At 44.7% G+C, this 43,055-nt stretch carries 39 protein-coding genes and 1 riboswitch (1 of these 40 only partly in view); of the genes, 9 read left to right on the top strand and 30 right to left on the bottom strand.

All coding sequences use genetic code 11. The features are described 5' to 3' along the window. Positions 1–160 precede the first annotated feature (160 nt). Positions 161–1,570, bottom strand: a complete 1,410-nt coding sequence (locus tag L1028_RS13700; protein ID WP_234534684.1) for a deoxyguanosinetriphosphate triphosphohydrolase family protein — start codon at positions 1,568–1,570, stop codon at positions 161–163. 189 nt (positions 1,571–1,759) lie between these two features. Here L1028_RS13700 and L1028_RS13695 point away from each other — a divergent pair, with 189 nt between their 5' ends. The 4 genes from L1028_RS13695 (at position 1,760) to L1028_RS13680 (ending at position 4,571) form a co-directional block, all read left to right on the top strand. Continuing rightward, a complete protein-coding gene (locus L1028_RS13695; protein WP_234534683.1) occupies positions 1,760–2,065 on the top strand; it encodes a hypothetical protein in 306 nt (101 codons plus the stop codon). Positions 2,066–2,107: 42 nt separating this feature from the next. Further along, a complete protein-coding gene (locus tag L1028_RS13690; RefSeq protein ID WP_234534681.1) occupies positions 2,108–2,731 on the top strand; it encodes a class F sortase in 624 nt (207 codons plus the stop codon). 52 nt (positions 2,732–2,783) lie between these two features. Beyond that, positions 2,784–3,533 (top strand): polysaccharide deacetylase family protein, encoded by a 750-nt coding sequence (locus tag L1028_RS13685; protein ID WP_234534679.1) that lies wholly within the window; start codon positions 2,784–2,786, stop codon positions 3,531–3,533. A 66-nt stretch (positions 3,534–3,599) separates the two neighbouring features. Continuing rightward, positions 3,600–4,571: a substrate-binding domain-containing protein gene (locus L1028_RS13680; RefSeq protein WP_234534677.1), complete on the top strand. Its 972-nt coding sequence runs from the start codon at positions 3,600–3,602 to the stop codon at positions 4,569–4,571. 181 nt (positions 4,572–4,752) lie between these two features. Here the strand turns inward: L1028_RS13680 and modB are convergent, their stop codons facing one another. The 5 genes from modB to L1028_RS13655 form a co-directional block, all read right to left on the bottom strand. Beyond that, positions 4,753–5,415 carry a molybdate ABC transporter permease subunit gene (modB, locus tag L1028_RS13675; RefSeq protein ID WP_234534675.1) on the bottom strand — a complete coding sequence of 221 codons (663 nt, stop codon included), beginning with the start codon at positions 5,413–5,415 and terminating at the stop codon, positions 4,753–4,755. Positions 5,416–5,449: 34 nt separating this feature from the next. Then, positions 5,450–6,241, bottom strand: coding sequence for a molybdate ABC transporter substrate-binding protein (modA, locus tag L1028_RS13670; RefSeq protein WP_423803042.1), 792 nt, complete (start codon positions 6,239–6,241; stop codon positions 5,450–5,452). Between the two features lie 241 nt (positions 6,242–6,482). Then, positions 6,483–7,448, bottom strand: a complete 966-nt coding sequence (locus L1028_RS13665) for a helix-turn-helix transcriptional regulator (protein WP_234534671.1) — start codon at positions 7,446–7,448, stop codon at positions 6,483–6,485. A 199-nt stretch (positions 7,449–7,647) separates the two neighbouring features. Next, positions 7,648–8,334, bottom strand: a complete 687-nt coding sequence (locus tag L1028_RS13660; protein ID WP_234534669.1) for a hypothetical protein — start codon at positions 8,332–8,334, stop codon at positions 7,648–7,650. A 191-nt stretch (positions 8,335–8,525) separates the two neighbouring features. After that, entirely contained in the window at positions 8,526–9,212 is a 687-nt protein-coding gene (locus tag L1028_RS13655; protein ID WP_076283905.1) for a M50 family metallopeptidase, read from the bottom strand. 227 nt (positions 9,213–9,439) lie between these two features. On the opposite strand from L1028_RS13655, the gene L1028_RS13650 reads away from it, so the two are divergent. Then, positions 9,440–9,907, top strand: coding sequence for a DUF3450 domain-containing protein (locus L1028_RS13650; protein ID WP_234534666.1), 468 nt, complete (start codon positions 9,440–9,442; stop codon positions 9,905–9,907). Positions 9,908–9,956: 49 nt separating this feature from the next. Then, positions 9,957–10,661 carry an AIM24 family protein gene (locus L1028_RS13645; RefSeq protein ID WP_234534664.1) on the top strand — a complete coding sequence of 235 codons (705 nt, stop codon included), beginning with the start codon at positions 9,957–9,959 and terminating at the stop codon, positions 10,659–10,661. A gap of 80 nt (positions 10,662–10,741) precedes the next feature. Here the strand turns inward: L1028_RS13645 and L1028_RS13640 are convergent, their stop codons facing one another. Beyond that, positions 10,742–11,197, bottom strand: coding sequence for a Dps family protein (locus L1028_RS13640; protein WP_234534663.1), 456 nt, complete (start codon positions 11,195–11,197; stop codon positions 10,742–10,744). Positions 11,198–11,381: 184 nt separating this feature from the next. Next, positions 11,382–12,860 carry a potassium/proton antiporter gene (locus L1028_RS13635; RefSeq protein WP_234534661.1) on the bottom strand — a complete coding sequence of 493 codons (1,479 nt, stop codon included), beginning with the start codon at positions 12,858–12,860 and terminating at the stop codon, positions 11,382–11,384. A gap of 164 nt (positions 12,861–13,024) precedes the next feature. Here L1028_RS13635 and L1028_RS13630 point away from each other — a divergent pair, with 164 nt between their 5' ends. Next, positions 13,025–14,071, top strand: coding sequence for a GNAT family N-acetyltransferase (locus L1028_RS13630; protein WP_234534659.1), 1,047 nt, complete (start codon positions 13,025–13,027; stop codon positions 14,069–14,071). A gap of 98 nt (positions 14,072–14,169) precedes the next feature. On the opposite strand, the gene L1028_RS13625 is transcribed toward L1028_RS13630, so the two are convergent. From L1028_RS13625 to L1028_RS13525, 21 genes are all read right to left on the bottom strand, one after another. After that, positions 14,170–16,845, bottom strand: a complete 2,676-nt coding sequence (locus L1028_RS13625) for a discoidin domain-containing protein (protein WP_234534657.1) — start codon at positions 16,843–16,845, stop codon at positions 14,170–14,172. Between the two features lie 50 nt (positions 16,846–16,895). After that, on the bottom strand, positions 16,896–18,452 hold the full coding sequence (locus L1028_RS13620; RefSeq protein WP_234534656.1) for a glycosyl hydrolase: 1,557 nt from the start codon (positions 18,450–18,452) through the stop codon (positions 16,896–16,898). Positions 18,453–18,544: 92 nt separating this feature from the next. Then, positions 18,545–20,065, bottom strand: a complete 1,521-nt coding sequence (locus L1028_RS13615) for a glycosyl hydrolase (RefSeq protein ID WP_234534654.1) — start codon at positions 20,063–20,065, stop codon at positions 18,545–18,547. A gap of 12 nt (positions 20,066–20,077) precedes the next feature. Then, positions 20,078–20,157, bottom strand: a riboswitch (cyclic di-GMP riboswitch). A gap of 147 nt (positions 20,158–20,304) precedes the next feature. Next, positions 20,305–21,678 (bottom strand): sugar phosphate nucleotidyltransferase, encoded by a 1,374-nt coding sequence (locus L1028_RS13610; protein ID WP_234534652.1) that lies wholly within the window; start codon positions 21,676–21,678, stop codon positions 20,305–20,307. Positions 21,679–22,152: 474 nt separating this feature from the next. After that, complete coding sequence (locus tag L1028_RS13605) at positions 22,153–23,499, bottom strand: UDP-glucose dehydrogenase family protein (protein WP_234534650.1); 1,347 nt, start codon at positions 23,497–23,499, stop codon at positions 22,153–22,155. 4 nt (positions 23,500–23,503) lie between these two features. Further along, entirely contained in the window at positions 23,504–24,604 is a 1,101-nt protein-coding gene (locus L1028_RS13600) for a glycosyltransferase (protein ID WP_234534648.1), read from the bottom strand. Between the two features lie 97 nt (positions 24,605–24,701). Beyond that, complete coding sequence (locus L1028_RS13595) at positions 24,702–25,841, bottom strand: glycosyltransferase family 4 protein (RefSeq protein WP_234534646.1); 1,140 nt, start codon at positions 25,839–25,841, stop codon at positions 24,702–24,704. Further along, positions 25,835–27,028 carry a glycosyltransferase family 4 protein gene (locus L1028_RS13590; protein WP_234534644.1) on the bottom strand — a complete coding sequence of 398 codons (1,194 nt, stop codon included), beginning with the start codon at positions 27,026–27,028 and terminating at the stop codon, positions 25,835–25,837. Before L1028_RS13590 ends, L1028_RS13595 begins: the two co-directional genes overlap by 7 nt. Beyond that, positions 27,015–27,869 carry a glycosyltransferase family 2 protein gene (locus L1028_RS13585; protein ID WP_234534642.1) on the bottom strand — a complete coding sequence of 285 codons (855 nt, stop codon included), beginning with the start codon at positions 27,867–27,869 and terminating at the stop codon, positions 27,015–27,017. Before L1028_RS13585 ends, L1028_RS13590 begins: the two co-directional genes overlap by 14 nt. A gap of 23 nt (positions 27,870–27,892) precedes the next feature. Next, the gene (locus L1028_RS13580) at positions 27,893–29,272 is read right to left on the bottom strand and encodes an oligosaccharide flippase family protein (RefSeq protein ID WP_234534640.1); all 1,380 of its coding nucleotides are present in this window, start codon (positions 29,270–29,272) and stop codon (positions 27,893–27,895) included. Further along, positions 29,238–30,656: an O-antigen ligase family protein gene (locus tag L1028_RS13575; protein WP_423803041.1), complete on the bottom strand. Its 1,419-nt coding sequence runs from the start codon at positions 30,654–30,656 to the stop codon at positions 29,238–29,240. The genes L1028_RS13580 and L1028_RS13575 overlap by 35 nt, the downstream gene beginning before the upstream one ends. Positions 30,657–30,734: 78 nt before the next feature. Continuing rightward, on the bottom strand, positions 30,735–31,508 hold the full coding sequence (locus L1028_RS13570; RefSeq protein WP_234534638.1) for a WecB/TagA/CpsF family glycosyltransferase: 774 nt from the start codon (positions 31,506–31,508) through the stop codon (positions 30,735–30,737). After that, entirely contained in the window at positions 31,505–32,851 is a 1,347-nt protein-coding gene (locus L1028_RS13565) for an O-antigen ligase family protein (RefSeq protein ID WP_234534637.1), read from the bottom strand. The genes L1028_RS13570 and L1028_RS13565 overlap by 4 nt, the downstream gene beginning before the upstream one ends. Before the next feature lie 9 nt (positions 32,852–32,860). Next, positions 32,861–33,796, bottom strand: coding sequence for a glycosyltransferase (locus tag L1028_RS13560; RefSeq protein ID WP_234534635.1), 936 nt, complete (start codon positions 33,794–33,796; stop codon positions 32,861–32,863). Between the two features lie 25 nt (positions 33,797–33,821). Then, positions 33,822–34,514, bottom strand: a complete 693-nt coding sequence (locus L1028_RS13555) for a sugar transferase (protein WP_234534633.1) — start codon at positions 34,512–34,514, stop codon at positions 33,822–33,824. A 38-nt stretch (positions 34,515–34,552) separates the two neighbouring features. Beyond that, positions 34,553–35,443 (bottom strand): UTP--glucose-1-phosphate uridylyltransferase GalU, encoded by an 891-nt coding sequence (gene galU, locus L1028_RS13550; RefSeq protein WP_234534631.1) that lies wholly within the window; start codon positions 35,441–35,443, stop codon positions 34,553–34,555. Between the two features lie 64 nt (positions 35,444–35,507). Continuing rightward, entirely contained in the window at positions 35,508–36,149 is a 642-nt protein-coding gene (locus tag L1028_RS13545) for a CpsD/CapB family tyrosine-protein kinase (protein ID WP_234534629.1), read from the bottom strand. Then, on the bottom strand, positions 36,133–36,873 hold the full coding sequence (locus L1028_RS13540; protein ID WP_234534628.1) for a YveK family protein: 741 nt from the start codon (positions 36,871–36,873) through the stop codon (positions 36,133–36,135). The genes L1028_RS13545 and L1028_RS13540 overlap by 17 nt, the downstream gene beginning before the upstream one ends. Positions 36,874–37,124: 251 nt before the next feature. Further along, complete coding sequence (locus L1028_RS13535; RefSeq protein ID WP_234534625.1) at positions 37,125–37,760, bottom strand: response regulator; 636 nt, start codon at positions 37,758–37,760, stop codon at positions 37,125–37,127. Positions 37,761–37,784: 24 nt separating this feature from the next. Next, entirely contained in the window at positions 37,785–39,431 is a 1,647-nt protein-coding gene (locus L1028_RS13530) for a sensor histidine kinase (protein WP_234534623.1), read from the bottom strand. 257 nt (positions 39,432–39,688) lie between these two features. Continuing rightward, positions 39,689–40,543 (bottom strand): AraC family transcriptional regulator, encoded by an 855-nt coding sequence (locus L1028_RS13525; RefSeq protein ID WP_234534622.1) that lies wholly within the window; start codon positions 40,541–40,543, stop codon positions 39,689–39,691. An 84-nt stretch (positions 40,544–40,627) separates the two neighbouring features. On the opposite strand from L1028_RS13525, the gene L1028_RS13520 reads away from it, so the two are divergent. Further along, on the top strand, positions 40,628–42,538 hold the full coding sequence (locus L1028_RS13520) for a glycoside hydrolase family 20 zincin-like fold domain-containing protein (protein WP_234534620.1): 1,911 nt from the start codon (positions 40,628–40,630) through the stop codon (positions 42,536–42,538). 41 nt (positions 42,539–42,579) lie between these two features. Here L1028_RS13520 and L1028_RS13515 read toward each other — a convergent pair whose 3' ends face one another. Continuing rightward, the gene (locus tag L1028_RS13515; RefSeq protein ID WP_234534618.1) at positions 42,580–42,873 is read right to left on the bottom strand and encodes a hypothetical protein; all 294 of its coding nucleotides are present in this window, start codon (positions 42,871–42,873) and stop codon (positions 42,580–42,582) included. A 103-nt stretch (positions 42,874–42,976) separates the two neighbouring features. On the opposite strand from L1028_RS13515, the gene L1028_RS13510 reads away from it, so the two are divergent. Beyond that, positions 42,977–43,055, top strand: partial view of a hypothetical protein gene (locus L1028_RS13510; RefSeq protein ID WP_234534616.1) — the 5' end (the start) only. Its footprint extends 854 nt past the window's final position; only the first 79 of its 933 coding nucleotides appear in the window; it begins with the start codon at positions 42,977–42,979; the stop codon falls past the right edge of the window.

Here is a 43,055-nt window from a genome sequence, read left to right as displayed (position 1 = left end):
AACTCCGAGCGATATCAATGGGCATTAAAAAAGATGACTCCCGATGAATTCAGGAGTCACCTATTAACCGCTTCTTAAAGGTCTTCTTTTTTAAACTTTCCACAAATACGGTCACAGTTCATGGATTGGAGGCTGACCTTAACTTAATCTTCTCTTTTATCTAATCTAAGTCATAAATTGATCCTACTTTCAACCCGTATAGCTCATTGTATATTTTCTCAGCAAAGGCATCCGTCATCCCTGCGATATAATCAATTACCATATGTTCCCACGTCCAGATGGGATTGGCTTGTTTCTGATCCTTTTCAAAGCGTTGCAGCCAATCCGATGGAATAATGGCTTTGGACGTCTGCGGATCAAGAAAAGCACCCCATAAACGGCGTAAAATCCATTCACTACGTTTCTGAAGCCGCTGCACACGTAGATCACGAATCATCGTAACCCAAGCAAAGCTCTTCAGCACACTTACGGTCCGTAGCATATCCTCATCTTCTTTTCCTTCCTTTATAAAAGTGACCTTCTTCCAGTCTCCATCAGGAATCACACCTAGACTTGCAACGAAGGTGCTGACCCAATAAGCCTTAACTTCACGCCGAGTTCTGGAATAGTCGTTCTCGCAGGTTGGCATCTTCTCCATCCATACTCTAAGAAATGAACTAAGCACCTCTTCGACCTTAGCGCGAATACCTTCCTCTTCCCAACCCTTCCAGAAGAAATCCTCTAAAGTTGTGATTTTCTCAACGATCAACCGCTGAATATAGGAATCATGCATAAAGTGTTCATGCACTTCAATCTTCCCAGCCTTAATCCCATCCTCCAAATCATGTGCAGAATAAGCGATATCGTCGCAAAGGTCCATCAGCTGAGCTTCCAACGTTTTCTTACCTGCTGGTATTCCCCACTCTTTGCGAATCTCCGAAATATATGCCCATTCGTGAAGGTACATCCCCTTTTTCAGCGAGGTGCCGGGAAACGGATATTTATTAATTCCGAGAAGCACTGCATCCGACAGATTTAGTCCATCAATGTTCTCACGCTTCTCCAGAAACATAATCAGCCGATAATTATGAGCATTGCCTTCAAAATGCTCATAGCGCTGTTTCATCTGTTCATGAATGAACAGTTTATCAGCACCTGTTGCTCCAGATTGCAGAGCAGCCTCATTCGTCTTCTTTTCAATAAGCTGGTCCAGAATGTTATCGAGTACCTCTTCCCCTTTATGTCCGAAAGGAGGATGACCAAAATCATGAGCAATGGCCGCGCATTCTACGACCTCTGGGTCTATAACCAGTCCCGGATTCTCCGCCTTACTTGTCTCCACCTCTGGATAAGATCTAAGCAGACTTTTCGCTGCCTCACGAGCAATCTGTGCGACTTCAAGTGAATGAGTTAGACGCGTCCGGTAATAATCACCCGTGCCAGCCCCGAACACTTGAGATTTGCCTTGCAGCCTACGAAAAGTAGGCGAATGGATCAAACGCGAATAATCACGCTCATAAGCAGCTCTCGACGTTTCTAGGCGGGTAATTTCCGGATATTGCCGGTGTTCTCTTTTTTCAATAAGTGTCATATTCCCACCCCTAACCAAATGTCTGTATATTGAACTTCATTATAAGGCATTTTCATAACAATTTTCACATTAAAATACAAACGCGATACCAATCCTAAACTCCAATGGAAGCAATCCACCAATCTAAAAACAACTGAAATGGAGATATTAATCTTCGTAGGGAAAAAACATCTAGGAGGAATCCACTAAATGATTATGAAGAAATTGTCCGTGGCTCTTTTATCGACTTGCTTAATGCTATCCGTTGCTTCTGCCGCTTCTGCCTCTGCTGCACCAGTCGAAACGAAACATGAGAAAAAAGTACACGCTGAGAAAATGAAGAAAGAAAAAGAACATAAAATGCATGAAAAGAAAATGCATATGAAGAGCCACTCCACTAAAGGAATTCATGCAAAGAGCATGAAGGCAAAAAGCATTAAAGCTAAGAGTATTCACATGAAAGCAACCAAAATGCCAAAAACAGGCCATGGCGGTGCTAGCGAACAAACTGAATAGGGAGGATGAAAGAGGGGGAATCCCCTCTTTCTTTTCTTAAACATGAAAAAATGGATATCTTCATTAATCTTAACCTTCATTACTATAACCACTGCCAGTTGCACTGACTTACACTCGCAGGAAAGCAGACCAGAAACGAAATCACTACAAACACAGCAGCAAGAAACGATAACTCCTACGAAAGCTGTTCAAAAGATCGATATTAAACCATCATTACCCAAACCTATCCTTCCTACTCAGCTTAGCATTCCAGCGATTAAAGTAAGTGCCAAAATTGAGCCGGTTACGTTGCTTCCAGATGGACAAATGGACGTCCCTAAAGACAGCAATATTGCAGGAATTCTGTACCCAGGAATATTGCCAGGTGCTAATGGAAATGTAATTTTAGACGGGCATGTGGATAGTTATATAGGTCCAGCTATTTTTTTCAATCTCAAAAAGCTTAAGCACGGAGATGAGATTACCGTTTCTAATTCAGACGGGCGAAAGCTAACTTATATTGTAGAGTCTGTAGAAATCTTCACTACTGCTGAAGCACCCCTGGAACGAATCTTTGGAAAGTCTACTGAAGCCAGAATGAATCTTATTACTTGTACAGGGAGATATAGCAGAAAGAAGAAAGAACATGAAAAAAGGCTGATCGTTTTTACAAAACTAAAACTATGAATATTTTGACCCTTCAAAGGAGCATTCTAAAATAAAAAAAACAGGTGAATTCATGAAAACTAGCAGCAAAATTATGATGACTACCCTCTCTCTCTTGTTATGCTTCACAAACTCCGCTCTTGGTAGCCCAAGCAAGAACCGCGACTACTACGAAAAAAGAGGAGACATGATTTGGGAAGTACATACTAACCAAAAAGTGATTGCATTAACGTTTGATGACGGACCTGACCCTTCTGAAACCGATCAAATATTAAAGGTATTGAGTCAATATCATGCGAAATGCACCTTCTTTGCCATAGGGAAAAGAATTGCAGCTTATCCAGATGTCGCGAAACGAGTCATTTCCGATGGACATGAATTAGCTAACCATACCTACAATCACGTCTATTTTAGAAAACCTATTAACAAAGCCCAGTTTGAGAGGGAGCTGAATTTAACCGAAGAGGAAATCATAAAGGTCTCTGGAAAGCATAGTGCTTTGTTCAGACCTCCGGGTGGCATGTATGACGAGACACTAGTTGATATTTCAAATAATATGGGACTAAAGCCTATTCTATGGTCCTGGCATCAGGATACACGCGACTGGAATCGCCCTGGCGTTCAGAAGATCGCGAACAAGGTTATTCGAAATGCACATAATGGTGACATCGTCCTGTTTCATGATCATGTGCATGGACAATCCCAAACCAGGGAAGCGCTCAAAATTATTTTGCCGGAATTAGAAAAGCAAGGTTATCGATTTGTTACCGTTTCAGAATTAATCAAATTATCCAATACACAGCAGGCGGGTAAACCACAATAGCCTAATTGCACAGGACTTCAAAATAGGGTAGTCTTGTCCTATTATGAAGTTCTGGAGGCTTTTGTCATGTCTGATAATACATCCTATACGACTGAGGAAATTGCCCGTTTACTGAAGATCTCAAAATTAAAAGTATATGATCTGATTAAAAAAGGGGAGCTTCCCTCCTACCGTGTAGGAAAACAGATGCGTGTGGATCAATCCGATTTAGAAGCCTACAAACAGAATGCTCGAAGCGGCATGACCCCATCGACATCGCCGCTGACTTTTGCTGGAACAAATCTAACTCAAGTAACCACACATTCTGGCCAATTTAATAGTAAAGCAACAGGCCACAGCCTCGTGATTACGGGTCAGGATATGTCACTCGATATTCTAGCCACCTATTTGGAGCGTTCCCTGCCCACTGAACGCCCTCTTCGTTCTTACGCTGGCAGTTTAGATAGCCTGATTGCCATGTATCAGGGCGAATCTGACATCGTCAGTACGCATCTGCTCGACGGGGATACTGGCGAATATAACCTGCCCTACATTCGTAAAATCCTTGTGGGCTTCTCTTATGTTGTTGTCCGTCTGTTGACTCGAAGTGCAGGATTGTATGTTCAAAAGGGAAATCCTAAAGGTCTCCATAAATGGTCTCATCTACAACAGAATGGCCTTACACTGATCAATAGAGAACGAGGCGCTGGTGCACGTGTGTTATTGGATGAACAACTCCGATTGCACGGCATTCCTGCTGCAAGCCTATCTGGATATGAGCAGGAGGAGAATAGTCATTTAGCGGTCGCCGGTAAAGTGGCACGAGGGGAAGCTGATGTGGCCATCGGCACCGAGAAAGCTGCTAAGATTGTCGATGGCATTGATTTCATTCCCTTGATTCAGGAGTCTTACGATCTAGTGATGCTTAAGAAACCGGAGCATGAGCAATGGATCGCCACCGTGATTGATATTTTACGCTCGCCAGCCTTTCAAAGTGAGCTTGGGTCCATTCACGGATATGATCTCACGGAAACCGGGACGATTATTTACGAAGCCTGATGGATCACAGGCTTTGCTTCTTATTAAAGGGGTTTTGTTTTAATCGGTGCGTTTCTAAAGAAAAATAAACCTAGCCCACCTCAGGTTACTCCTGAATGGGGTAGGTTTATTTGAATTTTTCAAGCTTCCCAGTCGTCGGCATTCCCACTGAAGTCAGCGGAGCGATCTCTCTCGAGCATATTTAAGTTCGTCGGTTCACAAACATCAACATCACAGCAGACATAACAATAATGGAGCACACCCACATCCAAGCAAGAGTCATGTTCCCGCCATCCACCGCAACATAGATCGCTGTAGGCACTGTCTGCGTGCGGCCAGGAATATTCCCCGCTACCATGATCGTAGCGCCGAACTCTCCTAAACCACGAGCAAAACCGAGAACATACCCAGCAGCGAGTGAACGGCCTGCAAGGGGCAATGTGACATAACGAAGTACTTGCAGCTCACTCGCTCCCTGCGCACGGGCCGCATCCTCAAGATCCGGTTCCACGCCTTCAAAACCCGCCTTCGCTGTGCGATAAACGAGAGGAAAAGCTACGACAACCGCGGCGATAACCGCAGCCCCCCATGTGAAAAGGATCGTATGCTCCGTCATCTGTTCATACCATCTGCCAATCCAGCTACGACGACCTAAGACGACCAACAACACAAATCCGACAACTGTCGGCGGCAACACAAGTGGAAGCAGCATTACCGTCTCGACCAAGCTATAACCAGGGAATTTGCGACCCGCCATAGCCTTGGCTGCAGCCGTTGCCAGAATAAACACAATGATGCTGGTAAGTACTGATATTTTTACGGAAAGCCATACCGGGGCGAAGAAATCAGTCCAGTTTATTTCCATCCTTATCCACCCCGCTTCTACTTATGATTTCTTATTAAGAAAGCAAGAAGCCATAGCTTGCAAAAATATCACTAGCTTCCTTACTTTGAAGATAACTGTACAGTTCCTTAGCTTCCTTCTGATTCTTCGAATCCTTCACGATACCCGCCGGATAATTAATGGCTTTGTGAACATGCGGGCCTACGGTAAGGGCGATCTTTGTCTTTTTTGAAGTCAACGCATCTGTCTTATATACAAAGCCTGCATCGACATTCCCCGTTTCGACGTAAGACAGAACCTGACGTACATCCTTTGCAAATACAAGTTTGTTTTGCAGCGTATCCCATACCTTCTTCGCAGTTAACGATTGCTGAGCATATTGGCCTGCGGGCACAGATTCAGGCTGCCCTACCGCTACCTTCTTAAAGGATTTGTCCGTAAGTTGAGTGATCGTATTTAATGAAGCTTTTGAATTCGAAGGTACGACTAGAACCAACTGATTCTTAAGCAGAACCTTATGGTCAGAGACCAGTCCAGCATTTACTAGCGCATTCATCTGTTTATCCCCTGCAGAGAAGAATAGATCAGCCGGAGCACCTTGCTCAATCTGCTTCTGTAATGTGCCAGATGCAGCATAATTAAAGACCAAATCAATATCGGGATGCTTCTTCTCATAGAGAAGCGCCATTTTATCTAAGCTATCCTGCAAGCTGGCTGCAGCGGATACTATAATCTCTGTCTTCTTGGCGGCTGCCTCTACCTCCACCACTGTGCCCGCAGATAAAACAACCAAAAAAATTGCCAATACGCCAAAGATCCTGATTGACCATTTCTTAAACATTTCCATTCCTCCCATTTTCATAAGTATATATGTATATATGTAGATGCTATTCTAGCATACGTTTTTTCGATTTTCTATAGATTGAGTTTTGTTTGGATATGTTTAGTTATATATTGTTATAATTAGATAGTTATAAATGAGTATATCTTCGACTTACCCGCAAAAAAAGGATGCCTCCGGCAACCATTTAAATGGTTGCTCAAGCACCCCATCTTTCGAATTGAACGAAGGTCAAATGAGTGTATCACTATTTATAGTGCGAACTCCATTTTTCCAACTGCTGCCTGATTACTTCACGATAATAGTACGGTTCAATGATTTCCGCTTCCTCTTCAAATCTCTTAATCCAGCGGACAAATCCTATATCTTGTTCGACTGCAACCTTAAAATAAAAACATCTAGATTGACGATCTACTTTGTTTGGCTTAAAAGGCAATTCGTCCTTCTTAATTCCTTCCATTATCCGTTCCGAGAATCTCACTTTGAATTCCACCTGTAAACTATCCCGATCGAGTGACCATTTCTGCTTCATAAAGGCTTGTACATCAAATGCTTCCTTCGAAAAAAAACGATTTAGTGGCTTCACATTAGAAAAGTCGTTGATATGATATGTACGTATAACACCCTGGCGATGACAAAATCCAATGAGATGAAAACGACTTTCCAGCGGGACAAGACAATAAGGATCAATGGTGATCCCTTTCTCTTCTAATGCATTTTCACTATAATTCGCTTGAATGCTCTTTTGCTTTAATAAAGCCTCCAGGATCGGAGTAAGAAAAGAGTGTTGCTCCATCTGCGAACTGTTTCTTTCCGCCCATCCCACCCCCACTTCTCTTCTTGCACGTTCTATCGTTTCTTCTTTCTCCGCCTTACGTTTATATTCTGCTGCGACTACTTTTTCATACGCGCTTTCAAAATCTATGGGTAATGCTGGTTTTATATCTTCCATAATATAGCGCAATTGCGAAAATGCGGTTGCTTCTTCTTCCGACCAATCCAAGGGATAGAGTGCAAAATTCCCAATAAAAGCATAACCTTTTCCATGCCCCAAATGGGTTATGGGAATATGCATGGCGCTAAGCGCGTCCATATCCCGGTATATCGTTCTCTCGCTGTTGCCGCAGCGTTCCGCCAATTCGCGGGCTAATATCCCCGGCTTAGCTTGAACAAGTGTAATAATGCGCATCAGTCGGATTAATCGGTCTGTCATATTCAGTTCCCCTTGATTCATGGTTAAATAGACCCATTATTTTATGAAAAAAAGTAAAATTGTGATAGAACTTTTTTACTATGTTACCACATTTTATATTACAATTCTTCTTATAATTTTCCGCCGAATCCGCTGAAAAATCTAATTTATGTATAGGTCTTTTTTCGCTTATATGCATCCTAGTGCAGTGAGTCCTATATTAAATTCCACCAGCGGCTTTACTTCGTTGCTGATGTTCCAATCCGATCTGTTTATACAACATTTCAGCCTCTTTAAGCAGCAAAGGATCTCCAGAGCGTACTGCGAGTAGCAACATCTTATCTGCATGTCGATTGAGCATTTCGTGAGCTTCACTATGCTGGCCTTTACTTCGTAGTGCCTCTGCTTCTTCAACCTTTTCAGCCGTCTTCAACAATTCCAGATGCTTCTCAACATAAAAGCAGCAAGTATCGCTCAAAATGCGCGTATGATGCGCGTACTCCAGCTCAAGTACCTTCACGGGAAGTTCACGAACACGCTCTACGGTTGGTTTTTTATACTTCCACTGCAGGGATAATGCTTCATACTTACCTGCTACAGAACTAGAAGCAGTGAACTCAAGTCCTATGAATTTGCGTTGTCCTGTTTTTATTTTGCCAAGTTTAAGCAAGAGTGAATTTCCTTCTCCAGCCTCCATTTCACATCCATAACAGCGCTTAAAAGTTACATGTGGCTCAAGCCAAACTCGCAGTTCAATATCATGTGCAACCACTTTGTGGCTGCCTGGTCGGCTATTTTCTGAAGGCAAATTCCCTTTCCATTCGACAAGTAAAACAACATCACGAATTCCACCTGCAAAAATACGATCTTGGCCCCACGTAAATATAGGAGTAATACTTTCCATCATATTTTCCACCTCTTTCTTTTTTTGGGTCTTCTATTAATGTACCAATAATGGCGGACAACTCCATGTCACGGAATGTATGTTCGGTTCTATATTATCGACAAAAAAAGAGCCATTCTACATACGAAGTAGACTGGCTCTCGCAAAAACAGCCCCTTTTGTCTGTTTATGACGAAAATTATATGTTTTTAACTTTAACGACTCTGAAGTTTAGGCTGCACTCGCTCCCGCTTAAAAAATAGTCCCAACGCCCATTTGGCGCAAAGCAGAGAAAATATAAAAAATAGGACTGCCCAAAATATGGCCGGCACCGATGTCATCCTTGCCAGGTTACTAGCATCTCCCGCACGGGATGGGGATACAACAGCCGCATATACGAGAAATAAACTTCCCATTACAGACTCTTCCAAGGTCAAAAAAGCTAATAACAAATAATAATATTTACTAGCCTTTTTCCACACCACCAGCATTAAAACATTCAGCGCAATAAACCCACCTAACCACATCATTCCGAAGCTTCCCCGAACGTACATTACCAGCATAATCAAAGCTACTGTAGTAGCTAAGATAAGCCCCCAATCATGCCGTCCTTTACTGTAGAGATAGAAGAGCAACAGTGCGAATAAGGAAGCCAGCACATACCCAGATAGCGACACCAGTATCGCCCTGCCTCCATCTTGAATGGCCGAATAGGTGACTCCACTATGATTCGCGTATAGTTCAATCCGCAGCACACTTCCAGATAGCAGTAAAGTCACCAGCGCATGACCAAATTCATGAATCATCGTGTCCAAATTCCGAAACAAAGATGAGAATGGAATCAACCTTGTCAAAAAAGCAGATCCGACCAAAAATAACATTGTCTTAAGCCATTTATTCATTCGGTAGCAGCCCCTTCCCGTCCAAAGTATACGATAAATAATCCCTCTTCTCAATCATGAAGAGCACTGCCTGATCGTTCTTTACAAGGAAGTGTAACCTCACTTCAAACAGGCCAATATTACTGACCCAAGAAGCCCTATTCACGTTTAGCGTACGCTGTCAGAAGCTGTCAAGCTGTGTTAAAATAAAAGAAATACAAGCCTAAATTTGGGTGGTGATTATATAGATGAAACAACGTAAATTCCGTAAATATCTACAACTGTTATGTTCGCTCCTGCTTCTGCTGACCCTTTCCATATCTCTTCCGGCCCCAGTAGCAAAAGCCAATATATTCAGTGATATCTATAATGGATTCAAAAGCTTCTCTGAGCTTCCGAATGAAGTCAATGAATTGAAAGAAGGATTTCAGCAGACAGCCGAAGAGCTACAACAGGCGAAAGATAAGCTTACGAATACCATGCAGGAAATGGAAGCCTACCGGACACAGAACGAAGCCCTGCAAGAGCAGAATCGCCAGCTAACGCAGATGGTTGATGAGTTGCAAAATGACCGGACGGCACGCGAAGAATATTATCATAAAATCAAAGTGACTATTTTTACGGGGATTGGTCTAATTCTGGGGTATTTTATACTCATCCGTATTGTTCGTTTCAGCATGCTTCACCGTTCTAGAAAAGGAGACCGCCTGCGCTAATCTTGAACATTCAGTAAAGATCACGTCTACAGCATGAGGGAGATGAAATATGAACATCGATGTCCAAGATGAAAGCGACAGCGGGAGCGGACAAGCCGTAGCCTTCACCCTTGGGGAGAAGGAAGAGGTTCATGTGCTGCACCCACAGCAAATTATCGCTTATCAAGGGCCTGCCACTGGACGGGCAGACAGATTTATGGATGTAAAGGGCATCTATCGCAAGCGAAAATTGATTCGTTCGGATATGTCTGGCCCTTGCCATTTTGTTGCCGCCCTTCCACCAGGTTATCGGGTAAAGATTCTGAAGCTTGATGGAAAGAGCGATTTATTGTATGACTTTAAACATCTCTTCTTCTACAGCAAGGGAGTTACGATGGATACACGAGTGCTGAGTATGAAGAATGTGCTCGTTACACGAGATATTGTGAAGGTGAAATTTACGGGTAATGGCATCATTGGCATATTGACCGAAGGTACGGTTTGTGAAGCTGAGCTTCATCCTTACAATCCGCTCTATGTGGATGCAGGCAGCATTATTGCCTATCCTGAGAATGCGAAGCTGGAACTTACCGTATACGGCAACCATTTAGCTAGCCAGCATATGAGTTATCACTGGAAGATGACGGGCCACGGCCCTGTGTTGTTTCAGGCCGGACGCCAGAATCGCCGATTTGAAAGAGATAATAACGATGATGGAATTATTAAACGATTCCTTCGCGAAGCCGTGCCATTTGGTGGAGTATTTATTAAATAGAAGATTTCAAAAGAAAGAGCGCCATGCGTTTACGATACGCAGGCGCTCTTTGTGTATTCTATCCTTATAAGGATCTTGCCTTAGCCGATAAAGGCATTCAGCATCCAAGCATGTTTCTCAATGCTGCTTCTGATGCCAATCAGCAGATCCGCAGTGGGTTGATCACTTAGTTCTTCTGCAGCAGCAATTGCATCTTGCAGTTCTTTAGCAACAGTCTTAAAGTCTCTAACTAGCTCTAATACCATACCCTTAGCATCTTCGCCGCCGCGAGCTTCTTGAAGGTCAGACAATTCAAGATATTGCTTCATTGTGGAGGCTGGTTGTCCACCAATAGAAAGCAAACGCTCAGCCAAATCATCTGCATAACCCGCAGCTTCATTGTATAGCTCTTCAAACTTCTCATGTAGTGTGAAGAATTGAGATCCGCTAACATACCAGTGATAATGATGAAGCTTTACTCCGAGCAGGAACCAGTTCGCAGTTTGGCGGTTCAATGCAGCTTGCAGTTCAGTATGGCTCTTTAATTGTGTTGTCATTAATAAAACCTCCTATGGTTCATTTATTAAAATTGTATTTAGACTCGTTCTAAATCTATATACAATTTAACACACTCTTTCGTGTTTTGCAACTATTCTGGAGATTATATGTTGTGCAGATTCTAGCACACCTTATGTTATAAAGCCTATTATGTGTGTCACACTTTGGAAAAAGGGTTCTTCTCTAGATTAAAGAAACATCCTCCTCCGCAGTCTTTCCTTTCCTGCTGCGGAAGAAAGCTCTCATCTCATCACGCTTGCTCTTTGGACTTAGAACATACACAGTATCCCCAGGCTCAATAACGGTATTGCCATGCGGGGTGACAATATTTTTATTGCGGATAATTGCCGTAAATAAGATATCGTCCGGCAGACCTATTTCCGAAATCTTCTGTCCAGCAATCGGCATGTAAGGATTAATTCCAATATGGTTAAACTCCGAATCTGTCTTGCCAAGAGCGACCAGCTCCATTAATGAAGGCTGATCTGAATCTTCTTGCCCCATAAGTTTCAATCGGGATGCTAACGGGGAAATACTAGTTCCCTGAATTACTGCCGATGTCAGCACGACAAAGAATACAACATTAAAGAATAGTCGTCCGTGAGGCAGATCAGCCAGCAGCGGATAAGTCGCTAACACAATCGGAACGGCTCCGCGAAGTCCGGCCCAAGAAATCAATGTCTTTTCGCGGATCGTAAATTTGGAAAAGTGCAGGCTTATAAATACACCGATTGGTCTAGCTACAACCATCAGAATGACAGATAACAAGATACCTTGCCATGCCACTTCCGCCAGCTCCTGTGGGAATACTAACAAACCAAGCAGTATGAACATAAATATTTGCATCATCCAAGCAAAGCCATGACTAAAATTCATAATGGTACGGTGATACATTAGCTCAGAATTCCCAAGCGTAAGGCCCATAACATAAACAGCCAGCAGCCCGCTGCTATGTACCCATGCAGATAAACCATAGGTCAGAACAGCAAAGCCAATCGCCATTACTGGATAAAGACCTGTGGAATCCAGGTTAATTCGATTGATACAGAAAACTGCGATCTTCCCCAGCACAACACCCAGTACTAAGCCAACGCCCATCTCCCATATAAAGGACAACAGAAGCCCCCATATCGCCATATCCGGATGCTGTATCCATTCAATTAGCGAGACTGTCAAGAAAACCGCCATTGGATCATTGCTTCCTGATTCTGCTTCTAACGTCGAGGTCAGACGTTTATCAATGTTCTTACCGCCAAGTACCGAGAAGACTGCAGCCGCATCTGTCGATCCAACGATCGCTCCAAACAGAAAGCTTTCTGGCCATGACACATTAAGGATCAGCTTAGCGAATACCCCTACAATGGCTGTCGTCATTATTACGCCTACCGTTGATAAGGATAATGCTGGCCGAATAACAGGTTTAATATCCTTAATACTCGTCTGCATGCCACCTTCGAATAATATGACAACTAATGCGAAGATCCCGGCCATCTGCGTTAAGGAAGCATTGTTAAAAAAAACAAATTGGCTCAGCACCATCCCCGCAGCAAGGAACAGCACTAAAGCTGGCATTCCAAATTTAGTAGAGAACTTGGTGGAAAATACGCCTACAAGCAGGAGCGCTGCCAGTAATAATATAATATTATCTGCAAGTTGGGACACCGATTATTCACTTCCCTTTTTATTTATGTTCGTTATTACCCTTTTCGATATCCTTTTGAGACATTGAATAATATAAACAAGATTGGAGATTTCATTCCCCGGGCCTTATACTTTATGTAAATGCTTTCCCCCCATCGAGTGTACATACTAGGAGGCTGAATGTTATGCAATTGAGATTAATTAAACCTACAGAGCTAGACCAAGCGGCTCTGCTCGCAGATTCCGTCTTTCGTGAACCGGGTGCCACTTCAATGAAAGAACTGTTTCCACTTATTTTCCGCCCTGGACTCAGTCATTCCTATGCGGCTATTGCCGATGACGGAACGGTTGCTGCTTTCATGGGACTCGTACCCTCCACGATCAAGACTGGAGATGCTTTCCTGAATGTGTTCTCTATAGGTGCTGTCTGCACCGATCCCGCTTTTCGGGGCCAAGGGCTGGCGGGCCAACTTCTACAGCTATGCCAGAGTCACGCTGCCGAGGCCGAGGCAGCGCTGATTTTTGTCTCGGGTGATCGTTCTTTATACACCCGAGCAGGGTGCGTACCGTTCGGAGGTACGCAATTTGCCGAGCTGAACGCAAGCTCAGCTCAGGAACTTGCAGCCGCAGCAGGAGAAGAATGGACGCTGCGGCCAATGCAGCCGGGCGACTTCTTCGCCGTCTACCGGCTGCTCAATGAACGCGAAACCGGACATGTGTACAGTCCGGGTGAGCTGGCGCTGCTGCTGGGGACCGAGGCTTACGCGGGTGTGATGGGCTTAGCCCAGCGCACACTCGTAGCCGTCCGGGACGGCAGCATCGAGGGGTTCACCGCGGTGGCTGTGCCCGCGGCGGCGGAAGTGCCAGCGCCGAACGCGGCGACGGCGGTGGAATGGGCCGGCCAGCCGAGCGCGGTAGCGGCATTGCTGGCCAAGGCGGCCTTGTGCGGCGGCGTTGGCACGCTGCAAGTGCCTGTGCCGTGGCAGGAGCGCGGCTTGCTCTCGCTCCTGCGGGACGCCGGCGCCAGCTTAAGCGGCGGCGCGAACAGCGGTACGGTCTGCATCGCAGACCGGGAAGCGTTATTGCGGCAGACCGAAGGCTGCCGCAAGGGCCTCGACTTGTCGTCCGTGCAGGACGACAAGGAGCTGATCTCGCTGCTCTTTGATCCAGCGAGTTCAGAGGATTCCGATGCAATTCCTTTGCCGTATATGTCTGGGCTTCGTTTCATTTAAGAAATTTAAATCACAAAAATAACCTCTACGGAAATGGTCCCGAAGAGGTTATTTAGTATGCTCTTTATTTTGCTTTTAACGAAGCATTTAGCAATAGATTAGTCTCTGGAGTATACCTTTAGCTCCTGTATAGACCAATAATTACCGTCAGCACCGGTCTGCACTATCTTGATGTACCGTGTATTTACCTTAGTGAAGACAATCTTGGTTAATGCTTTGGTTCCAGAACCAGAAGTAATCTGCTTCCAGTTCTGAGCATCATTCGAGACATACACTTGATATTGTCTAGGATAATCGTAAGGAGATAAGGTATTATCCAGATCAATACCTTCAATGTTATATGTCTTCCCTAAGTCAATCTGATAATACTCTCCCGATTCCTGATGTTTCCCGGTATCCCAGCGTGTACGCCGATCCCTATCAATAGCATTGTAAGAGCTCCCTGTGTTCATATTCGAGGAGACCTTCCATTCTGACCGCTCCAAAGGAACCAACCCACTAGCTGTAATCTGGATCTTGTCAGATATCTTACCTGAACCCTTTACCTTTACAGCATACGTATACTGCGTGCCCTCTCGTAAATTGCGGTCTATATAATGAGTTTCTTTGATATCAGAAGCAATAGTCTTTAGTTCGCCCCCATTTCCAGTCGCTCGCAGCAGTTCATAACAAACGCCTGGAGCCTCTAGCCAATTTAACTGGATAGACAATCCTTTGACTCCCGTAGCTTTAAATCCCTGAGGTGCAGTATGGACAACCTTTGTCGATGGCTGCAAAATATACTGTACGGCCTCTCCCGGGGCTAGTGTTTCTTTAAATGTTAGCTGGGGAGAAGCCTTCTTCCCCGGCACATAACTTCGTGCTTGCTCATACGTATCCCCATTACCAAAACGTTCACCTTCATATACAGCTTGTTTCGGCATCTTGACGTTTACATTAATGGTCTGTGGTGTTGTCTCAAAATTAATAAGATTCACAAGCACTTTGTTAGAGGTAGCACCACTTCCAGCCAGCGGCTTCAAGGTAGAAGTGTCCACAGCCCGGACATAGACAAGCTTGTCAGCTAGTGCATTTTTATTGGTAACCTCGTAGGTTAACGGAGCTCCGTGTGTAGCGTAAGCAAGACTTAATCTTCGCATAATGCTGACACGCGAATCCTCATTTTGTTTCGTATAATAAATCTCTGTCGAGGCCGGATCATGCTCCTCCAGATTAAAATCATATTTAAATAAACTAAAGTCCTTAAAAAAAGCAGCATGCTGCACAAACATATCCGCATAACCAATCTGTGCTCGCATGATCCGATCGAAAACAGCAGCTGTTCGCTCGCTAGCTCCATATTGATAAGCATCTTCATGACTATCCGAGGTCCCAAATTCAGTAGTCAGCATGTTTTTGCTAAGCCCATCCACCGCTCCACCAAAAGTTTTTAAATTCTCGGTAAAACTGCCACCTTGGCTATTACTATAGGAATCTCCATAAGAGTGACCATTCGTAAGATCCGTAACCTCTTCAAGCTGTTTACGCTGCTCCGGATCCCGCTCCCAACCATCCGGGTCACCACATTGTCGAACGGACCCATTCTGATAGCCGCAAGGCTTCTCCTTATAGCTCGGCCAATACGCCCAGCCTGGTGCAACCGTAAGCAAATGTGGGGCAATCTGTTTCCCCTTCTTATTCAGCCAATTTGCAATTGCCAGATTGACGGCCTTGGAACGATTGAATAGTCCTGGTTCATTATCCACTTCGTAGTACTGAAAATAGGAGCCATATTTCTCAAAATAATCTGTCAGCTTCTTAACCGCATCCTCCGGCAACGAGCCGTCATCCTTCAGTTTAATATCACCGGTATACAAATGCAGTGCGACTGCCTGCGTATTATAATCCCGCAATACCTTATAATATTCCTCCATATTAGAGCAGGAACGGTCTACATCACTAACACAGCTGGCACGCATAATATTACCACTGTAAGCTACACCGAGCCATTTCATCACATAAGGTAAATGTGTAACTGCACCTTTATCAAAATAAAACTCCTTATTATTCACCACTGTACCCGTCAGTGTATAGTTACCATGAATCGGCTCTTGTATGGGTGTATTTAAAGATTCCAGACTTAGGTCATCCCAAGTCCAGCCTATATATTCATCTTCCTTCTCGGAACAATATAGGCAGCGAATCGTTTGCAGCTTCAGTTCATTCGATCCTGTCTTCAACTGCTCTTTCGGAATATACAGTTCATAGGTTTTGCGGAAGCCGTACTCACTTTCTGTATCAGCAATTCCTGCGATCTGGATAATCCCTGAAAGCTGCCGATTAGAAAATACACTCATCTGCGGAACCGATTTATACGCCTCAAGAATGCCTACACGAAATAATAGCCCATTCGCCGGAATCTTGTTCAGCTGGTAATTAATCTTCAGCTCAGGAAACGTCTTTCCATTAAGACCCGAGGGGATATTCTGAAGTTCTGAGGTCTTGACGGTAGATGAATTCATATGAATGACTGCATTGTTATCAGAGGCGCTGATATCCCCAAATTCATTCGACGATCCGTCATGCTGCCCGAGTCTCCAGATGATTGCGCTCTTTGGGAACTCGGGGCCTAAATCCTTACCGGCTGCAACATTATCCACCTTACCTTTCAAGGTCCCATCTACACCGAATATGGAAACCGACAACAGAAGTAAGATGATCATTGTAGAAGATTTTAGCAGGATCATTAATGGTCTATTTCCACACAACTTCATTCTTCTATTGGTTGTTCCCATCCCCATGTCCTCGCTTTCTTCCGGATGTCTGCCCGTAGAGCTTCAATAAATCAAGGAAAAAATAATGCGTTTTGAGGAATCACCGTCTGCTTCTGGCGTGGGCTTTCCCACATTAGACGAATACTTGCATCTCCGCGATTCTCATAATATTCAATTTTAATATCATGCAGGTTTCCAGCAGTTAATTCAATGCTCCCCTTGTTTAGGGTAGCGCTATGGTCCCGCCAATCGTCAATAATCAGCTTGTCATCGATCCAGACGCGGACTCCATCATCGGAAGACACTGTGAATGTGTATTTTTCGCTATAAACTGGCTTGACCTTCCCCTTCCAGCGTACAGAAAAAATATCCTGCCCAATCCCTGTTGCCGGTGATTCGCCCTGCCAATTGAAATCAATCTTGTTGTCATTACGTGCCACTATCGGCTGGTCAGATAAATCAGCATTATTAAAATATTCTCCGGTCAATCCGTTTCGTGAGACTTTTGCAACTTTATTGGTTGTAGCGGCCATTCTCCGAATAAAATCCTCTCTCGACACGGTGTAGCGATGGCTCATGAATTCATTGATCTGCTGCAGGGTATTATTCTCGTTGAGCATTTCCCCCCATGTCATCGTATACACCCAGTGATTTTGCGTTTTGGATAATTTATCAGGATTAGGCAGCTCTCCGCTCTCGCCAATTCCGATAGGCTTACCAGCAGCAAGCTTAAGCAAACCTTCATAGTAGGACTGCTTATAATCGTTATTGTAAATATCTGCCGCCAGTACATCGACCTTATCTGCTCCCGGATAATAAGCTTGATATGGATCTGACCATTCATTCGGCGCATTGGGATTCCAAACCCACAACAGATTATTCAGCTTGTGTGTATTCACTAAACGATCGTACATCAGGTTCCAGAGCACGGTAAAATTATCTTTACCTCCCCACCAGAACCAATTGCCGTTCATTTCATGATAGGGACGCCATAAGACTGGAACGCCGGCATCACGTAATTCTCCTAGATATATAGCAATCTCGTCAAAATCGGCCATTAAGCTCTGATATTGAGAGGTTCCAGGGGTAACATAAGCATTAAACTTCTCCTGACTTAGTTTCATGGATACGTTAGACCATTTCGGAGAAGTTCCCGGCAGACTCTGATGGAACGTCATCGCTACGATGCCACCCTCTCTCGACCATTTGATCGCGCTGTCGACAACAGCTTGACGCTGAGAAGCAATGGTAGCTTTGGATTGGTTAGTTATTGCTCCTAATTCGTAACCATGTAATACGGCATGCTCCCCAGAGGTGTTCTTTACCTTATTATTGAGTTCATCCGGACTTTCCAGATAATCGTGCTGGCCCGCCATAATCCCTTTGCCGCTGAAATTGGCCAAATCATTAAGCAGTTGACTGGCTTCCTCAGAAGCTAAAGGATTAATGGGTACCGCAGGTAGTGTGATAGATATTGTGGAAGTAGTTGTTGTAGTGGTAGCTGATGTGGTAACATTCTGAGGCGCAAGAAGGCTGCGTGCCTCACTCAACGGCAGAAAAGACAAAATAAATATTGTGAGGACAGGCACAACAGTGACAAGAAACGGGTACTTACAATAAAAGCGCAAGTTAATCCTCCTTCCGGCAGCCTCCACAGGTGCTCAAGTGATCATATTCCTGTTCAGGACAAGCATCTTTTTAGCCAAATGAGGACTATCGCTTAGGTGAGATCTGAGAGGAACAACACGCTAGAAGGAATGGTTCCTTTCGGCTGACTTGGACTTTTCCACATCAGCTTTACTCTGGCGTCCCCCTGATTCTCGTAATATTCCACTTTGATATCATACAATTGTCCGGCCTTCAGAGTGATACTTCCTTGACGCTCTGTTACACTCTGCTCTATCCAGCTATCAATTACGGGTATCCCATCAATCCAGACACGTATTCCATCATCAGATGCGCTGTAGATTTGATAAGTTTCACTATATAGAGCCTTCATTTTACCGCTCCAGCGTATAGAGAAATTGTCTATACCAAGAGAAGCATCCGGCGTTCCTAACTGCCAGTTAAAATCAATCACTGCATCGTTCTTAGTCAGGGCTGGTGTTCCCGATAGCCGCATGTTTTTAAAGTATTCACCCTTCAATCCATTCTTCAATGGAGGGAGTGCTTCCTGTTCGTTAGCGGGCGGGAGCATCCCCGAGTTATATTTATCCCGAGTCAGTGTAAAGCTGTTATTCATAAAGGTTTGGATCGTTTCTATGCTGTTATTTTCATATAGAAATTTTCCCCAACTCATCATAAATACCCATTTACTTTGCGACTGCAACAGTTTGGTCGGATTTGGCAAATCGCCATTCTCTCCGATAGCAATGGGTTTACCAGCAGCCAGACTAAGCAAACTGTCATAATATTGTTGCTGGTAGTCATTCTCATAGATATCTGCTGCCAAAATATCCACCTTATCCGCACCCGGATAAGTAAGGGCATAAGGATCTGACCACGCATTTGGAGCGTTCGGGCTCCAAACCCACAACAAGTTATTTAATTTATGAACGTTAGCAAAACGATCATACATAATATTCCACAGTTCGGAAAAATTGTTCTTCTTCCCCCACCAGAACCAGTTGCCATTCATTTCATGGTAGGGTCTCCATAGAACGGGCACCTTTGCATCTCGTAAGCTTTTTAACGAAACTGCGACTTTATCGAGTTCAGCAATCAGACTGCTATACTGCGGTGTGCCAGGGGTTACGTATTTGTCGAATTCGCTTTGGCTAAGACTTCTCTTAACGTTCGACCAATCATAAGAAGTTCCAGGCAAGTTCGCATGGAAGGTCATCGCTACAATCCCGCCGCCTCTACTCCAATTCATAGCGCTGTTCACTACGTTCTGACGCTGCCAAGCTACCGTTCCCTCAGATTGTCCGCTGATCGCACCCATCTCATACCCATGAAGAGCAGCATATTGTCCGCTTGTGGTCTTTAGCTTGTTGTTGATTTCATCCGGACTTTCCAAATAGTCATGCTGTCCTGCGAGAATCCCTTTTCCGGAAATAGAATATAGGTCATTAAGCAACTTGACGGCTTCAGGAGAAGTCTCCGGATTTACCGGATTTCCAGAGCTAGAAGCAGCGCCTGCTGCAGACGGTGCACTCCCAAATCCCAATGGAATCACCGTCAGAAACAAGACCAGAGACAGGAACGTGCTGAGAAGTCGATACGTACGGTAAGCTTTCAAAAAAATCTTCCTTTCGGTAGCTAGGCTGCCACTCTTGCGAAGGCCCTATAGCTTTGCGTCCCTACCTTTCGATAGGTTTGCCATTATCAAATTGAGGAGGATTAATCCCTCTACCGTAAATATCGACTTCATTTAATTGTGATTTTAGCGATTTTTGTCTATTATTGAATAATTAGGTCGAAATACCTGTTAGTGATAGATTCAAAGTGGTTATATAGATAGGTTAGAATATTTTAGTCCTAAGAAATGAACTGCTGCAGCTCGATATCATTCCAGTCTAAAGTAATACGAATATTGTCCTCCTCTACTAGTTCAGATCCCGTCTGTACCTCAATAAATTCAACATCGGTTAAAGCGAGAATAGCGTGTTTTGTCCCTTCCGGTATACGAACTACATCACCGGCTTTAACATTATGCATTTTCTCATTCAGCACAATGCTTGCTTCACCGCTGACAATCGTCCAGATCTCACTGCGTTTACGATGTAGCTGATAGCTGATATTTTTACCCTCGGCAATAAATATTCGTTTGGTCAGCACTTCATTCCCTTCATCGTATTTCACATAATCAATGACCTTATAATGTCCCCAGCGGCGCTCCTCGTACATCGGTCTTTGTTCAAAAGACTTCAGCACTTCTTTAATGCGCGGACTCTCGGCTTTATGCGTTACTAAAATCCCATCCGGGCTGGCCGCGATAATCAGATCCTTTGCACCGATGACTGTAATAGGAATATCAAGCTCATTGATCAAGCAAGTGCCTTCAGAATCCGCTGTTACAAAACCTTTGCCAACATGGTTGCTAGTCATTTCCTCAGTTAACGTATTCCAGGTTCCAAGATCCTTCCAGAATCCATCATATGGCTGCACCACGATATTCTCTTCTTTTTCCACCACTTCATAATCAAAACTGATAGAAGACAGCAGCTTATACTGTTTCTGTAACTCTTCATAACCTAATGGCAACCCTTTACGCTGCAAAATATCCAGCAGATACCCTAAACGAAAAGCGAACACTCCGCAGTTCCACAATGCATTTCGGGCGATTAGCTCCTCAGCTTGGATCCGATCTGGTTTCTCCTGAAAGTGACTCACTCTCATAAAACCATTCTCTCCCGCCTGATCTGTGGTAGGAATGATATATCCGTATTTCTCCGAAGGATGTTCAGGAACAACCCCCATCAGCGCAAGATTCGCACCACTTTCCAGCATGGTATGCTCTAATTCAGCTACCGTATCGAAGAATGAAGCCTCCACATAGGGGTCCACCGGTAAGATGGCAATTGTCTCCGCAGGTGAGACTCCCGCTACTGAATATAAGTATGTTGCTGTCAGCGCAATCGCTGGAAAGGTATCGCGGCGTTCCGGCTCGACGATGATCGGCACATCCGCGCCCAATTGACTCTGAATCATTTCCACTTGGCTGCGGCCTGTGGCTAGATAGGAGGAATCCTCCATGCCTCTCTCTTTCAGTTGTCTCCATACTCGCTGAACCATCGACTCCGCTTCGCCCTGAGGACTTTGCAGCACTTTTAGAAATTGCTTCGAACGTGAATCATTAGACAAAGGCCACAACCGTTTTCCTGAACCGCCTGATAAAAGTACTAACTTCATAATTTGTCGCCTCCGCAAAAGGATTGTTATTCATCATGGATTACGCTTTGCTGATTGTGCTGGGATGCGCCAGTAAAGATTAGGATTGCTTCATCGCTTTGCTTGGTCGCCAATTTAAAGGCATTGTTAGGCATAAGCCACTCCAAGGAATATTGGACTTCCGATCGCTGTTATCCTCAGATTTCCTGATTTGAACCGCTTCTTGCGGTAGAAATCTGAGGATAAAGGCGAACGCTACCGCTTCTACAGTTCCAATAATCCTCTCCGTTCCCTTCCTAACAACCTTTTTTTATATGGCTCCAACTCGCTTACGCTCGGTGGAGCAACCTTTCATTACCTTACCGTGCTTCCCGGCTGTTCCAGCGGGAGCTGATGGGATGATTACTAAAGATCTTTTGCCGCCTGCGACGGCAGGGAACAACTAAAGCGAATAGAATCCCTTTGAATCATTCTATTGTTCAAACCTTGTTCGCCCTAAAGATTCATCTCGACAGCCTCAATGACTACAGAATCATTCAGACCACTCAACTGCGGGCGGCCGATTGAATAATAAGATAGGCCAGTACCCTCAATCTGCTCTTTCGTGTAGACGTTACGACCATCGATTAGCACCTTCCGGTGCATAACGTTGGCTACCTTTTGCAGATTTATATCCTTAAAGACTCCCCAAGCAGTAAGCAAACATATGGCATCGCTATCCTCAGCCGCTTCCTCGGGAAGCGAGCACCAACGGAGCTGCGGATGATCATATTGCTGCCGGAAATTATCAGCAGCGATCGGATCGTACAGCTTCACGATCGCCCCCTCCGCTACGAGCATCTCAATAATTTCCCGCGCAGGGGTCTCACGAACATCATCTGTGTTTGGCTTGAACGCCAAACCCCATATCCCTATAACCGCACCGTTCAATGTCCCTAATGATTCACGCAGCTTTGGAATGATCATGAATCGCCGCTCTCTATTCACCTCAACTACGGATTGCAGTAGCTTAAAATCGTAATCCACGTTACCGGCGATTTGGATAAGCGCATTGGTGTCTTTAGGAAAGCAGGAGCCGCCATAACCAATACCAGCTTGCAGGAAGGAGGATCCGATTCTTCGGTCCATGCCCATTCCTTCCGCCACCTCGGTCACATCAGCTCCCACTTTTTCACAAATATTAGAGATTTCATTAATAAAAGAGATCTTGGTCGCTAGAAAGGCGTTGGATGCATATTTAATCATTTCTGCGCTTCGGATATCAGTCACGAATATATTGTCGGTATATCCTTGATGAAGCTGGCGCATAATTGGCACTAATTCAGGATTATTTAGTCCGATAACAACTCGGTCAGGATGAAGGGTATCCCGAATAGCGGAACCCTCACGTAGAAACTCAGGAGCAGATACGATATCGAATGGATGTGTCGTACGATCCGATATCATTTTTCGTATTTTCTCATTCGTCCCCACTACAACTGTCGATTTAGTCATAATTATTTTGTAACCATCCATCGCATTTGCAATTTCGATAACAGCATCTTCGATATATTGTAAATTAACCTCCCCATTTGGAAGAGAGGGCGTACCTACAGCAAGAATGATGATATCAGAGCAGCGAACAGATTCCTGAAGATCAGTAGAGAAGGACAAGCGTCCTTCACGGAAGTTTATTTCAATCAATGCTTCGATTCCTGGCTCATAGATCGGAGACTCCATTCGGTTTAACTTGTTGATTTTCTCCACATCTTTATCGACGCAGATGACCTGATTCTCTCCCAGTGCAAAGCATACGCCGGATACTAAACCGACATAGCCCGTACCGATTACTGCTAACTTCATAGAATCATTCCCCTTTTAGAAAATTGACGTAGGCCTGTTCCACGTACTGCTTAAATTGGATCATAAACGCCTGCTCATCGAATTTCCGTGCATGGCCCATAATCTGATCGATATCCCACGCATAGGACTCCACTTCATAAATGGCCTTCAGCAAATCGTCCACTTCCTGATGCTCGAAGAAGACACCGTTGACGTAAGGAATGATTGTATCCAGTGCACCGCCGGCTTGATAAGCTATGACCGGTCTTCCGGCAGCATTTGCTTCCAGCGGTGTAATCCCAAAATCCTCTTCGCCCGGAAAAATAAACGCCCGACATTGCGCCATCAATCCTGTAACTTGCTCATCCTCCAGCCTACCCAGAAAGGACACATTGTCTTTAGCCATCCCTTCAAGGCGCTTTCGGTCAGGTCCATCACCGACGATGTAGAGCTTTAGACCATTACGGTTAAAGGCTTCGACCGCTAAATCAATCCGTTTGTAAGAAACAAGACGGGAAACGATCAAATAATAATCTCCGATCGATGAAGAGCTAGTGAAACGTGAGGTGTTAATGGGTGGAAATATGACATCGGCATCCCGGTGATAATAGTTCTGAATCCGTGTCTTCACTACAGAAGAATTGGCAACGAACTGATTTACATTTTTAGATGTCCGTTGGTCCCAAGTCTTGAGCTGCTGCATATACACCTTCAGCAATCTCTTGAACAGACCGGAATTCGACTGCCGTTCCATGTAAGTGTCGTAATCCCATGCAAACCGCATAGGAGTATGGCAGTAACAAAGATGAAACGTATGCTTCGGCACCTGAATGCTTTTCATAAAAGCACTGCTGGAACTCAGGACGATATCGAAACCGCGAAAGTCCAAATCACGGATGGCCATGGGATAAAGTGGCAGCACCCCTTTAAAATTGGTCTTCACTCCCGGAATTTTTTGTAGCCAGGAGGCTCGGATATCCGCATCTTTGAGGTTGTCAGTGAGGCGGCTTCCGTTAAAAACCGTCGTGAAGATCGGAGCATCCGGATACATGTGGTGAAAAACTTCCACTACTCTTTCCGCTCCGCCCATTTGGATTAAGTAATCATGCGCTATCGCAATTTTCATGTGAATCATCCTCAAAGTTTTATGGAGCATCTTCTTCAGCGTTACCCCGTTAACGAAATCTGCTTTCAGGAGCATCAAACTTGGGTCCTACGATCTGTCAGATGCTCGTCAGCAGGCCTTTATAGTAGTTGACTATGTCTTTAACCGTATTTTCTATTACAAAATGTTCCTTCACCCGCTTCACTCCATTAGCCGCCATCCGCTTTCTATCCTCTGGATGTTCCAACATCCAAGTAATAGACTCTGCAAGAATGGCTGGGTCCCCAGGCTGGATCAACATCCCCGTCTCCCCAGGAACTACAATTTCAACGGGTCCGCCTTCATTAGAAGCAATGACCGGAAGTCCAGCTGCCATCCCTTCTACGATCACTTGACCAAATGGCTCCGGTGTTATCGAGGTGTGAATCAGTAAATTGGCTGTCCCCATTAATCCTTGAATGTCTTCCACATGACCTAATAGACTTACATTCGTGAGCTCATCCCGTTCAATCTTCTGAAGCAGCTCTTCTTTATATTCCGCTTCTCCAAACAGAGCGTCACCTGCTAGCCAGAATTTCACACGAGGATCTTGTTTAAGCATTCTTGCTGCTTCCAGTACAATATGTTGACCCTTCCAATGCGCTAATCGCCCCGCCAACAATACGTTAAAATCCTTCTGATTCCGATTACCGATTCCGTTGCCAATGATTTTTCCGAAGCCGCAGTGAACAACTAGTGTTTTCTTGGAACTAGGTAGATCCAATGCGTTCAACGTAGAATGTGAGTTGGCAATTACACCGTTTGGAAGCAGTCGAGACAGGTGCCGGATCACTTTGGCTACAACGGGCTTTAAATACGGTGCTCCAATATGATCTCGAATGTGCCAGATTAAGGGAATACCTGCCTTCTTCGCGGCGATCGTTCCATAAAGCGCTGACTTCAGAGAATTGGTATGAACACAATCAACCTTTTCCTGCTTGAGTAACGGCGCAAGCCTACGGCCGTAAGCAAGCAGCTTAATCGCTGCAGCAGGTGCTCCTAAATTCACAGCATTCCGGTTACGACTACGAATACTTTCATCCAGGGGAACAACACGCACATCAATCCCCTTTTCCCGCAAGCGTTCTGCCAATGTTCCTTCTTCTGCCAATATCACGAGTGGCTCAATATGCTCTCCTATATTCGTGAGGACGTTAAACAACGCAACCTCTCCACCACTCCATTTTGCCGTGTGATCTATATAAGCTACTTTTAGCATCTTGTTGCCACCTCATCTCCTAATGCAGTTAGGAATACGGATTCCACTTGGTCAGTAACACGCTCCCAGGTGTATTTCTCAAGGACATGTTCCCTGCATTCATCACGGCTCGGAAGCAGCTTTCGGTTGCTTAACATATGAATCATACCTTCAGCCATATCCTCGCTCGCTGCACTTTTGAACAGAAGCTCTGGTCTGAATCCAGCCAATATCTCCTTGTTTCCGCCGACTGGTGTAGCCATTACAGGTAATCCTGCAGCCATCGCCTCCACAGTGATCAGACCGAATCCTTCTAGTGCTTGTGAGGGTACTACGAACAAATCTGCAGCTTGATAATAAGAAACCAATTCATGATCCGGGATGTAACCCAGCAGCCTTACTTTGCTGCTTAATCCATAATCGGCAATCTTCTCTTCCAATTCCCCGCGTAGTGGGCCTTTACCCCCAATGAGTAGAATTGCATTTGGGAAACGCTCGGACACCTGCTTCCAAGCCTCTAGTAATTGCAGCAGTCCCATCCGATTTACCAGACGCCTTACGGTTAATACCGTCGTTGCTCCCTCGGGTAAATTTAAAGTTCTGCGGATCGCTAGCCGATTGGGAGCAGGAACGAAACGTTCTACATTAGCCGCTCCCGGGATAACTATGATTTTGTTTAATGGCACGCCGTGTAGCTTATGAAGCATGTCACGGAACGTCTCGCTCAGAACGATAAATTTATCTGCCAGCTTATAGGCTCTATGTTCAATGTTTTTGGCAATGGTACTCTTGACCCGATGTTTAATACCGCGCCCCTCCATCTTCATTTCCTCATTCCAAGGTCCGTGAAAGGTCATGATTACTGGAATTCCACGTTTCTTAGCTTCCAATGCAGGTCCGATACCATAGGGCGCAAAGTGTGTGTATAGAATGTCTATACGCCCACTCCCTTCTCCCATTAGATCCGCCGCCTTACGCTGAAAGTCATCCTTCCGTTTCCAGATCCCATCCTTTGGATCCCCTGCATTATGGATCTTTAACTCTTCGGAGGTAGACGGTGTTTCTAGACTGCAGATTAAGGCGTGTACCTTATTGCGTGAAGAGAGCTGCTCGCAAACGGATTTGAAATACGTATTGAGTCCACCCGGCTGTAGCGATGGCCAGCTAAGACCAGTCGTCATAATATTCAATCCGTCACTGTACGGCATAACTTCTCTCCCCCTTTTTCTCTGGCTCGGCTTGCCCCTCCGCATTGTGCTGAGCTAGCTTACCGGAGTGATTCAATTCGTAATGCTTGAAGCCGACCATGAATTCATACATCACCCAGAATACAGCGACTGCGAAACCTGATATCCCTTTCTTGAACAATCCGTGCACAAAATACTGCTGAACAAAGCGAGCTGGTGGACGTACAAGCAGCCGACTAATTCTAAAAGGTTTGCCGCTGAGATAGGCGCTTTGAGCTTCCAGATCCGTGTATTTATTAAATCGCATCACATGATCGTTAATGCTGCGGAATCCCTGATGCCAGAGTGTTCCGTTTAATCGGACGGTCCGTTCTTCAGATACCTCAGGTCTTTCGTGCACCAAGCTGTTAAGAATGCCATATTGCTTGCGATTATAAAGTCGTACTAGGTATTCCCCGTGATTCAGCCATCTTCCAAGAAAATCACCGACCCGGTAGATGGAATAAGCAGCGGCTTCATCTGTGAGCAACTTCTTTCGTTCAAGAATATTTGCAGCCAATTCATCACTGACAATCTCGTCGGTATCAATAAGAAAGACCCAATCATGGACGGCGCGTTCCACTCCGAATTCTCTTTGCTTCGCATATCCGGGCCATGGATTGACGAATACCCGGCAATTCAAGCTTTCGGATAACTCCAGCGTACCGTCCTTGCTACCCCCGTCGATGACAACCACCTCGTCGGCAAATAATCTACAGGACTGAATGGCTTTGGCTATTCGAATTTCGTCATCCTGAGCAATGATTACGGCCGAGATTGGATAACTGCCGGGGCCGCCTAACACGCTTGTCACTGAATCCATGAAGGTTCCTCCTTTTTGCTGTCTTATACATCCATAGGTTTCTTGCGAATGTATGAATTCATCATCGTCTTCATCCACTGAATATCTTGCCCGGTAATCAGCAGTCGAGGAAGCTTAACTTTCAAGTTGAATCTTATATTTAAGATAATGAAGAGGAAGCGCAGTACTGCTGATGAAAGCATCGCCACTCCTGCACCAAGTAAGCCGTACTTCGGAATCAGTAAGAATAGGAGTGGAATCACCAGAATCAGACCAAAACCCTGAAGCATCGATACAAACTTGGGCTTGCCAAGCGCCATAAATACTTGCGCCAGAATAATTGTTCCTCCGCTAATGGTTACTTCAAGCAGCAGCAATCGGAACACGGTTAGCGCCGTATTGAAATCTTTTCCGTACAGCAATGGAATCACAAGAGGGGCAACAACCATCAGGGCCAAAGAACCTAACAGTGTAAAGGTAGTGCTTATCCTAAACGCCTTGAAGGTGAGAGAAATGGCTTCATCCTTCGACAGTTCAGAAGCTTTAGGGAACAGCACCACCGTAATGGAGCTTGAGAAAAAAGTGACCATCCGTGATAAACTCACGGCCACTACATAAAGTCCCAGATCAGCCGGTCTTAATAAGCCTGCAATTACAATTTGGTCGATATAGTAAGAGAACTGCCCCAGCAAATCATTGCCGTAGGAACCCAGTCCGTAAGTAAACAATCTTTTGAAATTCAGATAAGCGTCCTTCATCTTTACCTTATAGGTTCGTAGCAGGGAAATCGTCATCCCAATGAAAAGCGGGGCTCCTGGAACAAGATAAGCAAGAGCCGTTGTAAAAGGGTTCATCCACCCGCCCATAATCAGAATCCCAATGATGACTAGTGTTAGCAGTGGAATCACATAACGAAGACCATTAAACTTCTGGTATTCCCCTCTAAATTGATAGGCCGCATTGTTGATCTGGGCGACGACCATAAGTGGACACTGAATCATCGACCACTGTGCAAAAGCGACAACCTCCGGACTGAAGGATTTCAACCAATAGGGCAGGACCAGTATGCCTATAATCATGGCCACGATTCCAAAGCCAATGCCAAGTAAAAGGGACATCCGGTACAACACTCCGGCATCATCCGGATTCTTCTTAGCGTTGTAAATCAGCGCCGACGGAATTCCAAAGCTCATGCTAAACGCCAGGAACTGTGACCAGTTCATCATAGCTGTCTGTTCCCCGCGACCGGTCGGACCCAAATATCGGGCTGTCAACACACCTGTCAGCATGTTAATCAGCAGAACCAATACGCTGACTATCATGGTTTTCATGGCTGCTGAGCTGTTACCCTTACTCTTCGTGAAACGCTTAAGAGTAGACCAGATCGTGTTATTGGGGAGTGATTTTGCGTTCAACTGCTGCATGAGGTAATTCCTTCTTTCTGCTCTGAGTCATCTCTCTTGCACTAAGCCCAAGACCAATCAACATCCAGATCAAGTATCCTTTGAGTCCCGGGAACCCATTGTCTGATACTAGACTGACTACTGCACCGGTCCAGGCAGCCAGAGCAAGCCGCGCGTACGGTTGCCATTTATCCTTACTGGTCACTCTGGTAAATATCTGTTTGGCGACAGTGCCCAAAGCACCGAAGAAGAAGACCGCTCCCAGAACACCGAAGGTTAGCAATAATGCAATCACTCCATTATCCATATTTCCGTACTCTCCAAGCTCACCGCTATTTCCTAGCTTGGTGCTCTGCCCTACACTCCCTATTCCCTCTCCAACCGGATTCGCAGCAACCATAGGAAGCATATTTTTCCATAAACTTAGTCGCTCGTTATAAGATTGGTCTTCCTTCACAGAAGAAAGTGTCTCAACCCGTGCAACCAACCCTTCTGCTCCAGGCAGCTTAGGTACAATCCAGAATAGTAGCGATGCTACAAACACCAACTGAATTAAGGTCTTCCATTTGCCTTTGGATGGAGATGAGCCGATGTACATGAGCAGCATAACCACTAGAACTAGCCAAGCGGAACGAACTAGTGTAGTCAAAAGACAAATTACAACTAGCAGAACGCCAATCCAACGAAGGGTTCCCTGCCATCTTTTTTCTAGAATCATTGGGACTAGCGCGAATACCAGGAAAGTTGCCGCAGGCCCAGGTGAGTTCAGCGTTGAGAACACGCGAATCTCTAGTGGATAAGGCGTGCCTATGGACAGCATATCTGCATGCCTCATCCAGAAAGCATCCCAAGGCGGAACGGTTAAATATTGGATAATCCCATAAATGGAAACCATAACAGCAATATTGGCAAATGTGTATAACAGCCGGTCTATATCCTTGGGCTTGAACCGCGTAACCGCAAAGTAGGGCAGCAGCAACAATGGAACAATATAATTCGCCAAGTCGTAAACCGATCCCATCCCATTCTTAGCAAGTCCAATGATGGCTCCGTAGACTAGCGCTACTGCGAACAGCAGAATCACCCGGGTAGATGATTTCTGAATCTTGTGAATCTCTTTTAGTACCGGAATCACTAATGTGGTTCCCGTAAGCAAAGGGGCTAGACTTAACAAAGATACAGAGTGGTACACATCCTGAGACCAATCAACAATACGACGCAGCTCTGGAGCGACCGCCCAAACTAGTAAGGTGTACGAGACCAGCAATTTGGGTCTGAGCAATGCTAGAAGAAAGGCAGGGAATAACAAGGCCGATAGAATGGCACCCTGCAGACTATTCGAGTAGTCCAGCTTCGCACTGGCGAAGCCAATCATCAGTGGAAGAAGCAGTCCCATGACTATCATTCCGCCGATGACTCCAGCGCTCTGGATAGAATTTACGGATGGGAGCGGCAACTTGTTCTCATTCTCGCTCATCATCACTCACTCCAGGCCTCCTCCCTTTGCTTTATCACGCTTGCGCAACTCTTTAAGTAGAAGCAGTAGAAATTGTGCATCATCCACAAGATATCTTTTCCAGAGCCGTCCCGGTTCCTGACTCAGACGCCAGAACCATTCAAGACCCGTTCTCTGCATGAAATCCGGTGCTCGCTTCACCGAGCCTGAGAGAAAATCAAAGGTTGCTCCCACGCCGATCGAGATCGGAGCTTGATAAGAAGTATAGTGACGGTAAATCCACTTTTCCTGCTTAGGAGCTCCTACGCCGACAAATACGATATCTGGCTGACTTTCCGTAAGCATTTTTACAATTCGTTCATTCTCCTCCTCGTTATGCTCAAAGCCATAAGATGGAGAGTAGCAGCCAACGACATTAATTCCGGGATAAGCCGCTTTAAGATTCATGGTTGCCCGCTCCGGCACGCCTTCAGCAGAGCCTAAGAAGAACAGCCGGTACTTCCTTTGCTCAAAAGCATTGCCCAGACGACTGAAAAGATCAGCTCCGGATACTTTCTGCTTCAGCGGTTTGCCAAGCATTTTGGATGCCCAGATGAGCGGCATGCCATCCGCAACAACAGCTCCTGCCTCGGAGTACACCATTTGAAATTCTTTGTCCTTCCGAAGCTTGATCACATGATCCACGTTGCAGGTCAGGATGTAGGATTGATTCCTTTCCTGTATGGTTTTATCAATGTAATCAAGCAAATCCATAAAATCATAATTATCAAATTTGACATCGAACATATTCACTTGGTTCATCGTATCACTTCTTTTTGTGGGGAATCGGTTGGCTGTGAAGATCGGTACAGACAGTTTAGGTACCAACAAAACGGAATAATAGATTGGACCGTCGACAGCGTATTGTCGGAAAATGAATAGATAAGGAATCCTGCTAAAAAAAGAAGATAATAGGCTTTAACCGGCGGCGCCATAGCTCTATAAACCAGATAAAACACAGCCAATAGGGAGAGTAGCAGCAATATCGAGCCAATATACCCCCCATCGAAGTAAAAACGGATATACTCGTTATGCGGGACAACAAAACCTTTGTACAGTGTCCCATCATTCGCAACAGTAACTGAGCCGAGCCCTCTACCTGACCAAGGAGATCCCGCAGCCTTATTCAGAAAATACTCCCATGCCTCTGACCGTCCAGATAAATCAACAGTGCTTTCGGTCGATCTCTCAAAGGAACGCTTTTTAAGATTATCGAGCTGCCAGAATACCGCGACAATCATCAGGAACATGGAACCCATCAGCGGAATTAATAAAAGGGATTTGCCCTTCAGGTATTGGCGTAAAATGTCATAGAAGTAATACAGAATCATAGGCACCAGGGCCAGCATAGGACCCCTTGTTCCAGTTCCAATCAGAATGAAGAAATTTAGAACCAGCAGGATATAAAAATACCGTGCATGCTTCGGATTCCGCTTTACCTCAATGAACGGGATTGCGACTCCCATAAAAGCCAGCATGGCCAAATGGGCCGGAATATTCGCCCCCTGAATCCGTACAGCGCCTGTAAACTCTACATTGAGAAAATTATGGATATGGGCAATCTGGAGTAATAATCCTACACCTACACTTACTAAAGGTAGTAAGCAGATGATTCGAATTTGCCGCTCCGCGACTTCTTTTTTCCAATTAATTAAAAGAAAAGCGAACGGAATGGAAAGACCGATAAATGCTTTGACAGCAATCGATGATGTCATCTGCGGCAACCAGATGGAGGCCGTAAAAGTTATGATCAGCAGCATGACCATGGCCCAAATGGGATGACTTAGACGAAACCGTAAACCATTCACTAACATGCAGGGGACGAGAAGCGCGATGATAGCCATTTTATAAAGGGACAGTATTTCCATTCCGAAAAGACTGCCATCGACTAAAAAGTTAATGGATATCGCCGTCGTGAATAGAACGAAATAGCTGATCAACTGAGGCCTAGATATCGAAATCCCTAATAAAATAATCAGAAGTACGGCAGCTATCGCAATCGTCGGCTGATAAATGACCGCCGTTCCGAAGAAAAGGGCCAAGATGAGATAGAGCATCCCGTAGGGCAAAGCATTGATTTTAGAGCCCCACTCAAAATTTGTCATGTTATTCCCTCACCCCGCTGCGGAATGCCTCTCCCGATCCAGAATCATATGAAGAGTTCCGCGAATACTCTCCAGCCTGCATTTATTCAGGAGCTTCCTGCCCTTGCTTCTCGAAAGAACCATACCTGCCAGAATATATACTAGCTTAGCGGCTGTCTTTCCTAGTAGAAGCAACTTACCCTTCATTCCCTCGCTCTTTACTGCGTTGGAGATCCCCTGGCTATAATAACGTTTCATAATCCAATCCTCGGTTAAACGATTCGTAGGAACAAAATGATCAACCGCCATCTGTGGATGATACAGAATGGAATGCCCTTCTTTCTGGATCTGTCCAAATAACCAGGACTCCTCCCCTGAGAGGAGAGAATCTCCCTTTCTACCGAGATCCAGCGGGAACAGGCTGATGTCAAACACAAGCTTGCGCATCGCCATGTTAGCCCCGCATGGATGAAGATGGGCGGGATATTCCTTAATTCGACTGCCTAGATCAACGATTGTATACGGAAGTTCAAAGGGTTTGATCAGCCAGTCCGGACGTTTGCTTTCGAAGATCGGAGCAATTTTTCCACCCATTGCCATCACTTCCGGTTTACTTTCAAAGGTGCTGACAATCGTCGTAATCCATGTCTGGCAAGGGATCGCATCATCGTCCAGGAAAGCAATGAGTTGTGTTTTTGATGCTAAGATCCCTGTATTACGAGCCGCAGACAATCCCTGCACAGGCTCCATCATATAGCGGATATGCAGCACTGACCCATGCGCAGCTATGAACTTCTTGACGCAAGCTGCTGTATCATCTTTAGAGCAGTTATCTACTACGATAATTTCGGCCTGCTCCAAATCATCCAGTGCTAATAGTGACTGTAGCGTTTTGATCAATAAATCTGACCGATTGTAAGTACAGATGATAATGGAAACCTTAGGAGCGACTCCGTAGTCATTCATCGGCATTCACCTAATTTCCATGATATTAATAAGCGTCTTTCGAACCGAGCAACATCAATCCTGTTTTGGCAATAATCTTCAGATCCAGTCGGGTACTTCGAATATGGATATAGGTTAAATCCAGTTGTACCATTTCGTCGAAGCCAACGCTGTTTCTGGCGTTTACTTGCCAGTATCCGGTACAGCCCGGTGTAACCGTGAGCCGCTGTTTATCATATTCTGTATACTGTGCCACCTCTTCCGGAAGCGGAGGACGTGGTCCAACTAGACTCATATGACCCAGCAGAACATTCCACAGCTGAGGCAACTCATCTATACTTGTCTTGCGGAGGAATCTGCCGATCTGCGTGATCCGTGGATCATTCTTGATCTTGAACATCGCACCGCTCACTTCGTTATAAGCGAGTAAGTTTTCCTTTAGCTCCTCAGCATTACTTACCATAGATCTGAACTTATACATTGGGAATTGTTTTTCATCCTTACCCACTCGATTTTGCCGAAAGAACACTTTGCCCTTCGGATCCTCCAGCTTGATCAGGATCGCTACCACGCCGAATAAGGGCAGCAATATGAGAAGACCGAGAGCGGAAAAAAAGATATCGATCATCCGTTTCATTACTAAATAGAATTCCGTATCTTTTTTTCCTTCATTGGCATGTAGCATGTAAAGTTTCGGCAGGACAGCCTCATAGTCTTCCGGCATTTTTTGCATGCTCATCTCTCTTCATTCCTCCTTGAATTTTTCGGAATATCCACTTAACTGCTCAGGCTGGTTTGTCCCGCTTTACTAAGCCATTCCGCCATAGCATCCATAATCGGATACCGTAAATCATCGCTTTGCAGTGCAAATTCTAGTGTTGTCAAAATATATCCCAGTCGCTCGCCGACATCATATCTTGTTCCGTCAAAGTTATAAGCATATACGCGTTCGCTTTGATTCAGCTTTTGAATGGCATCTGTCAGCTGAATTTCTCCACCGGCACCTTTTTCTTGCAGATCAAGGTACTTGAAGATCTTTGGTGTAAATACATAACGGCCCATAATGGCCAAATTGGAAGGAGCTGTACCCAGCGCTGGCTTCTCCACGAAATTATTAACACGGTACAATTTGCCGTCCTGTAGATCAGGTTCGATGATTCCGTAACGGTTCGTAAATTCATCAGGAATCTGCTGAACGCCAATGACCGAGTTTTGCGTTTCTTCATATTGCTCGATCAGCTGTTTCAGACAAGGGGTTTGCCCAACTACGATATCGTCACCTAACATTACGCCAAAAGGCTCATCACCAATAAATCTTCTGGCACACCATACCGCATGACCGAGACCCTTTGGTTCCTTTTGCCGGATATAGTGAATCTCTACCTTGGAAGAACGCTGAACCTCTTTCAGGATTTCCAGCTTGCCATCTTCAAGGAGCCGAGATTCCAGTTCAAACGCGTTATCAAAATGATCCTCAATCGCTCGTTTTCCTTTACCCGTAACAATGATGATGTCTTCAATACCGGAGGCAATAGCTTCCTCGACAATGTACTGGATAGTAGGCTTATTGATGATCGGAAGCATTTCCTTTGGCATTGCCTTAGTCGCGGGAAGAAAGCGCGTTCCTAGTCCCGCTGCTGGTATAATTACTTTTTTCACTTTCTTCATCGCACTTTACCTCCTAAAGATCTATTTATTAAGAGCTCATTTCGCTTGTTTATGCTCGGTACCCTTACTTCGCCTGATTCAGCGCAATACCGATAATCCGTGACCCAGCCTGCTCCATCAGCACCTTGACCTTACGAATGGAATCTCTTTTGGATTTCCCATATCTGGCTACGAGGATGACACCATCTACTTGGGAAGCCAATATACGAGCGTCACTGAATTCCGTGGCCGGAGGTGAATCTAGCAAAATTAGATCATGACTTCCCTTCAGTTCATCCAGTAAAGCGATCATTTTATCGCTGCCGAGTAGATCCGGAGGGCTAATCCTGGATATACCCGCCGGGATGACCGAAAGGTTGGCTAAATTTCCATGCACAACAATTTGATCGACTTCCTCCATGCCGTCTAGATATGCCGCGAGTCCCTGACTGCCTTCCACTTCAAATACCGAATGCAGACCAGGATGTCTTAAGTTGCAGTCTATAACAGCTACCTTTCTTCCCTCCTGCACAAAAGAAACTGCGAGATTGGACAAAATCGTCGTCTTACCCGCTCCAGCTTCAGCTGAGGTAAAGAGCAGCACTTTTCCGCCATTGCCCTGCGCCAGTCCAAGCTGGCGAATATAGGTGCGCAGTGATCGGAATGATTCCGAGATCGACGAGGATGGATTAATGTCCGTAATCAGACTCTTATTTAGCCGTAACATAAGCACCCTCCTTCACTCTTGTTTTGCCATCTGTTGCCTTACCCAAATCGCGTTTGCGAATGGTTGCGATCGTGGCAATTACCGGAAGACCAAGGTCAAACTCTGCTTCCTTTTCAGACCTTAATGTACCGTTGAGTGTTTCCATCAGCAGAATGATTCCTAATGCAGCCATTAGTGATACTACAAAGCTGATGACGAGATTCATAGCGAATCCGCCGTTCGAGGGCCCTGGAACATCCGTCGGATCGGCCGGTGTGAGCAAGGTAACATTGTCTACCCTCATCAACGATGGCAAATCACGAATGAATGTCTGCGAAACCGCATTTACGATTCCGGCAGCTTTGGTGTAGCTTTCATCCTGAACACTAAGGTTGATCACCTGACTCTTCTCTGAGGACTTAATCTCTAGCTTCTTGCTCAGTTCTTCTGACGTCAGTCCGAATTCCGGATGACTTTCTATTACGCTTTTCATGATGGTGGGCGATTTAATAATTTCCTTGAAACTCTCAATTAGATTTAAGCTAAAGCTCAAATCGTTAAGATTATTGCTCTCGGGAGTATTCACGATGTTGTTAACTAGCAGCTGTCCGGAAGCGGAATAGACGGGTACAACGAAGTTTTTACTAACATAGTAAGTAGTAGCACAGGAGATCAAAACGAATACCATGATGAGCCAAAACCTTTTTTTAATCAGGTTAATGTAATCCAGAATCGTCTTTTCCACAGTAACCCTCCTTCCGCATAAATTACATTCTGAAATAATTCATGAAAGTTTCAGTTGTTGCTTTAATTCTATCAATCCACATCATTCGCCACATGGGTCATATCATTACTTTCCTGTTCACTTTGGAGTAAGGTGCTTTACACCTTAAGAGGGGGGGATGGTATACTTTAGTACCATTTGGAGGGTGAACGCACAAAAAAACACGGACAGGATGTCCGTGTTCATGTATAAACTCCAATTATTTCGTACGTTTAGTCAAATGACATTTCATATTTGGTCAATCCGACAGCATTTGCGTAAAGCGCCGCCTGTGTACGATCTGCCACCTGTAATTTCGCTAAAATCTGACTGACATGCTTTTTCACTGTAAATTCACTAATAAAAAGACGTGAGGCAATTTCTCTGTTACAAGCGCCCTGTCCTAGTTCGATTAAGACTTCCTTTTCTTTCGGGGTCAATTCATCTGTCGGACTGCTTCCACTCATTCGCATCTTATCTTCCATCAGACCAGGATCATAATACTTTCTCCCTTTATGGACCAACTGGATAGCAAATAGTAACTCTTCCGGCAATGCCTCTTTCAATACATATCCGTCTACCAGCACTTCCTCAGCTTTCAGAAAATCCTCTCTGCTTGCAGATGATGTCAGCAAAATAAACTTACTAACGATACCACGAGCACGTGCTGTCTTGATGACATCAAGTCCTGATTCATCCGCTAGTTTAAGATCAATGAGTACAAGGTCAGGCTGCGTCTCCTCAATCACAAGAAGCGCTTCTTGGCCGTTCGTCGCCTCTCCAGCAAACTTCACATTCGGTTGCATCGAAATAACGGATGCCAGCCCTCTTCTAACTAGAGGATGATCATCTACAATGACGATTTTCATAGAAACGACCTCCTGCCCTAAAGTTTATGCATTCTTTAATTCAGCTACACCTACAGGAATGGAAATCAAGATTCTCGTTCCCATATTTTCATTACTGGACAGCTGGAAGTCGCCACCTAGCGACTGAGTCAAATATTGCATATTCTTCATGCCAAGCCCACTTGCACTATCTTCGGATTCAATCCATAACAGATCTGTATCAAATCCGACACCATCATCACAAATCAATAAGCGGATCCAGTTCGGCTTCAGAGATAACTCCACATCTACTCGACTAGCAGCACCATGCCTGATGGCATTCCCTGTGGCTTCAGAGATAATCCGATAAAGCGCCTTGTGGTAAGGATAAGGGAGACTAAAGTCATCACCCGTTATTTTAAATTCAATATCGACATCATTTAATCGGGATAAGCTCTGCAAATGCGATCTTACCATACCGAGCCATGTAGGTCCGCCGCTCTTCTTAGAGCTAAGACTGTAAATCGTAATCCGCAGTTCTTTGGCTACCTTTGTAGCAGAGTCGTGGATAAGCTCGATTTGCTCCTCCAGCTCAGAATCCGTCATTTTCTTCCACGTTTCCTTCAACGAATGGGTAGCATACACGATACCAAAAAGACTCTGTGATACACTGTCATGCATTTCATCTGCAATCCGGTTCTGCTCATTCGTGATGATCAGCCGGTTCTCAATCACACCTAGCTCATGACGCTCAAGAATATTCGCGCTTAGCTCAGATAGAAAGATCAATTGCTGGATATACCATCTCCGGCCTTCCAGCCCCTCTGTAGACTCCAGCTTGAGTCCAATCACCCCTACAAAACGGGTGCTCATCCGTACAGGCATCAGCAGGAAGTCCCCTAATCCCGGAAGACTTCTAAAAATAGGCTCTCGCTGCAATCTCCATTCATGTTCATGTTTTCCCAGTTCAGAAAATAAGAACTGTTCCTCTTCCTGCTGCCAGCCGGTCTGCCTGCTCTGCGGCGCTGGTTCTCCACTTTTCTTAGCGAACCAAAACAAAGCCTTATCCAGCTTCGTTAGCTTAACAACATAATCGGTGATCACTTGACCGATATTCATGAAATCATGTTGGCTTGAGGTTTCCACGATATGGTACAGCGCTTTGATATGATCCATCGTCTCTTTCGCTCGAGCAATCGATTCTTCACGTTGATGCTTCATCCGATTAACGCTCTGCATTATTATAACCGCAAGTACCAGCGTTAGAAACAGATTCCCATTCACCGATACAACTTCTAGAAACGTTCGGTTCGCAGAATTGATGAAAAAATAACAGAGCACCGCAAAAACGCTGATATAACTAAAGAGCAAAGACCAACCAAAATAAATGGATAACGATCCTGCAGCAATCAGTACGGGATTAAGCACATACAGCCTAAATGAGCTCTCGAACCCGCCAGTAAATAAGGTCAGTACAATAATTCCCACCATCTCCATACTAACAGCCAAGACGAGCGCCCGTGGTCTGCTTCGTAGCTTCCGATAACAAAATGAGAACGTTTGTGCAAGTAGAAATAGTGTAGCTATAACAAGGGATTTGTATATTACGGAAGGCCCCATTTTATCTAGAAGATACATGAGTGATGTGAGGGACAAAGAAAAATACCTGTAAAACGTGATCAGTCTGTCTTCAGCAGTTGGCTTGATTTTCATCCCACCACCCTATTCTCCAGTTTTGTGGAAAATGTGAGATTGTACTGTGCTTGTTAAAAGCATCATACATGAGAAAAATCACAATAACAAGTTGACATTCTTCATGTTTGCGCTTCCAATAAGAAAAAAAATACATTTATTCCTCTAATTTTTCCAGAGATTAAAAATCCATTTTTTAACATTAAAAAGATCTTAGTTAATAAGAACTATCACATTTATGTAAATTAAATCCATGGAATTAGTAGAATGATGTCGATTTATATGTTACTACGACAAAGCTGTGGCGCAATCCCCATATATTTTTTAAATAAACGTGAAAAATAGAATGGATCATTATAATGAAGCATGCCCGATATTTCTTTCACTTGTAATGAGGTGTTGAGAAGCAGCTTTTTGGCCTCAGCCATTTTAAGACGGTGAATATATTCATGAAGCGGATACCCGCTACTACGCCGGACAAGTCGACGAAGGGTAGACATCGAGATATGATGTTTTGCCGCAATTTGCTCTAGGTCCATTTCACCATAAATGCATAAATTCAGGTCCTCCCGAATCTGACGCATATAATCTGCCTGAGCATTCCAACTTTTTTCTTCTATTATAAAAGAACACTCCAATAGCATCCTTTCAACGAGTAGTGCGGCCCGATCCGCATCTGCAGGTTCTCCACTCTCCATCCGCTCTAACACTTCTTCAAATAAGGTCGAAAGACCCATGATCGAATTCGCTTGGAACACATTCCCGCCAGCGATTAGACCCGACTCCAGCCATTCCGATACACGTGTCCCATTAAAATTAATATAATACTCATCCCAGCTCCCTCCAGGTGGTGGGCCGAAATTGTAACTGTATCCTGGGCGAAAAAAGAATAAGCTGTCTTCACGCACCTGCTGTTCTTTCCCCGAAGTCTCCATATAGGTGCCACCACCTGATACTATGTAAACAATAGCCCAGTGTTCAAAAACAACGCCTGAACGGAATAACGTTCTTCCAGGCAAATGACCGGCTTGTCCTACTCTAATATTTTTAAGCTTCAGCTTAGAAGATTCAATCTTCGGATCAATAATTCGTATTGGAAAAGGACTGATCATATAATCCATGCGCTTGGACATTATAGACATTCCCCCCTCTGTTTAGTAGTGATAAGGTTATTGTGAAGTTGATCATATTCTACATGAATAAGAGGTGTCCACGCTATGCTTAATCATTCTACACTACTGCTTTTGCCTAATCCGCGTGAAATCACATTGTCACAAGGCTCATACCGTTTCCCAATAAGCGGAAGCATTGTGCTTCCTAGTACGGGAGCGCAAAGCTCAATGCCTGCTGCACAAAAGCTGCAAGCTGTGATTAAACAAGCCTTAAATCTTCATTTGACTTTATCTATTGGCACACGTCCAACGGTTGTATCCGCTTGTATCTTTAGCTATGTGCCGTCGTTATCTGAGCAGGCATACGAAATAGTTATTGATCAGAGCGGTATCGTTGTCTCCTATAGCTCACCTGTCGGTGCCTTCTACGCAGTAGCCACTCTGAAACAAATCATTGAACAAAGCGGCAGATCTATTCCTCATCTGTTTATTCGCGATGAACCTGATTTTGGAGCTAGAGGGATAACCGTTGATATCAGCCGCAATAAAATTCCGAAGCAAGAAACCTTGTACCGAATCATTGACCTTATGGCCGATCTGAAGATGAACCAGCTTCAGCTATATATAGAAGGTACGCCGTTCGCGTATGAATCTTTCCCTCAAGTGTGGGAGCTTGAGACTCCAATCACAGGAGAGGAAATCTTGCTTCTAGATGCCTACTGTAAGGCGCGTTATATTGAGCTTGTTCCAAACCAGAACAGCTTTGGACATATGGAAGGTTGGCTTTCCCGTCCTGAATTCAATGCTTTAGCCGAGATTCCAGAGGGATTTATGCTTCCCAAGGAATTGTACATGGGGGATGTATATCCAGAAGGACTATTTATGCATCCCGGTACGTTTGATACCGAAGATCCTGCCGTGCTCCCTCTGCTAGAAAAAATGTTCGACGATCTTCTTCCTTACTTCTCCTCTAATCAATTTAATGTAGGCTGTGATGAGACGTATGAGCTTGGTCTTGGCAAAAGCAAAGCGCTGGCTGAATCACAAGGCAAAGGTCAGATCTATTTATCTTTTCTTCAGAAGATTTATGAGCTTGTTACGAAACGCGGCAAAACGATGCAATTCTGGGGCGATATTATTATCCAACATCCCGAACTAATCCCTCACCTGCCTAAAGATATTATTGCTATGGAATGGGGTTACAGTGCGGAACATCCTTTTGAGTCGGATACCCTAAAATTCCGTGAAGCAGGCATTCCTTTCTATGTATGCCCAGGTACCAGCTCATGGAACTCCATTACAGGGCGTAGCGACAATATGTTTGCCAATCTGCGTAGTGCAGCTATTCATGGCAAAAATAATGGTTCTATCGGCTATCTCATTACCGATTGGGGTGATCACGGGCACTGGCAGCATCTCCCAATCAGCTACACTGGATATGTTTATGGTGCAGCGCTTTCCTGGAATGTAGATAACAATCTAGATGTAGACACTGCAAAATATTTAAATACATTCATCTTCGCGGATCGTTCCGAGGGTATTGGTCAACTACTCCTTGATCTCGGCAATTACTATCAGCTTGAATCCGAGATTATTCGTTCAAATGATACGGAAATGTCCCTGCTTCTTCGTACCAATCTCGACAATTTGTTAATTGTAGAGAAACTTACCGAAGATCATTTCAACAATCTCGAAGAATACATGCTCTCTATCGAGGCACGTCTCTCGGGGCTTGATCTTCAATGTGATGATGCTGATCTTGTTCTTAAGGAACTGAGTAACGGCATCCATTTTGTGAAGCACGCTGTGCAGCTTGGAAGAATTAAACTGCAGCTGGCATCTGCGCCAGATTCGATTGACCCTAATCTGATTACGGAACAAATCAATGATTTGAATGTTCTTCTTCATCACTATCGTCTATTGTGGACCGAGCGCAACCGACTCGGTGGCTTAGATCAAAGTATTTGGAGACTTCTACGTCTTAGAGGTCAATACGAAGCATTGAAATCGAAGTAATTTCCTTATCATAGCTGCAATTGGCGAGTCGAACGTTGAATTCAACGTTTCCGACTCGCTAAGCGCAGTTCTTCATATTGATTTTCAAGCATTTCCCGCTCCCGTTCTTCATGCTTTTCTCTGCGAACTCCCTCTTTCATGCTTTCCTCATCCTCATAGATTTGCCACAGATCAGAGAACAAATAATCTTTGATTTCTACTGTTTTTCCATTTAATAGCCCATTGGTCCAAATAAGTCCCGCAGAGGTACGCATCACAATGCGGCCGTCTGGCGTTTCAGCCTTTTGCCCCATTCGAATAGTCATAAGCATTTGACCAAAAGTATAACACTCCATTCGTCCCTAAACCTCCTAAATTTTAGTTGTAATGGAATAAAGAGAAGGATATAATCAGGGCGAAAGAACCAGTTTTTTGCAATTTTATTGTAGGAGGGATGCAATGGATTGGCTAAATGATTACGAAGAAGAACTCCGCTTAGTATTTCAAGAAGGTAGAAAGATCATCTCCGAATTTCCAG

This window comes from Paenibacillus pseudetheri (genome assembly GCF_924513355.1).
In the GTDB taxonomy this organism is placed as follows: Bacteria; Bacillota; Bacilli; order Paenibacillales; family Paenibacillaceae; genus Paenibacillus_AQ; species Paenibacillus_AQ pseudetheri.
The sequence above is the reverse complement of the archived record's forward strand: the minus strand, read 5'-3'. Positions and strand labels throughout refer to the sequence as shown.

What these genes read in the sequence shown, in the direction of transcription:
- L1028_RS13700 (WP_234534684.1), bottom strand. Translation starts at nt 1,570, where the DNA reads ATGACACTTATTGAAAAAAGAGAACACCGGCAATATCCGGAAATTACC.
- L1028_RS13695 (WP_234534683.1), top strand. Translation starts at nt 1,760, where the DNA reads ATGATTATGAAGAAATTGTCCGTGGCTCTTTTATCGACTTGCTTAATG.
- L1028_RS13690 (WP_234534681.1), top strand. Translation starts at nt 2,108, where the DNA reads ATGAAAAAATGGATATCTTCATTAATCTTAACCTTCATTACTATAACC.
- L1028_RS13685 (WP_234534679.1), top strand. Translation starts at nt 2,784, where the DNA reads ATGAAAACTAGCAGCAAAATTATGATGACTACCCTCTCTCTCTTGTTA.
- L1028_RS13680 (WP_234534677.1), top strand. Translation starts at nt 3,600, where the DNA reads ATGTCTGATAATACATCCTATACGACTGAGGAAATTGCCCGTTTACTG.
- modB (WP_234534675.1), bottom strand. Translation starts at nt 5,415, where the DNA reads ATGGAAATAAACTGGACTGATTTCTTCGCCCCGGTATGGCTTTCCGTA.
- modA (WP_423803042.1), bottom strand. Translation starts at nt 6,241, where the DNA reads ATGGAAATGTTTAAGAAATGGTCAATCAGGATCTTTGGCGTATTGGCA.
- L1028_RS13665 (WP_234534671.1), bottom strand. Translation starts at nt 7,448, where the DNA reads ATGACAGACCGATTAATCCGACTGATGCGCATTATTACACTTGTTCAA.
- L1028_RS13660 (WP_234534669.1), bottom strand. Translation starts at nt 8,334, where the DNA reads ATGATGGAAAGTATTACTCCTATATTTACGTGGGGCCAAGATCGTATT.
- L1028_RS13655 (WP_076283905.1), bottom strand. Translation starts at nt 9,212, where the DNA reads ATGAATAAATGGCTTAAGACAATGTTATTTTTGGTCGGATCTGCTTTT.
- L1028_RS13650 (WP_234534666.1), top strand. Translation starts at nt 9,440, where the DNA reads ATGAAACAACGTAAATTCCGTAAATATCTACAACTGTTATGTTCGCTC.
- L1028_RS13645 (WP_234534664.1), top strand. Translation starts at nt 9,957, where the DNA reads ATGAACATCGATGTCCAAGATGAAAGCGACAGCGGGAGCGGACAAGCC.
- L1028_RS13640 (WP_234534663.1), bottom strand. Translation starts at nt 11,197, where the DNA reads ATGACAACACAATTAAAGAGCCATACTGAACTGCAAGCTGCATTGAAC.
- L1028_RS13630 (WP_234534659.1), top strand. Translation starts at nt 13,025, where the DNA reads ATGCAATTGAGATTAATTAAACCTACAGAGCTAGACCAAGCGGCTCTG.
- L1028_RS13625 (WP_234534657.1), bottom strand. Translation starts at nt 16,845, where the DNA reads ATGGGAACAACCAATAGAAGAATGAAGTTGTGTGGAAATAGACCATTA.
- L1028_RS13610 (WP_234534652.1), bottom strand. Translation starts at nt 21,678, where the DNA reads ATGAAGTTAGTACTTTTATCAGGCGGTTCAGGAAAACGGTTGTGGCCT.
- L1028_RS13605 (WP_234534650.1), bottom strand. Translation starts at nt 23,499, where the DNA reads ATGAAGTTAGCAGTAATCGGTACGGGCTATGTCGGTTTAGTATCCGGC.
- L1028_RS13600 (WP_234534648.1), bottom strand. Translation starts at nt 24,604, where the DNA reads ATGAAAATTGCGATAGCGCATGATTACTTAATCCAAATGGGCGGAGCG.
- L1028_RS13595 (WP_234534646.1), bottom strand. Translation starts at nt 25,841, where the DNA reads ATGCTAAAAGTAGCTTATATAGATCACACGGCAAAATGGAGTGGTGGA.
- L1028_RS13590 (WP_234534644.1), bottom strand. Translation starts at nt 27,028, where the DNA reads ATGCCGTACAGTGACGGATTGAATATTATGACGACTGGTCTTAGCTGG.
- L1028_RS13585 (WP_234534642.1), bottom strand. Translation starts at nt 27,869, where the DNA reads ATGGATTCAGTGACAAGCGTGTTAGGCGGCCCCGGCAGTTATCCAATC.
- L1028_RS13580 (WP_234534640.1), bottom strand. Translation starts at nt 29,272, where the DNA reads ATGCAGCAGTTGAACGCAAAATCACTCCCCAATAACACGATCTGGTCT.
- L1028_RS13575 (WP_423803041.1), bottom strand. Translation starts at nt 30,656, where the DNA reads ATGATAGTCATGGGACTGCTTCTTCCACTGATGATTGGCTTCGCCAGT.
- L1028_RS13570 (WP_234534638.1), bottom strand. Translation starts at nt 31,508, where the DNA reads ATGAACCAAGTGAATATGTTCGATGTCAAATTTGATAATTATGATTTT.
- L1028_RS13565 (WP_234534637.1), bottom strand. Translation starts at nt 32,851, where the DNA reads ATGACAAATTTTGAGTGGGGCTCTAAAATCAATGCTTTGCCCTACGGG.
- L1028_RS13560 (WP_234534635.1), bottom strand. Translation starts at nt 33,796, where the DNA reads ATGAATGACTACGGAGTCGCTCCTAAGGTTTCCATTATCATCTGTACT.
- L1028_RS13555 (WP_234534633.1), bottom strand. Translation starts at nt 34,514, where the DNA reads ATGAGCATGCAAAAAATGCCGGAAGACTATGAGGCTGTCCTGCCGAAA.
- galU (WP_234534631.1), bottom strand. Translation starts at nt 35,443, where the DNA reads ATGAAGAAAGTGAAAAAAGTAATTATACCAGCAGCGGGACTAGGAACG.
- L1028_RS13545 (WP_234534629.1), bottom strand. Translation starts at nt 36,149, where the DNA reads ATGTTACGGCTAAATAAGAGTCTGATTACGGACATTAATCCATCCTCG.
- L1028_RS13535 (WP_234534625.1), bottom strand. Translation starts at nt 37,760, where the DNA reads ATGAAAATCGTCATTGTAGATGATCATCCTCTAGTTAGAAGAGGGCTG.
- L1028_RS13530 (WP_234534623.1), bottom strand. Translation starts at nt 39,431, where the DNA reads ATGAAAATCAAGCCAACTGCTGAAGACAGACTGATCACGTTTTACAGG.
- L1028_RS13525 (WP_234534622.1), bottom strand. Translation starts at nt 40,543, where the DNA reads ATGTCCAAGCGCATGGATTATATGATCAGTCCTTTTCCAATACGAATT.
- L1028_RS13520 (WP_234534620.1), top strand. Translation starts at nt 40,628, where the DNA reads ATGCTTAATCATTCTACACTACTGCTTTTGCCTAATCCGCGTGAAATC.
- L1028_RS13515 (WP_234534618.1), bottom strand. Translation starts at nt 42,873, where the DNA reads ATGGAGTGTTATACTTTTGGTCAAATGCTTATGACTATTCGAATGGGG.